Below are 57,138 nucleotides of genomic sequence, written 5' to 3'. Positions count from 1 at the left end.
GATCCCCGAAGTCAGGTAAACCAAGGCAGACTCTGTCCTAAAGGCGGTTCAACATATGCTCTTGTGGACAATCCCTATCGTGTTACGAAGCCGTTGTACCGAGCTCCGGGATCCGACAAGTGGCAGGAAGTCACCCTTGATTGGATTCTTGATGAAGTTGCCAAGAGAATTTGGGACAGCCGAGCAAAAGGATTCATTGAGAAAGACGAAAACGGACTTACCGTCAACCAAGTTCCGAATATTGGTTTTATCGGCGGTTCTGCAAACGATAACGAGGAATGCTATTTATTCCGTAAGCTGTTTACCGGCGGCTTAGGCCTCATGCCGGTTGAGAACTCCGCCCGCTATTGCCACTCGACAACTGTTGCGGCTTTGTCGCCTACTTTCGGCTTCGGCGCATGCACTAATCCCCCAAGAGATTTGCTCAACAGTGACTGTATCGTCATCATGGGCTCCAATATGTCTGAAGCTCACCCGGTTGCCTTTTACTGGCCTATGCAGGCCAAAAAGAAAGGTGCGGCTACGATTCACATTGATCCTCGCTACACGAGAACAAGCGCAGCCTGCGACCATCATGTTCATATCCGCCCGGCCACTGACATTGCCTTCATTTACGCAGTTATCAAATACATTCTGGACAACGACTTATGGTTCCATGAATATGTATTGAACTATACGAACGCAGCCACCCTAATTAATCCGGGATTTAAATTTGACCAGGTCACCGGCATGTTTAACGGCTGGAATCCTGAAACCAATTCTTATTCTCTGGAACCTGATTCTTGGGATTATCAGTACGAAATCAATCCTGACGGCACTAAAGGAAAACCAAAAACCGACCCGACGCTTCAAGATCCGAACTGCGTGTTCCAGCTGCTGAAGAAACAGGTTGAGAAATACACGCCGGAGGCCGTAGCGGATACGTGCGGATGCCGTCCTGCAGACATTATCAAGGTCGCAGAATTGATGGCCCGCAATTCCGGCCGCGATAAGACAACTGCTTTCTGTTATGCCACAGGCTTTACTCAGCACAGTGACGGCACGCAGATTATTCGCTCAGTAGCCATTCTCCAGCTTCTGCTTGGAAATATCGGACGTCCGGGCGGCGGCATTCTTGCCCTGCGCGGTCACTCGAACGTGCAAGGCGCTACAGATATTCCGACTCTCTTCGCAGCACTTCCGAACTACATTCCTATGCCGGAAGCAAAACCGGGTAATGCCACACTCAAAGACTATCTAGCAAACGGCCATGCTTTCTGCGATGCACGCGATAAATCCAAGGGTATGTGGAAATTGGAAACCGAAAGAGGATCTTGGGCTGCTTTGCCGAACTACATGATCAGTCTTCTTAAGGCTTGGTACGGGGACGGAGCAACCAAAGAAAATGAATACGGCTACCAGCATCTGCCGAAACTTCCCGGAGATGAGTCGTTAACAATCACAATGGAACGAGCCCTAGAAGGAAAAGTCGACGGTTTGATTGTTTTTGGTCAGAACATTGCAGTAACCAACCCGAATACGGGCTGGAGCCGTGACGCCATAAGAAACCTGAAATGGCTTGTCGTCTGCGATATGTTTGAAAACGAGACGGCCTCCGTTTGGTATGCCGATCCTGATGCTCCTGATCCATCAAAATGCAAGACGGAAGTCTTCCTCCTGCCGACCAATGCTCTGATTGAAAAAGACGGCTCTGCCAACAATACAGAGCGTTTGATGCAATGGCACGACAGAGTTAAAGAAGCTCCGGGAGACTGCAGATCTGATGCTTGGTGGATTTACCAGCTCGGTCTTCGTTTCAAGAAGATGGCAGAACAGTCGATGCTGCCGCGTGATGAAGGGATGAGGACGCTGACCTGGAATTACGGCATGGCGCCAAATGCTGTTAACGTTATGGGACTGCCTGCCGTCGAAGGAGACGCAGATATCAACGCCGTGGCTCTTGAAATGAACGGCGTCAATTTGGAAACCAAGGAACCGATTCAATCCAGCGGCGAACTAAAAGCTGACGGCACTACTATTTGCGGATGCCGTTTGCTAGCCGGCTTTATCGATAAGGAAGGCAACAACCTGATGAAGAGAAGAGAGCCCGGGGAAGTTGATCATGAACTTGATCTGACCTACCGTGTTTCTTGGCCTACAAATACTCGAATCCTTTACAACCGCTGCTCAGCAGATCCGGAAGGGAAGCCCTGGTCAGAAAATAAGAAGCTGATTTGGTGGGATGAGCTTCAAAAGAAGTGGGTTGGCTATGACAAACCTAACTTCGATGAAACCAAAGCCCCGGACTATGTACCTCCGGAGGGTGCCAAAGGCGGAGCTGCGTTAGCCGGCACCGAACCGTTTACCGTCCATTCCGACGGCAAAGCCTGGCTCTTTGTACCTTATGGAATTAAAGAAGGTCCGTTCCCAGTCTTCTACGAACCTGCAGAATCCCCGTACAAAGACGCTTTCTTCAAGAATAGCAAGACTCCGGGAATAATCACTATGGATAGCGATTTGAACAAGCTCGCTCCTCAGGGCGATCCTATGTTCCCGACAGCCATGACAACCTATCACATGACCGAACATTGGCTAAGCGGCGCAATGACGCGACATGTTCCATGGCTTGTCCAGCTGCAGCCGCAAACCTTTATCGAAATTTCTCCAGAAATGGCAGAAGAAATCGGTATTCAATCCGGCAGCTATGTGACGGTTAAAAACCTGAGAAATTCTCTTCAGGTTAAAGCCCTGGTAACACCGCGACTCAGAAGCGGCATCGTTCACGGCAAACCCTCAAGCATCGTCGGCTCCTTTGTCTGCTCAGGCTACAAGGGCAATATGGTCAGTGCCATTACCAACGACTTAAGCCCGGCTATCGAAGCTCCTGACGGCTTAATCCCGGCATCTAAAGGCTTTGTGGTGAAAGTTGAAAAAGGCGATCCGGCTAAAGTTGAAAAACTTGTTCCGGAAAAGATTCAATATCCGGAAGCGATGATTGCGCCGATTCCTAATACTCCGTGGGCCTCTCAGCCAGAAGGGAGGAGCTAATCATGAAATTAAAAGAAAGCAACATTTTTAATCTTATCAGCAAGGCCTTCCCTGCCGGTTCTCCCAAGAAGGAAGGAAGATTCGCTCCGATATACGGCCTTTTTGAACGTCGTGAGCCAAAACCGACCCAGACCGAAATGGCGTTCTTTACCGATACTTCCATCTGCACCGGATGCAAATCCTGCGAAGTAGCCTGCAAGCAGTGGAATCAGTTAAAGGCTCCCACACCCAAGTGGTCCGGGGACAGCTACGACAATACTCAGGATCTTTCCTATCTGAACTGGCGTCACGTTAAATTCATCGAAAGATTCCCGGAGAAAAATGAAGTTAATCATCCCGCTCCGAAGAACATCGACAATTTACTGACTGAAAAGAAAACCGGTGAATGGCTCTTTATGGCAGATCAATGCAAACACTGCCGTCAGTCTCCATGCCATCAAGCCTGTCCGACCGGCGCCATTATGCGCAATGAATTCGGCGGAGTTTACTATCAGACCGATATTTGCATGGGCTGCGGAATGTGTATTGCAGCTTGTCCTTTCGGTGTTCCGGAAATCAATCCGAATACCGGCCACTCCGTTAAGTGCGCTGAGTGCTATGACCGTTTACGCGACGGCCTAAGACCTGCTTGCGTTACTGCCTGCACCACCGGCGCCATCGATTTCGGGCCACGTGAAGTCATGGTTGAAAAAGCCCGAGCAAGACTGAAATTCCTACACGAACATGGTCACCCGGAAGCCAACCTCTACGGATGCGATGACTTCGAGCATTACAGTTCGTTAAATTCCTTCTACTTGCTTATGGACAAACCGTCTGTCTATGGCCTTCCTGAGAATCCGGTTACACCGACTGAACATATGCCGATGGACTATCTCAGAGCAGCGGCAACACTGATTTTGTGCAGTGCCGTCGTGGTTGGAACTTTAATGTAAGGGAGAGGAATAATGAAAGAAAAGACTTGGGTTAGCGGTTCATTATCGCCCTACCAGCTGCACGATATTACTCACCGCCCTGACTGGGAAAACCTCATTGTTTGGGATGCCTATCTCAACAATATGACTTCCGGCTTCATGGTCATCACAGGACTTGCGTGGATGGCTGGTCCGGGTTATTTCACAGCACTCTTACCATGGGCAATTACGGTTGCTCTGGCAATCGTGGTATTGGATTTACTCCTGTTGATTTTTGACTTAGGAGATCCTTTCCGCTTCACAAACGCCATGCGAGTGATGAGATTTACCTCTCCTCTTTCGGTTGGCGTATGGGGACTTGCCAGCTATGCCACATGTGTAGGATTTGCCGTCGGTCTTTATTGGCTGTCATACATTTCGGCTCACACCACAGACTTCTTGAATCCGTATATCGACGTTCTGGATATGTTGACAAGGATGTTTGTGATACTGGCTTTCTTAGGTGCTCTGGTGGTTATCTGCTACAAAGGCGTAGCCTTCAGCTGCACTTCTCAGCCGGGAGTTAAAAATGCAAGATGGCTGACAAGCTTCATGGTTGCTGATGCCATGCTGATGGGTTTAGGCGTCTATTCCATCATGGCCGCTATTCTGCAGGCTCCGGAAGCTATCGCCTATTTAATGCTTCCGACCCTGATCCTGATTATTGCCAGATGTATTGCCTTCTACTTGCTCAGCTTAGATCTCAACCCGAGAGCCAAGCTGACCACCAGCAAGATGGAAAACTTCTGGGTTAAGTTTTCAGTTTATATTCTCGGCGGCGTGATCGCTTTCGGATGCTGCTTCATCGGCCCGTTAGGAGTTACCGTTGCCGGCGTGATAGCACTGGTGGTAGGCCTTATTGAAAGATATTGGATTATCAGCACCACAAAGAGGATTTAATTTAATTAACTAAGGGATAAAGCGGTCTTCGGGCCGCTTTTTCATTGCTCATCGGTCTTTTTGCCGGTGATAAGGCGGAATAATGAGAGCCAGCCTTTTACAAAAATCCCGACACAAATGGCCGAGATAATCGTTCCTTCTCGGATGCCGTGAAGTTCTTTGAAGAAAAAGTAACTCAGCAAAACTGCCAAAACCACCAGCATCACATCATTGAAAACTTTTACTTTTGGGAAAGGTTTTCCTGAGAATAAAGCCATTGCAACGACCAGGCCTTCTCCCGGCAGCACAGCAGCTTTGGAATAGATCTCTAACGAAACGCCAAGTGCAAGAACGGCATTGCCAAGCATACTGAATGCGATTTGGTGCCAGTAAGTTGCAAGCTCGATTGTCTGAACCCAGCTCATCGAGAAATCGATGAGGACTGAGAAGAAATAAGTCATCGGCAGCTGCAGCAAAAGCACAAGCCATTTGACGTTTTTGCGCAGCAGTATCAACTGACCCAGAATCATTGCTAGGTTGATAATCAAAGTTGTCTGGCCGAACGTTAAACCTGAGATATAAGAAGAAACCAGCGGCAATGCGCTGATAGGAGTGGTGCCCAAGCCGGCAACGGTAACGATACTGATGCCCAGACTCATGACAGAGAGTCCTAAAAGAAAAATAGCCCAATTAATAATGTGTGTGTTCAATCCTTTCTCCGCAGAATACTGAATTTTACTATATGAAAAATATTTTCACATAAAGATAACCCCGCAGCATATTCATACCGTATTCTGCTGTTTTACTCACATTGGGCCTAAATAAAAATAGATTTTCTTTTTACAAGTGATAACGTAAGATCCTATTAAAAAAGTTACAGGGTCCGTTAATTTTTTTGGAGACGCCATGATTAAATTTCCAGCTCTTTTTGCCGCGCTTATTTTTTCCGCCTCTGCGTACGCTCACTTCGGCAGCGTTCTTCCCGATAAGCAAATTGTGGAAAATCAAAAAGATAATGTGTTGACATTAACAGCCGCCTTTAATCATCCGATGGAACAAACCGGCATGACAATGGACAAGCCGCAGAAATTCAGCGTTTTTAAAGATAATCAGGCCCAAGACTTAACTTCAACATTAAAGCCAGCCACCGTGCTTGGCAAAGAGGCCTGGACAACACAATACAAAATCTCCAGACCGGGCTTGTACCAGTTCCTTCTTGAGCCCGCTCCTTACTGGGAACCGGCCGAAGATAAGTTCATCATCCATTACTCTAAGTTGTATGTTCCGGCTTATGGCGTAGAGGAAGGCTGGGAAAATCCTTTGGGAGTTAAAACTGAAATCGTTCCTCTGACTCGGCCTTTCGGCAACTATGTCGGCAACATTTTCCGAGGCAAAGTTCTAGTTGATGGGAAACCCGCCGCCAACACCCCTGTTGAAGTTGAGTTCTACAACAAAGGAAAGACTGCCGAAGCGCCTAACGATATTTTTGTCACCCAAACTGTGATGACCGACGAACAAGGCATATTCAGTTACTCCGTCCCTTGGGCCGGTTGGTGGGGCTTTGCCGCTTTGACAGATGCCGACTACCAGATGAAAAAAGACGGTGCCGACAAAGATGTTGAACTTGGTGCTGTATTATGGACGGAATTTGTCTCTCCCAAGTTAAAGAAATAAATGCATATTGCTGAAGGAGTTCTATCTGCACCCGTACTGATTACGGGCGCAGTGGTTGCTGCGGCCGGAGTCGCGTATGGATTGAAAAAGATACCGGCCAATCATTTAATGCTGGCCAGCTTATTAGGATCTGCATTTTTTGTGGCCAGCCTAATTCACGTCCCGATTGGTTTTTCCAGCGCACATCTTATTCTCAATGGACTCATCGGAGCCATCTTGGGAGCCGCATCTTTTCCAATCATTTTCGTTGCATTGCTCCTGCAAGCCGTGCTTTTTCAGTTCGGAGGATTTACTGTCTTAGGAGTGAATACAGCGACCATGGGCATTGGCGCATGGGCAGCCGGATTAATCTTCCGCTGGCTATCGGGTCCGGCAGCCAGCAAGAATTTAAAAATAGCAGGATTTGCGGCCGGGTTCTGCGGAGTTTTTATCTCAGGTCTTCTCACTGCCCTGGCGCTAGCCTTTTCTAATGAAGGCTTCGTTGCGGCGGCTTGGACGATTTTCTTAAGTAACCTGCCCGTCATGTTTATCGAAGGCATCCTCACAGCGATCGTGGTGGTGTACATTAAGCGCACAGATGCAGGAGTTTTTGATGCAAAAACAAGCTAAGGTCATCCTTTCCCTTTTGGTTCCCCTCCTCTCTTTGTCTGCGGGGAGCACAGCGTTTGCTCATCGGTTAAATGTATTTGCATACCCGTCCGGATCAGAAATTTGTGTGGAAGCATCCTTTGCGGGAGGAAATCCTGCAAGGAATGCTGACATCAAGATTATCGATGAGCAGGGAAAAGTCGTTTTGACATCTAAGACATCCAAAGACGGCAAAAACTGTGCGGCAGTACCCGCAGACTTTAAGCCCGTTTCCTTAACTGTTGTTGTCAACGCCGGAGAAGGTCATCAGAATCAATGGACAATTGAGAAATCTGAATTCGATGGAATTTCTACACCTATCTCCCCTAATTCTCCTTCACCTGCAGCAATAATCCCGCAGGCAGAAAGTAAGCTTCCGAAGTCCGGAGTGAAACTCTTCTCCCAGCAAGAAATGGACGAAGCAATCCGAGCGGCTAAACGCGATATTGAAGTTACCGTAATAGCGCCTCTAAGGAAACAGCTTGCAGAAGCTCAGCAGCCAAAAACAACCTTCAAAGATATCATCGGGGGAATCGGCTGGCTGGTGGGCATTGCAGGGTTGATTGCTTGGTTTACCACCAGAAGAAAACAGAAATAACTCATTTTGTCCGGCCGCTTTTCGATGAATATTTCTTCTTTTGCTCCCGCCTCAAAAATACTAAGCGCGTTAGTATTTGCGGCGGTAGCTGCCATTCTGCCAACAATTTCGTCGGCTTGTCTGGCCTTTCTTTGCGGCCTTATCGTCCTCTGCATATTTCCTCCTTCTTGGAATTCTTTTCTTAAAAGAGCTACAGTGATCAATATTTTTGTATTGTTTATTTGGTTCTTTACGCCCTGGACAACACCGGGTGAATCTATGTGGGAAGGCAGCTGGTTCACAAAAGAGGGAGTTGTGTTGTCTTTGCTGGTAACTCTTAAAGTAAATGCTCTTTTTTTTATTTTTTATACCTTAGTCAGCTCCATGAGTTTCAGCCAGCTAGCTGCGGGGCTCAATCAGCTTGGATTTCCAGACAAACTTGTGGCGATGATTCTTTTCTGTGCCCGCGGAATAACGATTTTTGAAAAAGAGTATGCAAACTTAACGGAAGCCGCCAAGTTAAGAGGCTTTTATATGAAAACTGACCTTCGGACTTATCGAACTGTCGGTGCTATGGTCGCTTTGTTGTTTTCGAAAGCTTTCCGGAAAGGAAGAATCTTGGAACAAAGTATGATTCTGCGCGGCTTTAATGGCAAAATCAGAACATTAACCAAGTATCAGTGGACTGGAAAAGACATTGCTCTGTTGGGGGTCTTTTCCATTGTTTCATTCTGTTTGAGCATAAGCGGATGGATGCTGTAAAGAACAATATGTCGAAAAAAGAGTTATTGCTGGAGCTAAAGGGAATTAGTTTTAGATTCCCGGAAAAAGAACCGCTTTATCTCCAAACCGGACTCTCTCTGCGTAAAGGTCAGAACATCGGATTTTGGAGTCCGAATGGCAGCGGCAAAACAACTCTTTTCAAGATCATTACGGGACTGATCCCGCCTCAGGAAGGAGAAATATTCCTGAAAGGCAAGCCTATCAGCTCCGAGTCCGATTTCAGAGAACTTCGTTCAAAAGTTGGTTTTGTTCTTCAGCATTCCGATGACCAATTATTTTTTCCGGAAGTCATTGATGATGTCTCTTTCGGCCCTTTAAATCTGGGATTTTCTGAAGAGGAAGCTTTATCAGCCTCTATGAATGCTTTGGAACGCCTTGGAATTTCCTCTCTAGCCCACTCGTTAAGCTTTGAATTATCGGGCGGGCAAAAGAAACTCGTTACTCTTGCAGCCGTCCTATCTATGAATCCGGAAATTCTGCTTCTTGACGAACCTTCGAACGGATTGGATGAAAAAAGCCGTCATCTTCTCATCTCTCAAATCAACTCGCTGGACTGCGCCAAAATCATTATCAGCCATGAACCCGAGCTGTTGATTGAGACATGCGACAGCTTCATCACCATTCAGGAAAAGAAAATAGTTCCCGTACCGGCTCCCACCATACACGAGCATAGACACGCTCATTTCTTCGGCGGTACAGCACATACGCACGGCTCTTAGAACTCTCGTGCGGCTTTAAAGATTGAGTCTGGTTCAGTCCGAGATAATCTCAAAACTCAAAACCGCACTTTTTTGGATTTCCTGTGTACAAAGCGTCTCTCAGCTTCGTCTCTCCTTGACTGCCTAGATATATTTCAAGAAAGACAACAACAGGACAGTCAGCACACCTGCCATCAAAGGAACCCAAGTTCTCTTCACTAACACTAGCGGATTAACTTTGATAGAGGCCGAGACAATAATTACCACAGCGGCAACCGGCGACATCGAACGGAACAAGTTGGACATACATTGCATCGGAAGAGCAACCATGATTGGGTCCAAACCTGCCTTTTCAGCAATTTGCGGAATGATTTCGATAAAGCTATAAAAGGCAGCATTACCGGAACCGCTGATAAAGGTAATCAAACCGGTAATCGCAGAAAATGCCAACATTAGGCCTGCTTTGGCGTTTTCAAAGTCAGACACAGAACGAGAAATTGCATCTATGAGTCCGAGTGCGCGAAGGCCGGCAACCATTGTGGCGGCAGCAACGATTAAAACGACAACCTTTGAAAAGCCGTCCCCCATGCCATTGAAGAAAAGTCTCAAATCCTTCATTGTTTCTTTGGCATTCTTATTTCGAACAAGTTCGCTAATCACGGCAGGAACTAAAGAGAAGAGTGTTATCTCCACCAAACCCACTTTTGCTTTACGGAAAAACACCCAGAAAAAGATGACAAGAAACAGCGGTAAAACCGGAAAAATTGAATACCAAATCGGTGTATTTTTTTCAGGGCGATTCTGTTCAATCATCGACTCCTGATTTAAGGCCTCAAGTTCCGCTCTTTGACGTTTGTCTAAGTAAGTTTGCCAGAAATAATGAACAATACCCATAACAAACAAAGCAGGAATGGTAATTGGTGCGCAGTGATAGAACACATAATCGACAACATTCTCAAAACCAAGAACGCGAGCAGCTACCACGTTATCTCCACCCAGCGGAGTCGGAACAATCGTAGCGGTAGTAGCAATAAGAGCGGCAGCAGTAAGAGTCGAAAGACCTGCGGCACGAAGGACCGGATAAAGTGTGGCCATTAAAATTACGGCTAAAGAAGCTGCACTTGGAATAATGATCTGCAAGCAAGTGCCAATCCAGAAAACCAACGGAATCAATAATGCCGGATGTTTAATTTTGGATAAAGGCTTGGTTAAAACTTTAATGACCATGTCATTTGCGCCGATATGAGACATATAGGCTGCGAAACCGAAGAGCGTAAGGATGATTAAACCTGCATTACTGAATTGCCTTACGAACTGATCCTTAATCACCTTGAATGGATCGGCCCACGCCAGCCCTGATGTTGCTTTTGCTCCGAGAACATCGTGTCCGCTGACGAGCGCTAGATAAAGCATCACTAGGCCGGCGGCAAATAGAACAACCTTTGCATCATAGTTCTTAGCGATCGCCCAACCTGTAATTACAAGAATAATGACCGCAAGGATGCAATCAATCATTTTTGGTCTCCGGGATTTTATTTAAGAATCTTTTAATTTTAATGAGCCTCGCCATTCGGAGCATTTCGGAATGAACCTTACGGGTTAGACCCATGGGTTATAACCAATTGTTTTAACAGTAAAATCAGAGAAAACCCTATGAAATGAGGCGATCAAGAACTTGGAAGATGTATATTCCTTTTGACTAATCTCACGGAGCCCAAAATGCGTAAAGATAATCCTGGTTTTGTACCCGACTCTCCTTTTCAAAGAGTCCTGCCTAAAGAATGGACAGACTTCTTCAGCTCTTTCCCAAAGGTTGAGCTTCACTGCCATTTGCTTGGTACAACAGGAAAGGAAACTTTTGAGGATTTAGTCAAAGAATCAGGTGCCGACATTCCTCAGTCCACAATAGATGAGTTTTATACACGCGGGGATAAGCCAGTTGGTGTTCTGAGAATTTTCCGCTCACTGGAATCTCAGATCCTTTCAAAGCCGGAATTCTTAAAAAGAATCACCTTTGAACACATGAAACGCGTGGCGGACCAAGGTGTTCGTTACATCGAGTTCTATTGGAATTGGACTGGTCTTAAGCATTTCATGACCTTTGAGGAGGCTCAAAGAGCCATTGTGGAAGGCTTAGAAGACGGCGAGCGTGAATTCGGTGTGATTGGAAGGTCCATTCCCGCAATTGACCGTGAGGCGTCTGCCGAAGATGCCGTTGAACTGGTCCAGGAAATGATTGCCCATCGCGATCCTAAAACAATCGGATTGGGCATCGACTACCGTGAAACTAATCATGAACCGGAAAACTTCTGGAAAGCATTCAAGTTGGCTAAAGATGCCGGCTTTAAGATCACAATTCATGCCGGAGAGTTCGGCGAACATTGGCGCAACGTCGAGACTTCATTAAATCTGCTTGGAGCCGACCGCATTGATCATGGCTACACTATTATTGACAATTCTGAATTAGTCGAAGAGGCAAGGAGAAACGACGTCCATTTCGCCGTGGTTCCCACCAACTCTTACTACCTTAGAACTTTCACAGATGAAGAATGGGCGCACAAGCATCCTGTGAGAAAAATGGCTGAATTGGGCCTCAAGATTTTTCCAAATAGTGACGATCCCACCATGCATCAGGTCTCCATTTCTGAATCGTGGCTACTGATGTTTAACTTTCTTGGGTTCTCATTACAAGATTTGAGAAAGATGCTTGAAAACAGTATTGAAGCTGCTTGGGTTGATGAAGCAACCAAAAAGGAATGGAAAAGAGATTGGCTCCCAGAGTTTGACAGATTAGCGGAAAAACTTCCTATTCTTGCTTAGCAATCTATTGAATACTTTCTCGCTCCAAGAAAATTCACCACCCTAAAAGTTAGGCTTAATTCTGCCGCAGAACTTACAAGATTCGGTCTCCGAACCCACGCCCGGCGACCGAATCTATAAGAAATTAGAAGTTAAGCTGGATTTTTAGCTGCATTTGTTCCTGCAATACGGCCATATGTGAAGATATCAGCCATTGCATTGCCGCCAACACGGTTAGTACCATGGATACCGCCTGTAACTTCGCCGGCGGCATAGAGTCCGGAAATAATCTCGCCGCGACGGTCAATTACTTGTGCATCTTTATTGATGATTACTCCTCCCATGGTATGGTGACGTTTCATCGTTACTCGGCCGGCGTAGAAAGGAGCCTTGGCAATCTTGTTTACCAATACGTTAGGATTGCGGCCCATTGGATCTTTCTTAGTGTCTACAGCCTTGTTATATTCCTCGATTGTTTTGGTCAGAACATCAACAGGAAGATTTGTCTTCTTAGCCAAATCGGCGATATCGTTTCCAACCTTCAAGGTGCCTTCTTTCAGAGCAGCTTCATTTTCAGGACCTTTGGAGTTCTTTTGCTGTTCAAATCCGTCGGCGTCAACGATTGTCCATGCAATAGTTTCAGGCTGGTCGAGCATCTTGTCTCTGAGAACATCACGACGAGCGTCTTCGTTGATAAAACGATGTCCGTTTAAGTTAACAAAAATAAAACGATCTACGTGGGTAAAGAGGTTCGGGCTCTTCTTTTCTCCCGGAACTCCGCCAGGAATACATTGGATGTAATCGAGGCCGCGAGTACCTGCCCCAATATCAATCAAATCCATCAATACATCACCAGTCGCACCTGGATGATTCGTAGTTCCAAGTTTTTCCATACGCGGATCGTGGATACCGGAAAGTCTGTCATTGGCAGCAAACCCACCTGCTGCAGCGACAACCGCATTCGTAGCTCTGATATAGAGAGTCTTTCCGCCTTTTTCTTCAACTTTCACACCAAGAACACGGCCGCCCAATAGTTTTTCGCGGATGATTTCAACCACTCGGGTGTTGTAAAGAATAGGAATATCTTCTTTTTTGCAGACTTCCAAGAGAGCTTTGATGTAAGCGCCGCCACGTGGTCCAAGAGGATTGCGGGCTCTCTTGTAGAGGCCACCATAAATCTGATAGATGTGATCTTGGAACTTAACGCCATGATCCTTTAGCCACTGAACACTTTCCGGAGCTTTTTCCGTCAATTGGTTAACCAACACAGGATCGCCTCTTCCATCGCCTGCGGCCAGGGTTTGTTCTGCATGAAGCTTAGGAGAATCTGTAATTCCAGCCTTTTCATAGTCAGCTTTAATAGCAGCATTGAATCCGCCGCCTGCACGAACGGTATTTCCTCCGGCGAACATCATTTTTTCCAAAATCACAACTTTTTTAGCCCCTGCTTCTTTAGCAGAGATGGCTGCTGACAGACCGGCACCACCAGCCCCGATGACAACAACGTTGTAGGTTTGATCCCATTTGATTTCCGCAGCCTGTGCAGAAACCGGAAGGGTGCCCAAAGCTGTTAAAGCAGCAGCCGTTGGAGCGCAGCTTAAAAATAGACGGCGTGAAAGTTTTGTCATTTTTTTCTCCTAAGAATTTAAAGTCGGTTTTTATTAACTCAATTGCTACAGGAGAAATCTTAGAATTCCACGCAAAATGGAGAAATAATCTCTCGTCTATTGACTTAAATTTTTAGTTGTGTTAAATGCGCTTTCACCGGCAATCATGCCGAATGTAAGTGCATCAGCAAGACCGTTCCCGCCTATTCGGTTTTTTCCATGAATTCCACCGGTTATCTCTCCGGCTGCAAATAAACCGGATATCGGTTTACCACTGCGCAGACATTGGGCTCTTTCATCTATCTTTAAACCGCCCATCGTGTAATGAATTCTCATCGTTACTATTGAAGCCCAGAAAGGAGGCTTAGAGATGGGCAAGCGACCGTCAGTTTCGTCGTTATTTATTTCTGAGTTTCTGTCGTCTACGGTCTGCTGCAGAATTTTGGGATCTAATCCTAATTTTGATGCCAGCTCAGCAATGGAATCCGCTTTAACTGCATCTCCGCTTTCGGCGGCTCGGATGGCATCTCGTTGAACCAGCAAGTCATAGCTTTCAAGTCCTGCCTGATCGATGATACAAAAACACCTTTTTTCGGGAAGCTCTAAAACTTTTGCTGTAAGAACGTCCCTTCGAGAACGTTCATCTACAAATCTTTTTCCATCGGAGTTGATAAATATGAATCTCTGGACGTTATTGTGTAATCGGGCACGGATCTTTCCATTGGGCAACGGACCCGGCAAGCACTGTATTTGCTCCATGTCAACCACATCTGCTCCTAAACGGGAAGCGGCAAGAAGCACTTCTCCGGTTGAACCTTGTGAACTGTTAGTCGCTAAGTCTGTAAGACGGGGATCAAACTTAGAAACAAGCTCTCTATTGGCTCCGAAACCGCCCGCGGCCAAAATAACGGCCTTTCGTGCCCGGATATTTCTTTGCCGGCCTTTATGCTGTGCTCTCACTCCTATCACTCGACCTGAAGAGTTTTCGATTAGGCCAATAACTTTGCATGACGTTAGAACGGGAGTTTTGTTTTTCATCACTTCTGCGCTTAGAGCTCGCACATAGGCTAGTCCATTAGGCTGCAAGGGGACGTGGCAGCGAGGAAAATGAGAGCCGTAAATCTCTACAAGCGAATCTTGGAACTTCACTCCTTTAGGTTCAATCCAGGCCAACATTCTGGGAGATTCTTTAACTAAACATTCGATCAGCTTCTTATTTGCGATTCTGTCTCCATTCTCCCAGATATCTTTTAAGTGTCTTTCCGGAGAGTCAAAATAGGATCTATTTTTTTGCCTCTTGTTGTCGACAACACCAAGAAAGCCTCCTGAAATCAAGGTATTTCCTCCGAGAGCATTATTTTTTTCCAGCAAAATAACGTCAGCTCCCAGCTCTCCGGCTCTCGCAGCGGCAGCCAGACCTGCACCTCCTCCGCCAACAACAACGATGTCATGTTCCTCGTCAAACGCAATCTCTTGGGCTTTTACTCCGAGAGCCCATAGCACCATAGGACAAAACAGTATTTTTCTCCTCAGCATGGCTAGTCCTTCCACATATCAACAACACGCAGAAAAGAATTCAGCTCTATGGCGTTTTTACAATCGAGTTTTTGAAATATAGAACTTCTCCAGTTTTTTACGGCTTGTTCCGATACACCAAGATTAAAGGCTATGACTTTATTCATTTCTCCGTGGGCTATCTTCAAAACGACCGACTGCTCAGAAGGCGTAAGTTTTTTAAATAGTTCCAAATGGTGTTCTTTTTCTTCCCGTCTTTTTCTGTCTTCGATATTCTTATCAACCGCTTTTTGAAGAGAGATCTTTAGTCGATCCGGAGCCGGAGGTTTAACCAAGAAATCTGTTGCTCCGGTTTGCAAGGCCTTCACGGCCATATCAATATCTCCATGTCCCGTAAGGAATATGATTGGCAAATCAATCTCTCTTTTTACCATCTCATCCTGCAATTGCAAGCCGCTCATGCCTGGCATTCGAATATCTAAAAGGACGCAACCGGGACGGATGCTATCGTAGTTCTCAAGAAAGCTTTGAGCATTTTCATAAGTGATAGTTTGGAAGCCAGCCATCGTAACCAAGAAGGCCTCGGAAGCTAAAACTTTAGGATCATCGTCCACAATTCGAATTAATGGCAAAAGAGCTGAGGTCTTCATTTCGTGTCCTTTGGGAAAATAAACTGCATAACAAGGCCTTCGGAGGATCCTCTCTTGATGTCAAACACAGCGCGGTGACGTTCAGCGATTGCCATGACAATCATCAGCCCCAATCCTAAGCCGTCGCTTTTTAACGAAGCTTGCAAGGCTTGTTTCATGTTCTCTATAACTTCATCAGATATTCTTGGGCCGTTATCTTTCACATTTAACACCACAGTCGCTTTCTCTATTTGAAGAGAAACTTGAATTTTGCCCTTCTCTTTCAATGTTTCAACGGCCTCTGCTGCATTCTTCAAAAGATTGAGCACTAAGATTTCCAGCTCTAACACGTCTCCTTGAATAATGCAGTGTTCCGGCAAATCTGAAACAACGGAACATGCATTCGGCACATAAGCATAAAAAGATGCCAAAGCCTTCCTAACAGCCTCTGCCAAATCGGCTTCGGCAGTCAAAGGAGAAACAGAAGATTTTGCATAACTTCTCACTCGTTCTACGATTTCAGACGCTCTGGTCGTTTCCGAAGCAATTGCCTCGATTCCTTGAAGAATTACGGGATCGATTTCTCTAGAAGAAGAATAAAGTTTTAATCCATTAGCGTAATTGGCGGCCGCTGATAGAGGTTGTTTTAACTCATGAGCAAACATGCTTGAAAGTTGGGAGATCAGGCCTTTTTTCTCTAAACGGTTTAACCGTTTTAAAGAGGAACGAGCGATCTCAAAGACTCTATCTCTTTGAGCTAAAGCTTCCCGCAGTTCCGCCGTGCGGCTAAACACCAAAGAGTTAGAACGGTAAATGTGAAAAAGCAATCCTAAAACCAATAAAACGGCCAATATCACCTCTTTCATATACTTCGCGAGGAATGCCTTAAGAGAGAACGGAATCGGCGTATATGGACCGATTTCGAGCCGTTTGAAAAGGCTCAAGATACTTCTAAAGTCTCCAGCAATGCTCCATGATGCGCCGTCCGGCATATGAGGCATTGTTAGAAGAGCAATACTAATCGTCTTGACTAATTCAGAGGAAACGTGAGGAAAAGAAGAAAAAACGTAATCCGGATAAAGAGGAGTAGAGACTGCACAGCTTAACGAGGTTGGCTTTTTTCCTAAAACTTTAAAATCTCCTTTCTTCACTAGCCCTTTGTCCTCCGCTTCTTCTAACTCACATGCGGGCAAAACGGCTGCCGTAGCTTCACCAGAGTCAAGATAAGAATAAACATCCGGATATTGATAATTGGTAACGACAATGTTTTCCTTATCCATCTTTGAGCCTAAGGCTTCTAGTAACTCTGCTTTAGCAGCCAACCAACCCGCAACTGAGGAGGGATCCCGAATAACGATTCTTTTTCCTTGTAAATCGTTTAACTCTTTGATATCTGTTCGGGAGCTTTTGACTATGACCGCGGATCCCACTGATTCGGAAGGATTCGCTGCTAAAGGAGCGTGGCGCGCAGCCAGCTCTCTTAAGCCTTTCGTGGTTGGATCAAAAAAAGCAAAAAAGCCTGCTGGAGAAATAAGAAAATCAGAGCTCGTCTTTTTTAAGTTTTCCGAGGAGACATCGTTGTCCACCTCTACCGTTCTGATGTCTAAATGCGGGAAGCTCTTGCGTAAATGGTCGATAGTGGGAGCAAAAATATTGATGTAGAAAAGAGGATCTTCGGTTCGACTGATTGCAATATTTACTGTTTGCTTTTCCTGAGCTTCCGAAGTAAGGCACAAAAAAATTAAAAATATGAGAAACAAAGGTCCTGTCCAGAAATTTCTTCTTTTAGACATGAGATCCTTCTCCTCTTAATCAGTCAAATTTTGACCTCCTTCATCTCCTCTTCCGAGCATTTAATTGGTCTCTTAGACGCTGTGCTTTTTCAGAACCCAACTATTGGAAGACGACTATGGATTAATTTTACTTGCGGACATCATTGACGATCATTCCGTAATTTACCTTACGGTTGAGGCTATGTAAGACAACGAATTATCAGGAGAAAGCCAATTGGAACTCTTTGCACCGCCTCTGTCTTGCCTCATCGGTAAGTTTGCTGGAAAGTTAACATGAAAAAACTTCTGATTCTCCGCGCAAAACAAAACCTCCGAGAGGCTTGAAACTTCATCGGAGGTTTTCTTTTGAACTAGATGTCTATTACATCATGCCAGGCATTCCGCCCATTCCACCCATTGGAGGAACTTCAGGTTTGTCTTCCGGCAAATCAGCAATCATGCACTCAGTTGTGAGGATGAGGCTGGAGACAGAAGCGGCATTCTGAAGGGCTGTACGAGTAACCTTAGTCGGGTCCAAAACGCCCATTTCAATCATGTCGCCATATTCGCCTGTCTGAGCATTGAAACCGAAGTTTCCTTTGCCGTTAGCAACGCGATCTACTACAACACTTGGTTCATCACCGGCATTGCGAACGATCTGGCGCATTGGTTCTTCCATAGCGCGCAAGACGATCTTGATACCAGCGTCTTGTTCAGGGTTGTCACCCTTAAGATCTTTGATAGCCTGTTTAGCACGGATAAGAGCAACACCGCCGCCGGCAACAACGCCTTCTTCAACAGCAGCACGTGTAGCATGCAGAGCATCTTCAACACGAGCTTTCTTTTCTTTCATTTCAACTTCAGTAGCAGCACCGACCTTAATCAATGCAACACCGCCTGCCAACTTGGCAACGCGTTCCTGAAGTTTTTCACGATCGTAATCGCTGGAAGTTTCTTCAATCTGCTTACGAATCTGTTTAACTCTAGCTTCGATCTTGTCTTCCTTACCGGCTCCGTCGATGATAGTTGTGCTTTCTTTGTTAACTTCGACTTTCTTAGCAGAGCCAAGTTCGTTCAAAGTTGCTTTGTCGAGGCTCAAGCCGACATCGCTGCTGATGACTGTACCGCCTGTGAGGATAGCGATATCTTCGAGCATAGCTTTACGGCGGTCACCGAAGCCAGGAGCCTTAACGGCAACTGTCTTCAATACGCCGCGGATGCTGTTGACAACCAATGTTGCAAGAGCTTCGCCGTCGATGTCTTCAGCGATGATGAGCAACGGCTTGCCGGCCTTAGCAACCTGTTCAAGGATTGGGAGAAGATCGCGAATGTTGCTGATCTTCTTTTCAACCAACAGGATGTATGGGTTGTCTAACAAAGCGACTTGTTTGTCAGGATTGTTGATGAAGTACGGAGAGAGGTAGCCGCGATCAAACTGCATACCTTCGACAACTTCAAGTTCATTGTGGAGGCTCTTGCCGTCTTCAACGGTAATAACGCCTTCCTTACCAACCTTGTCCATTGCTTCAGCAATGATGTCGCCGATTTCGTGATCGGAGTTAGCAGAAATAGCACCGACCTGTGCGATTTCTTTGCTGGTTGTTGTTGGTTTGCTGAGTTTATGGAGTTCTGCGATAGCAGCGGCGACAGCCTTGTCGATACCGCGCTTCAAGTCCATTGGGCTCATGCCGGCAGCAACAAACTTCATGCCTTCGTCAACGATAGCTTGTGCCAAAACGGTAGCTGTTGTTGTACCGTCACCGGCGTTGTCGCTGGTCTTGGAAGCAACTTCCTTAACCATCTGAGCGCCCATATTTTCAAATTTGTCTTTGAGCTCTACTTCTTTGGCAACGGAAACACCGTCTTTAGTGATTGTAGGACCGCCGAAAGCGCGTTCCAAAACAACGTTGCGGCCCTTAGGTCCCAAAGTAACCTTAACGGCGTCAGCCAAAACGTTTACGCCGCGAACCATGCGGGTACGCGCGTCATTGCCAAACAAAACTTGCTTAGAAGCCATTTTGAAAAGATCTCCTATTCCTAAATTATTTATTCTTTGCCGCTTATTCCAAGACACCCATGATGTCTTCTTCGCGCATTACAAGATATTCTTCTCCGCCAACTTTAACGGTCTGTCCGGAGTACTTGCCGAACAAGACACGATCGCCGACCTTAACGTCCATCGGAATTAATTTTCCTGCGTCATCGCGCTTGCCAGGACCAACTGCTAAAACTTCACCTTGATCTGGTTTTTCGCCGGCAGCATCAGGAATGTAGAGGCCGGAAGCAGTACGGGTTTCTGGTTCAACGCGCTTGACGATCACGCGGTCGTGCAAGGGACGAATATTCATCTTATAACTCCTTATCTTTTAAAAATCTAAGTCACGCTATTGTGCTAGTGACTATGTGGGGACCATCTTTTATTTTTCAAGTCCCCTCGTGCGACTAGGTATAAATACTAACAACATCCAAAATGGGTTGGGTGTTATTTCTCGACAATCTGTAAGAAATATCAAATTTTATACCGTGGAAATTTTATTCAAGTGCCCAAAAAAGGTTTATCTTCCAAGCTCAGAACTAGAAAGAAAATCAATCTGTGTTAAACCACATCCGTTCAAGTGCGCACTAAGTTAGAAGAAGACGCGATGAAGAGTAAATTTATTCAGTATCTATGCTTGTCGGCATTCGCCTTAACCTGTTCCTTGGGAGGGTTTGCGAACGCTTCTGCTCCCTCTAAAGAGCCGCAAAAAACTAAAACCGTTGCCAAGAAGACGGCAGCCCCTAAGAAAGCATCCGTGCCAAAGAAAGCTGTGCGTCCGGTCAAGAAAACCGTTAAGAAGAATACTGCTAGAACGGCTTTGACTAAAGCAAAAAAGGCGGTTGTCCCACTATCGGCGGCGGCAATCCCTTCAGCTTTGGCTCTTTCTTCCGGAAGCGCCTCCGGTACAGTCTCAGAATTACCATCTGAAATTTCGCATGCAATGTTAAGGGCCCGCGTAGATAAAAACGATCTTTCTATCGCGGTGATTCCGCTCGGTTCTGAGGGCAAAAAACTTTTGGTTAATGCCAACCAACCGAGAATTCCTGCTTCCGTAGAAAAAATAGTCACCTCTGCCGCAGCTTTGGATTTACTTGGCCCTTCAAAGGTTTGGTCAACTTTCATTGCCTCCGAAGCCGAGCCGGAAAACGGCACGCTGAAAGGAGACTTATATTTGATTGGTTCCGGTGACCCGTATCTAACAATCGAGAGGTTTTGGCTGCTGTTGGATAACCTCCGAGCCAGAGGAATCAAAACCATTGACGGCGACATAATTCTTGATCGAAGCTCTTTTCAAGTGCCGGCACATGATCCGTTTGCTTTCGATGGAGAAGGCAACCGACCATATAACCTCGGCCCTGACGCTCTGCTCATTAACTCTCGCTCCTTAATCATTAGATTCAGACCGGATCCGAAAAAAGGGGTTGCTTATCTTTATCCCGAACCTAACCTTGAAGGCATCAAGCTTCCTGAAAGTATTCCGCTCAGCAAAGAAGTATGCGGAGCCTGGCGAAAGCAAATTAACCCGGACTACTCCAATCCTTACCACCCGGTCTTCAAGGGTAAATATCCTTCCAGCTGCGGTGCTAAAAATTTGATGTATACCGCCTTTGCTCAAAACGAATATGTGAATGCGGTTTTCTCTTCTATGTGGAAACAGATGGGAGGAGAATGGAAAGGAACGGTCAAGAACGGAAAAGCTCCGGAAGAACGCACAGTCCTCGCCAGTTCTTATTCTGACCCGCTTACTAAGCTTGCCTACAACATGAACAAGTACAGCAATAACTTGATTGCTCGGCAATTGTTCTTAGCCTTAGGTAAAACTGCAAAAGACGAGCCCAAGAATTTAGCTAGCAGCCGCGAAACAATGAAAGAATGGGCGCAGACATTAAAAATCTCTCCGAGAGAACTCTATCTCGATAATGGGTCAGGCTTGTCTAGGAACTCTCAACTTTCGGCAGCAGCTGCTGCCAGAGTGCTTGAGTATATGTGGAACCATAAAGCCATGGCTGAGTATATGGCCTCCATGCCGATTTCCGGAATTGACGGAACCATGAAAAAACGGCCCGTTGCCAAGGGGCAAGCACATATAAAGACCGGATATATTGCCGGAGTTCGCTCCATCGCCGGATACGTACTGACGGCCTCAGGCAAGCGCTATGCGGTAGCGGCCATAATCAATGGAAACGCAGCTATCAACGCAATACCCGTAATGGACGCAATTATCGACTGGGTATACTCCGAGTGCTAGACTTTTTACAGTTATATAAGGAGATCTACACCTATGAGCGACAGAGTAGAAAACATAATTCGTGACAATGTCAATGAAGCTTTGGAACAAGCAGATGAGCTTCTTAAGAAAGCTGCAAACGCATCGGATGAAAATGCAAAAGAATTGCAGGAACAAGCTAAGAAGAAATTACGCATGGCTCGCGAAACTCTTGCTGATTTTTATCAGAACGCGTCCTCTCAAGGTAAGGAAATTGCTGAAGATATCAACTCATGCGTCCATGAAAATCCATGGCGTGCTGTCGGTATTGCTGCAGCAGCCGGCGTCCTCCTTGGCTTACTTATCGCAAAGAAGTAAATAAATGACAAAGTCCGTTCCACCGAAGAATGATGCTTCGCTGAGATCTATTCTCGACTTGTTCGTTGAAGGCTTGGCCACGCGCGCTCAGATTTTCGGTCTTGAGCTCTCGGTGGCTAAGGACAACACGGCGAAAAGCGCCCTCAATATGGTGTTAGCCGCATTGTTCGGCATTTTCGCCTTAGTCTTCATCTCAGTAGCTTTATTGGTTATCTTCTGGGATGACCACAGAATATTTGTTGCATGCTGTCTGGCAGGCTTTTACACGGTGATGTTTCTTTTTTTCCTCGCAAGAGCAAAAAATTTGGCATCTAATCTTCCATATGCCTTTACAGAGTCAAAGCAGATTATTTCTAACGACTTAGAAGCCCTGCGCCGTTCATTAAACACTCCGACTCATAAAGATCAGGAGGAGAAATAAGATGCAAGCCAATGAAGATGTCGCCAAGAAGCTAGCTGACCTCACTATGAAAGCAAAGCTCGAGAGAGCTGAGCTTCAGCAGGAAATATACGAAATCCGCAATAAGCCTCGCTCTTTGGCAAATGTCGGAGTTGCGGCTTATAAGACGGCCCGCACGATAGGTTTGGATGAAATGAAAGTTATCCTTCCTATTGCCAAAACGGTACTTCTTCCCGCAGGAATTGCTCTCGGAAGAATTCTTGCTGAGAAAAGCAGTCCTAAAAGAGTCGCAGGAGTAGCTGGGATAGTCCTGGGCGCCTTTGGTATCTTAAAAGGCATCCAATACGACAAGAATCGCAGGGCTCGCAAAGAGGAAGAAAAAGAATATCTTCCTGAAGTGATTGAAGAGCCATCCCAAAAAAGTAAATAGCTTTTGACCGCTATGCCGAAAAGACGCTGTTATGGCGTCTTTTCTGCATTTAAATTAAAGAGAGTATTCTCTTGCTTGCGTCTTGCATGGATTGCCATCCGTCAAATACAGCTTCTTGTCTGTAACATCAACAACCATCGACCACAAAGACCGATGTCGGTGATACACGGCAACTGTTTCGTCATCATGACGGCAGACGCCTTCAGGATGTCCTGCGTGATCCGACAAGACTCGGAAAAGGCCTTCAACAGTCATTTTTCCTTCTTGTTTAACCAATCTTCTGGCTCGATCAAGACGGATGAACGTTGAATTGTAGGAATAATTAGTTGCTTCTCCTCCCAAAATCATCTTCATGGAAAGCCAATGGTTAGAATGGCAAATTGTCTCACCGTCAGACAGCAGGATATCCATATCGATTGGTGCATATTCAATGAAGAGAAGCAGACCGTCCGAGCTCGTCAATCCGACACATCCGCTTCCGGCGCGTTTGGCTTTTGCAATGGCATCGATGGCTTTAGGAATAGTTCGGCAAGACAAAGCGCCTCTTAAAAGTACTATTGCCGGAACACCACTCCTTCCATTCCGCGCGGATAAAGCATTAAGAGACAGCGCGATCCCGTTTTCATTCAAGCCTTTTCCGCCTACCAAACCTGCTTCGGTAATAATAAGTGCTTTGGGATAAGGAGCTTGCTCTACCTCCACAATTACAGTAGTGCCTTCACCGATGGACCACCAGTCCCAATTCTGAGCTAGGTAGGTATGACCGCTTGCGCTTGCCTCCGGGGGAACGCCGATAGCTGTACAGGCATCTTCGCCTAATTTAGCCTTGGCAAACATTATCTCGGAGCGGCAATTCAAAGTTAGGATTGTGACAAAGTCAACACCGGCACCGTCTGCAATGCCTTGCATTTCCTCTATCAAATCCGGACGATAGTCTTCTATTTCTTTCCGAAACGGTTCGGATAGCTTAAGAGCCTTGTCCCAATTGATAAAAGCTTCTTTTTCGAAAAGAACTTTATATTCTTCAATAACCTTAAAAATTCTTTCCTTTGCTTGGCTTCCGTACTGGAAACCTCTTTCATACGGAGAGCCGGAAATCTTTATGAACTGATGCATCTATTCATTCCTTTTTCTCTAGAGTTAGCCGTTCGCATTCAAGTAGCCGCAAACTGAAGATTACGAATTGACGGCGATGCTTTGTTCGCTACATTGTAGAGATTAAGTTTGGCTTTTGCTTCTGAGTTCACTCAAGAACTTCTGGAAATCACCTGTTTACTACAAGTGTTCCAAGAAAATCCCAGAAAAAAGGATGACAGCTAAGCTGGACCTCTCACGGGGTTTATTCCAGGTCGAGAAGTTCCAGCTTGCAGTTCTGATTAGGCACTTGGCAGCCAAGAGTCTCTTTGACGAGTGTGACGCGGAGCTAAATGTTGAATCAGTTTAATCTTGTGCATTGGGTCAGGATTTCCGCTTACAAGCTTGAAGTACATTGAATCGGGCACCATGGAACCGGCACGGTGAGCAGTTTCCTTAGCGATCGCACTAATCATTGCATTCCAATCAACGAGAAGCACTGAATTCTCTTCGGCTTTCTCATCACGTTTCCATGAAAAAGCATTTCTCAAGGGAATTAGAGGAGAAAGGAAAACGTAGGCCGAAACCATAAAGAGCACAAAAGCCGTACCATATGCCGATGTATCCAAGCCATGGACACCGAGCCCTTCGTAAAACCAAGGCTTGGAAACAACCTCGCCAAGAAGCCAGAAGAAAAGGAAAGAGACAATAAGCAAAGCCGTCCAAGTCATAAAGCTATGACTTTGCTTGTACTGACATACCTTATTAGCGATGAGTGCCTCAATTTCAAGCGGTGAAAGGTGCTCAAGAACGTACTTGCTGAGAATAATCTTCTTATTGAATCCGTATCCAACGATTTGGACGCCTTCAGAGTTTTTTGCATCCTTTTCTTCATCCACAAAAAGTTTTGCTGATTCAAAACGGATTCGTCGTTGGAAAGCCTGCAACCGCTCTTTCAGGTCACCGTTAGTCATTGGACGTACAGCATCTCCATTAAAGGAGAAGCCAAAATGTACGGCAAGACCAATTCCAAAAACAGCTAAAGCAGCCCAGAACCACCACAAACCAGAACCGGACATCCAAATCGGCAGTACTGCTAACGGAACAAGTGTGCAGAAGACTAAGCGCTTCAAGAAACTGCTTTGTCCGGGAACTGCAAGCTTATTTTGACCAAAAGCAGAGAAGACCAAGTCAATAGCGGCAAAAACAGCTAATACGCCGAATACGATGAAATATTGCGTTAGCAACCCGCTACCGAAATTAGCAAGCAATGTCGAACTAAACCAGCCTAAAACTCCTCCATATGTCAGAAGAAGGATTGCCACCAAGTTTGTAATTCTATGAATTTCAGACACTTTCGCTTCATGAAGGCACAAATCGGAGGTTTTCTGATGCTCAGACAAACTTACGTAATCCGAAAAGACATGAGGGACAGTGTCTCGGTGTAGTTTGACTGAACGAACTTGCCTTACATAAAAATAAAAAATCAATAAGGCGTTTCCAAATAAGAACAGTAAAAAAAGAATTTCAAAAGCCATTACCTCACCCATCTTTTTTGTATTTTTTAGGATCTTAGGAATTACCAGTACAAAGATAGATGAGAGTAACGCTTTAGGTGCATAGAACGCACCATTAGGAGCGATCCAATTTGTAACGGAGCCTTAACTTTCGGCTAGCCGATTACATCTGGAAGCGCTTTTGTTTTATTTATGCAAAATATTTTTGGAAATGCCTAGATCAGGTTGACTGCTATCAGTAAGAAGGGCAGAACAACAATCATTCCAACGGTAGAAGCTCCTATAGCTTCTGAGGCAAATTCTTCATCTCCTCCGTACCCTTTGGACAAGACTGCAATCACGGAAGAAACCGGCAAAGCTGAAGCAAGGATGAAACACTTCCGCATAAGGGGATCCATATCCAGCGGCATTGTGCATAAGTACATCACCAGCGGCCGTATCACAAAGCAGGACAGAAGAACAAGCCAAACCTCTCTCGGCATCTTTCTTAACTTATCCACTCCAATTTGGTGAATAGTAATGCCTACAAAGATAAGGGCTAACGGTGTCGTCAGCTGGCCTAAGTAGCGAGTCGAAACTTGGATGAAATTTGGAACCGTTATTGAAGAAAGAACCACTGCGAGACCTAAAAGGAACGCCAATAAGGGAGGAGACAAAAGCATCCTCAAACCTTTAAGCGAAATAATTTTAGGAGCAACTCCCGTTCCTTTACGCACTCCGTCCATCTGTATATTAAAAAGGCCAACCGTCCAAATAAACACGCAGTTGGCAAAGAAGTACACCAATAAGTACGGAATACCGTCTGAACCATACATCGTCGACACTAAAGGCACGCCGACAAATAAAACGGTTGCTGCCGAAAAAGCCGCGATAAAAGTCCCTTTCAAATGAGGTCTTACCCAACCTAAGCGGATAAAGAGCAGAGAAATAAAATAATTAATAGCGACGGTTAGAAATGGGACTCCCGCAAAAGTCAAAAGATTCAGTAACTCATCGTGAGAAAATTTTGAAATTACCGAATAGAACAGAAAGCATGGAATTGAAGTGTTTACTAACTTCGAAACAGTTGCGCGACTAGACGGCGAATCAAAATATCTTTTTCTAGACAGCCAGACTCCAAAGCCAATAATGGTCAATAAAACAAAAAGCGCGGAGATGGACTGTAATATCGTAGAGGCTAGCATTCTTATTTTTCTCCTGAGGCTGTCTAAGTCTACCTCACCTTAAGTCCTCTCTATCTCTTAAGGAAAATCTTTTTCCGTGTTCTCGTGGAGATTTGCACGGTTCTTATTCATAGATTCATTGCTTGAAGCATCGGATTTTGCATGATGCAATGCTTTAGGAGACGACGGATTGTTCTGCTGCGTAATCAAAAAAAGGCCAGCTTGAGGCAAAGCAAAAGCTGCAGGAAACTCCGCTTTTAAGAAGTTCTCTGCAGCTTTGTGCCGTCTTACGAGTGATTAAGATTCCTTCACAGAAGAATTCTCTTCCGGAAGCTTAGAAATCAAGATTCTGTCAAGACGTCGTCCGTCCATTTCTAAAACATAGAACTCCCAGCCATCCCATTTGACCTTGTCACCCTGGCGAGGAATTCTTTCGAGCAGGAACATCACCATACCTCCAACGGTGGTGTAATGGTCTTCCTCTTCTTCCGGAACTTCATCGATATCGAGCAAGTCCTTCAACTCCGGAATAGGAAGCAAGCCGTCCACTTCGAAAGAGTTCTCGCCTTTTTTGATAATTTGGGCATCTTCCGGAGTCGTCGGAGTAAATTCTCCGGCAATAGCTTCCAGCACATCGTGAGGAGTCACCAACCCGAGAATTGCTCCGTATTCATCAACCACAAAAGCTAAAGAAGCAGAATTCTTTCTAAAATTCTCCAACAGCTCCATGCCGGTTAAAGATTCCGGTACGAAAACCAGCGGTTCATATTGATCCTGAGCCTTGAAGTTAGGCTTTCCGGTCTGAACCATTTGCTTAAGAAGCTGGCGTGTTGTCACAATGCCCTTAACTTCATCCAAACCGCCGTTGCAGACCGGCAGACGAGAATAAGGAGAATTCAAAATCTTCTCCATATTAACTTCTCTGCTGTCCTGCAGATCGATGAATTCCACTTCACTTCTTGGAATCATCAAAGAAGCAACTAGTCTGTCATCGAGACGGAATACATTTCTGACCATCGTGTGCTCTTGAGCATCCAACACCCCGGTTTCTCCGCCTTCTTCAATCATCGAGTGAATTTCTTCTTCTGTCAGCTGCTGACTGTTATTTTGAATACCAAGTAACTTCAGTAAAGACTCAGTAGAAACAGATAGCAATTTGACAAATGGAAGCGCAATGAAAGCCAACCAATGAATTGGTTTAGCTACAAATCTTGCGATGGCATCAGCTGCAATCTGACCAACTCTCTTAGGAACAAGTTCGCCGATGACGATAGAGAAATAAGTAATACCGATTACCACACAAGCCATGGCTAAGCCGCGGGCAGTCGCCTCGTTCAGCGGAAAAGCCTCGGTCAGCACCTTAGAGAGAGGATCGACAAGTGCGAACTCACCCAAAATACCGGACAAAATCCCGATAGAAGTGATACCCACTTGAATTGTCGATAAAGCCCTTGTCGGATTTTCAGAGAGCATAAGAGCCAACTTGGCCCCCGGTGCATCATCTTCAGCAAGCATTTGTAGTTTGGTACGCCGGGCTGTCACAATGGCAATTTCGCTCATGGCAAAAAAGCCATTCAAACAAATCAATAAGAATAAACAGCCGACATCTATCCAGACGCTCATTTTTAACCTTTTAGTAAATCCAATAACCCATTGACAGCTTCTTCAACACATTGCTCTCTGACTTGCTGTCTGTCGCCCTCAAAATGGAAGCGAATAATATTCGGCATTTCGTCTTTAAGACCCCAGCCTAAGAAAACGGTTCCCACAGGCTTGCCCGGTTCTTCACCGCCGGGGCCTGCAATGCCGCTGACTGCTACTGCAACTTGAGCATTAGAGTTCTTTAAAGCTCCTACTACCATTTGAGCAACACAGTCGTTGCTGACGGCACCATACTTTTCCAAGATGCTCTGAGACACTCCCAACATTTCATGCTTTGCTGTGTTGTTATAAGTCACAAAGCCTCTATCAAACCAGTCGCTGGCTCCCGGAAGCTCGGTCAAAGCTGCAGCAATCATACCGCCGGTGCAAGACTCGGCAGTTGCGACTTTCAAATTACGGTCTTTTAATACATCTGCCAGGTCGGCAATCTTTGCTTTTAATTCGTTTTTCATTAGAAAACCTTCCACATTAGTTCTGCATTAAGGAAATACACAAGCAGCCATGCGACCCCGTTGACAACCAAAAGCGTATACAAAGCTGCAAAAACATCATCAATCATCACTGTCCAGCCTGATTGAGGACCATTATCAAGTCCGGCTGCAGGCGGCAATTTAACAATGTCAAAAAATCTAAACACCAGTACTCCGGCCAATTGCCAAAACAAACCGGTCGGACAAAGAAGAAGCACCAACCAAACGGCAACCACTTCATCGATCACGATTGAGCCGTGATCCATTTTTTTTAACACGGCCTCGCACTTCGGAATAGCGATGACTCCGACAATAAAACATAGAATCGTCAGAATCCACATCAACCCTCTTCCGCCCAAAGGCTCCAAAATAAGAAAGGCCAACCATGCTGCAAACGACCCCCACGTTCCGGGCCCCGGTGTTAAACAGCCCGCTCCGAAAAAAGTCGTAAATATGAGCCACGGGTTCTTGTAAACCTCTTTAATACTTGGCGCAGTGACAGAGTAATCTTTCATAATTTAGGCAAAGTGATTAAAACTTTTCGAAAGCTCAATGGACTTCCCGTCTTGATCCATTACTCGCAGAGGTTCAACGGCCGAGACAATTTCTCCTATTCTCGTCACTTTGACGGCGCCTCCCTCATTAAGATTCTCGATCTGAGCTCGTTGATTCTTCGGTGCCGTAAACAGAAGTTCGTAATCATCGCCGCCCGAAAGGACACACCTTCTCTGGACTTTCTCAGGGAGCCGTTTCATTTGCTCGGAACGCGGAAAATCTTTCCAGTACAAAATTGCTGAAACCTTTGATCTCTCAAGAATATGTCCCAAATCTCCAACCAGACCGTCGGAAATATCACAACAGGCCGTAGCCACGCTTTTTAATTTTTGTCCAAGCTCAACTCTCGGCGTCGGCGTATCCATGCGTGCTTTGAAATAAGAGAAATCGTTTACGGGAACTTCAAACTGACCCCAGATTGAACCCAAGGCCGCATAGGCATCTCCCGGAGTTCCCGAAACCCAAATGTCGTCACCCGGTTTAGCCCCTCCGCGGGTCATATAAGAATCACCTTCAACTTCTCCCATAGCGCAGATAGAAATGCAGGTCTTTCCCGGCATACCGTTAACGGATGCGGCTTTGGTTGTGTCTCCCCCGCGCAAAGGGCAATGAAATCTCTCAGCTTCCTCAAAGAGGCCTTTAGAAAAACCTTTTAGCCACACAGGGTCGGCTTCAGGAAGTGCAATAGAGAGGAAAAAAGCTTTTGGAGAGGCTCCGGCCGCCGCCAAATCTGACAAATTAACGGCCAAAGCTTTTCTGCCGACCGTATAAGGATCGGCATCATCAAGAAAATGAGTGCCTAAAGCCATCATATCTGCGGTGACAGCTAACTTCACGGCCCCAATAGTAAGGATGGCGCAATCGTCTCCGATCGAAGAGGAAGGCCAAGCGCCCGCACCTATCTCCGGACGAACAAAGAATCTCTTGATCAAAGAAAATTCGTCAAGAGATCCCTGGCCCTCCGAGATACTACACGGACTGTCGTCTGCATCTGCCGGCATTATCTAGCTTCGTGCGGACGAAGTTCCGGGACCAATTTATCCAGAACGCCGTTGACATAACGGAAACCGTCTGTACCGCCAAAGCTCTTAGCAAGCTCGACACCTTCGTTAATAACAACACGATAAGGTGTAGTGGTATGCTTCAACTCATAGGTACCAATCAAAAGAATAGCTCTTTCGACCGGAGAAAGGCTCTTGGTTTCGCGATCCAAATGTTTTTGGTAAACCTCTTCAAGTCCGGCAAAGTCTTCAACGGCACCGTGGAACAATTCGCGATAAAAATCAGAATCGGTTTCAGAGAAACCTTCCATCTCATAAATGTTGAGATCGATACCGTCCGGATCATTTCCGGTTAAAAGCCATTGATAAATGCCTTGAAGAGCAAACTCTCTTGCACGTCTGCGTGCACTTCTGCCGCCGCGTTTCTTGGCAACAGGAGAGTCAGATTGCTGTGATGCCATCTTTGTTATTCCTTGTTTACTACTCGGCTTGTCCGTAGCCAAGCAGTTTGTCAGTTCTTACTTTTAAGTTACCCATTTCTACGGCAACATTAGCAGCGTCCGTACCTTTTTCTACAACTCTTGCTTTTGCCTGTTCTTCGTTTTCAACAGTCAGAATGCAGTTAGCAATAGAAATAGCTTCGGCGCCAATCATGTCGGTAATGCCTCTGGAGGACTCGTTAGCAACTAATTCGAAATGATAAGTCTCGCCTCTGATAACACAGCCAATTGCGACCATGGCTTCCAATTCCGTGGATTCGTAAAGCTGGTAAAGTGCAAACGGGATCTCAAGAGCGCCGGGAACTGTTACGACAGTGATGTTTTCTTCCTTAACTCCAAGCTTCTTCAATTGAGCAAGACAAGCTTCGAGCATGGCGTTGCAGGCCCACTCGTTAAATCTTGCAACAACGATACCGACCCTTAATGCGCTTCCGTCTTTATTTGGTTCAATGAAATTAATAGCCACAACTGACTCCTAGAAAAGAGATTTTTTGATTCTAACAAAGCGGTGCTTAGAAGGAGTTTTCTTCGCACCTTCTTAAGCACCCAGAATATTTAATTTTCAAAAATAATTAGCAATGTGACAATGAGTACATACGCTCAATGTAGCGAGCAACGGTATCCACCTCAACATTGACTAGATCACGCTTCTTGGTGTACTTGAAAGAAGTGTGTTCGAAAGTATGAGGAATCAAGTTAATGGAAACTCTTGTTCCGGCGGGAGTATCTTCAACGGAGTTAATTGTCAAAGAGACGCCGTTGATGGTGATGGATCCTTTGTATGCCAGGAATTTTGCGAGCTTCATCGGGCATCTGACAACCAAATGCCAGGATTCTGCCTTCTGTTCCATCACTTCGACTTCGCCGACACCGTCAACATGGCCGCTGACGATATGGCCGTCAAGACGATCGCCGAGTCTCATGGCTTTTTCAAGGTTTACGTAGCCCCAGCCGTCAAGACCTGCGGTCTTCTCTAAGGACTCGGCCGAAACGTCAACTTTGAATCGTTTTTCATCGACTTCAACTACGGTCATGCATGCGCCGTTGATAGCGATAGAGTCTCCGATCTTCACACTGTCGAGTCCCAAATCCGGAGCTTCTACGTGAATTCTCAATCCATCACCAATCTCTTCGTTGTCACGAATTCGGCCGACAGCCTGAATAATTCCTGTAAACATCTTCTTCCTTTCTAAAGTTAATCTTCTTATTTTAACGGTCTAAGCTGAAATCTGACATCTTCGCCGACTTTCTGCATCGATTTGAATTCCAGTTGAGGGACTGCCTCCAAATTATGAAACGACGGCAAACGGAAAGCACGCATCCCCTCTCCCAAAAGCTTAGGAGCCATATATATCAGATACTCGTCGATAAGACCTAGTTCAGTCAAAGCTCCGTTTAATTTCGGGCCGGCTTCAACATGAATCTCATTGATTTCGCGCCGGGCAAGTTCTTTGATCAAAGCCTGCAAGTCTACTTTGCCGTCCGGACCCGGGAGTTCCAGGACCTCCACACCCATGTCTTCGAACACTTGAGCACGGACTATATCGTACCTCGCGCACACTAAAAGCACAGGCCCCGTCTCAAAAATCCTAAGCTCAGGATTAAGCGTCAAATGAGAATCAACTATGACTCTCAAAGGCTGTCTCTGAACATCAGGGAGTCTTACGTTCAACTGCGGATTATCAACCGCAACAGTGCTTGAACCCGTCAAGATGGCACCTGCACGAGCTCTCCACATCTGCCCGTCTTCTCGGGCAAGTTTGCCGGTAATCCATTTACTTTGGCCATTACTTAATGCAATGTCGCCGTCCAAACTCATTGCAATTTTGCTTCGGACGAAAGGAAGCCCGGTTCTCATCCGTTTTAAGAAACCGATGTTCATTTCTTCGGCCTCTTCTGCACAAATACCGGATTCAACCTGCACACCATTCTCTTCGAGCATCTTTAAGCCTCTTCCCGCAACGGCAGGATTCGGGTCTTTCAAAGCTGCAACTACGCGCCCGACTTTGGCGTTAATTAACGCCAAAGCACAGGGAGGAGTCCGTCCATAATGCGAACAAGGTTCCAACGAGACATAGACCGTTGCTCCTTCAACGCTCTCGCCTCTGGATTGAGCGTCTCGAAGCGCCATTACTTCAGCGTGAGCCTCCCCCGTTTTCTGGGTGAATCCCTCGCCGATAATTTTGCGGTCTTTTACAATCACACAGCCGACGGCCGGATTCGGAGGGCAGTTCGGGAGGGCGTTTTCAGCAAGAGCTAACGCCCTCTTCATGAAACTGATATCAGAAAAACTCATTTGCTTTTCTCCCTTTCGAGAACGTCTCCGAGTTTTTTCAAAGCCTCAGTGAAGTCCTCAGGCTTGGAGTAATTGAAATAGACTGAAGCAAAGCGAAGATAAGCGACCGAGTCGAGTTTTCTTAACTCGCTCATCACCAACTTTCCGACTTCCTTGGTCGAAATTTCTTTCTCTTTTCTCAGCTTCAGGTTTCTCTCGATCCTATCAATCGCCTCTTCAAGAAGGTCTGCTTTAACCGGTCTTTTCCTTAGAGCCAATTGCATTGAATTTCTCAACTTTTCTTGGCTGTAAGGCACTCGGGTCAAACCGTCTTTTTTAATTAAGACGGGAATGCACAAAGCAACCTTCTCGTAGGTCGTAAATCTGCTGTCACATTTAGGACACTTGCGTCTTCTTCGAACGGTTGTTCCCTCATCGCTAGTTCGGGAATCAATCACCTGAGTATCCTCGTACCCGCAGTATGGACAATTCATCACTCTCTCGACTTCTATGGTTCTCTGTAGACCGGGAAGCGAGCAACAAGGCTCTGCACTCTTTCTTTAACGTTCTTCAGTACCGCCTCGTCGTGAGGAGCATCTAAAACGTCGGCAATTAAAGAAGCAATTTCACGTGCTTCTTCTTCCTTCATGCCTCTTGTTGTCATAGCAGGGGAACCGATTCTGATGCCGCTCGTGACAAATGGTTTTTGCGGATCATTAGGAATGGAATTCTTATTTACGGTAATACCGACATCGTGAAGAACGGTTTCGGCTTCTTTACCGGTAATATTCTTTGAACGGAGGTCAACCAACATAACGTGGCTTTGAGTTCCGCCGGAAACAATACGCAGACCTCTCTTCTGCAATTCATCAGCGAAGACAGCTGCATTTTTGATAACCTGCTTTTGATACTCTTTGTATTCAGGCTGCAAGGCTTCATGCAAGGCGATAGCCTTACCGGCAATGACGTGCATTAAGGGGCCTCCCTGAATACCCGGGAACATAGCAGTATTAATTTGTTTTTCCAATTCCGGCTTGCAGAAAATCATGCCGCCTCTTGGCCCTCTCAATGTCTTGTGAGTTGTAGTTGTGACAATATCGGCGTAAGGGAAAGGAGAAGGGTAAACACCGGCTGCAATCAAGCCGGCGTAGTGGGCCATATCCACCATGAAATAAGCGCCAACTTTCTTAGCAATTTCTGCAAAGCGCTTGAAGTCGATATGCAATGAATAAGCGGAGGCGCCGGCAATGATGAGTTTCGGCTTATGTTCGAGAGCCAGCTTTTCCAAAGCGTCGTAGTCGATAGCTTCTTTTTCATTCAGACCATAACTGACGGCGTTGAACCACTTGCCGGACATGTTAAGTTTCATGCCGTGGGAAAGGTGACCGCCTTCTGCCAAGGACATTCCCATGACGGTGTCGCCGGGATTAAGCAATGCAAAAAACACTCCCATATTGGCCTGTGCACCGGAGTGAGGCTGTACATTCACAGCCATTTCAACGCCGCATGGTTCGCAGAAAAGCTTCTTAGCGCGTTCTTTAGCCAGTGTTTCAACTTCGTCAACGTATTCACAACCGCCGTAATATCTTTTTCCGGGGTAGCCCTCAGCATACTTATTTGTCAGAATACTGCCCTGTGCCTGAAGAACGGCAGGGGATGTGTAGTTTTCGGATGCGATCAGTTCAATCTGTTCTTCCTGTCGCTGGCTTTCTCTTTGGATGCTTGCCCATACTTCTGGATCAGTCTTTTCGATGGTGTTGTCCTTACTAAACACGGTTACCCTCCGGAATTGTTAAAGATAGTCACCAAATTATAGTGGTGACATGGGACAATCTCAGCTTCTTCCGAGAGTTATATACAGAATTCCGAGAAAAGATTGTTATTTTTTGAATATTCTTTCTTTTTTACCTTGACGACTTCCATATAATTATCAACAACTAATTATCTTTTAAGGAATAAAAGAAATGGCAGATAATACTCAAACAAACGCTGAAGAAATCAAGCTTCCGGATCCAATCATTTTTACTGATGCTGCCAGCCTCAAAGTTAAAGAATTGATTGAAGAAGAAGGAAACCCTGATCTGAAATTAAGAGTTTTCGTCCAAGGCGGCGGATGCTCCGGTTTCCAATATGGCTTCACATTCGATGAAGAAATCAACGAAGACGATGCCACAATGGTAAAAAACGGCGTTACATTGCTCATCGACTCTATGAGCTATCAGTATCTTGTCGGCGCTGAAATCGACTACAAGGAAGACTTGGAAGGTGCTCAGTTCGTTATCAAGAACCCGAACGCCACCACAACTTGCAGCTGCGGCTCCAGCTTCTCCGTATAGTAGAGTTCAGAATTCACTTCAATCCCGTTCAATACACGTTGGACGGGATTTTTCTTTGCTTCCCCGGCTCTCTCTAGTGCGGATAAAGAGCTCCCAGAATTCTCGGTCCTTTTGCTCCCGTAACAGACGGCAAGTTGCCGGGCAATCTTTCCACGAATTGCTTTGCCAGCCATGCAAATGCCGCACCTTCAACATCTTGTGTACTAAGTCCAAGAATATCCGTTGGCTGTACGATTTTACCCGGCAGATACTTTTGCAAGTATTCCATTAAGAGCGGATTTCTGGCGCCTCCTCCGCAGGTAAAAACTTCCTTAGTCTCCGGCTGATATTTTTCGATGTCTTTTGCCACCGCTAACGCCGACAGAGCAGTTAAAGTGTGCTGCACGTCTTCCGGTTTCATTCCGGCACGAAGGTGCTTATTGAGCCATTTGAGGTTAAACAACTCTCGACCCGTACTTTTCGGACAAGATTGGCTGAAGTAAGGCTCCGAACTGTAAAGATAGCTGAGCCAACCTTCATCTAAGACCCCGGTTCTAGCCCATTTAGCATCTTTGTCATACGTAAAGCCTAAATTCTCTTTAACCCAAGCATCTAAAAGGATATTAGCCGGTCCGCAGTCAAAACCGAAAGTCTTCTCTTCTTCCCCTCTTCTTCTCAGGAAAGTGACATTGGCAATGCCTCCGAAATTTACAATTGCTCGAGGCTCATCAGAAGCAAAAACAGATGCATGAAAAGCCGGTACAAGCGGAGCGCCCTGTCCTCCCGCTGCAATATCCCGATTTCGAAAATCGATGATCGTGTCAATTTGCGTTAGTTCCGCCAGCAAAGCGCCGTTGATAAGCTGAGTTGTGGCTCCGTTTTGCGGGTTATGGCGGACGGTTTGTCCATGAGCCCCAATCGCTGTTATATGGGACGCAGACAAGTCCAAATCTTTCAGAAGAGCATGACAAGTCTCGGCGTAGATTTGTGCCAACTGATTGCCGGCAATTTGGCTGCGATTAATTTCATCCGGACCGGAAAAGCAAAGTGACAGCAAGAGCGTGCGCAGCTCTTCCGAGAGGTTCATTGACTTAGAACCGAGAACTTCAAGCCCCGTGTTCGATTCGAACCGTACGGCTACGGCATCCACTCCGTCCAGACTGGTGCCCGACATCATCCCGATATAAATGCTCATAAAAAACGAGACCTCCAAACGGAGGCCTTTATTAACTTTGACTCTTACTCTATAGAAACTGAAGAATTGGTGTTATGCGCCAAATGGAATTTTCCCAAGAGTGCCAGCTGACGTTTAATAGGAGAAATAGCCAAGTCGAACTCTTGCTTCACGGCTCCTTTGAGAGGCTCGCCCGTACGCAGATCAGCAGTCAAAGGATTAATCTGCTGTCCGTTGTGCTTAAGCTCATAGTGGAGATGAGAACCGGTAACCATTCCTGTTCTTCCCACGTAGCCGATGAGCTGACCTTTCTTAACTTGAACTCCTTCCTTCATACCGGGAGCATACTTGCTCATGTGCGCATAAATTGAAGAGTATCCGGATCCGTGATCAATCTCTAACCAGTAGCCGTAGCCTCTTCTTTGATAGCGCTTGGTAACGATCTTGCCGTCGCTGGAAGCATAAATTGGGGTTCCTGTCGGAGCTGCCAAATCAATTCCCCAGTGAGGACGAAGACGACCAGTCACGGGGTGCTTTCTAACACGGTTGAAAGTTGAAGTTAAACGAGCTTCGCAAGGCATGCGGAGGAATGTTTTTTCAACGCTTTCTCCATCTGCATTGAAGTAGCCTTTAAAGTTATCATTTTCAAACCAGTAGGCTTCAACCGTCTTGTCTTTTCCGAAGAATTCAAGAGCAAGCAGACGTCCCGGACCTAAATCCGCACCGTCAAGCTGTCTTCTTTCATAAATAACATTGAAAGAATCACCGTTAGCAACCTTCTTAACATCAAAAGAGTCGCCCAACTGTTCTTTGACCTGCTTCATAACCCCGGCAGGAATCTTCGCAGACTGAGCGGCACCGTCTAATGTACGTTCTACATAAGCGGAGGCGGCAACCGGCAAAGTCGTAAAAGCGCTGGTCTTGTTTTCATGAACAAACTTTGACTTGCCTGTGTTAGAACGGCTAATCTGAAAATAAGTAATATCTTCAGAAAGTGTGTCAATCGGTTTGAATAATTTAATTGCGATAACTTCACCCTTCTGAGTAAGTCGTGCCTGAATCAATCTTCCGGGGACTAATCTTGCGAAAGGATTTTCTTTAGGTTTGATGGAATTAACGTAACGTTTAAAAGTGTTATCTTTAATTCCTAATCTTTCAAAAATCTTGTTGCTGTTGTCCTTATTTCTAATGACAGTTTCAGCATAAACATGGTCCATCTCTCCGGCCCACTCTTGAATGAGGGCGCCGAGATCCACTTCTCCGGCCTTTTCAACAACTTTAGATGGTTGTGCAGTTTCTGCGGATATAGCCGAATGGGATGAATAAACCGTACAAGCTAACACTAAACAGCTTGTTCCTAACGCTTTCATCAGCATCTTAAAATTCATCATCACGGCTTATTCACTCACTAACAATTAATAAAAAATAACTCCCTTCCCTAGCCAGCAAATAGTAGACTTGTGTCAGATAAAATTACGGTTCGGATTGGAATAGGCCTGCTTCGAATTGAAGCGTCGCAATTATAGTAAATAATCGTTTTCCAGTCCCTTATAGATTACCTTAGCTTTTTTCAGGATGTTTCCAACAATGACTGATACAGTTCAAGAGAAAAAATTACCGGTCTCTCCTAAAGTCAAGAGCGCCATGGCCTTGATTAAGAGAGGAATTGACACGATGTTAATTGAGGAAGAGTTGGAACAAAAACTCGCCAGATCCGAGCTTACGGGAAAACCCCTGCGCATCAAATTAGGGTTAGATCCAACTGCTCCGGATATCCATATTGGGCACACAGTTGTTTTAAACAAGCTTCGTCAATTCCAAGATCTTGGTCACACCGTTATTTTCTTGATCGGTGACTTTACAAGTTCTATCGGCGATCCCTCCGGCAGAAATACGACTCGTCCGCCGCTCACACGCGAACAAATCGAAACTAATGCTAAGACTTATTTAGATCAGGCAACTTTGGTTTTGGATAAAAGCAAGACTGAGGTTCGATACAACTCTGAATGGACAAACAAACTCGGTGCCGACGGACTCATTAAATTAGCATCCCGCTACACCTTGGCTCGTCTTTTGGAGCGTGATGATTTTGCTAAGCGCTATGCAGAAAATGCCCCTATCGCCATGCATGAACTCATCTATCCATTGATGCAAGGTTATGACTCCGTTGCTTTGGAATCCGATGTTGAGCTTGGCGGTTCTGATCAGAGATTCAATCTTTTAGTCGGCCGCGAACTCCAGCGCCAATACGGTCAGGAGCCGCAATGCATCATCACAATGCCTCTTCTTGTCGGTCTTGACGGCGTCAACAAGATGAGCAAGTCCAAACACAACTACATCGGCATTACCGACGAACCAAATGAAATGTTCGGCAAGGTGATGTCTGTCTCCGATGATTTGATGTGGAATTGGTACGACCTTCTTTCTTTGAGAAGCAACGAAGAAATCGCTCAGTTCAAGAAAGAATGCGAAGAAGGCAGAAATCCCAGAGACATTAAAGTTCTTTTAGCCAAAGAAATCGTTGAGCGCTTCCACAGTAAAGAAGCTGCTGATGCCGCAGAACAAGAATTTATTAACCGCTTCAAGAAAGGCGCCGCTCCGGCCGATATGCCGGAAGTAACCGTCACAACAGATGCGGAAGAAACCTCTTTAGCCAAAGTTCTTAAAGAAGCCGGTTTGGTCCCGACTTCTTCCGAGGGCTACAGAAATATTGAACAAGGCGGTGTACACATTAACGGTGAAAAGATTGCCGACAAGACCTACAAACTTAAACCCGGTCAATACACCGTTCAGGTAGGCAAGCGCAAATGGGCCAAAATCACCTTGACTAAGGCCTAAGATGATTGCTCTTCTTCAGCGCGTGCTGGAAAGCAGCGTCAAAGTTGACGGCCAAACCACGGGAAGCATCGGAAAAGGCCTGCTTCTTCTTGTCTGCGCACAAAAGGACGATACTGCGGCAAATGCTAAAGCACTTGCCCAGAAAGTCCTTAAATTCCGAGTCTTCGAAGACGAAGCCGGCAAGATGAATTTAAGTGCCCTTGATACAAAAGCAGAAATTCTCGTGGTTTCTCAGTTCACGTTAGCCGCCGACACAAACAGCGGTAACCGTGCGAGCTTTACTCCCGCTGCAGAACCGGGCTTGGCAAAGGAGCTCTATGATCTCTTTACTGAAGAGATCAGAGCTTCCGGATTAAAGACAGAAACTGGAATTTTTGGTGCAGACATGAAAGTTTCTCTGATCAACGACGGTCCCGTAACTTTCTGGCTGCAGATTCCAAAAAACAAATAATGGGAGAAAAAATGGAAAGTATTTTTAGAGTTTGGAGCGATTCTTTCCCGGATGGGCAGAGAATCCCTGAAGGTTTTGCCTTTGCCAAAATTTCTAATGCTCCCGGCGAACACACCGTGCCCGCAGGCAACAGAAATCCGCAAATCGCTTGGTCTAACGCACCCGCAGGTACTAAGTCGTTAATCCTTCTCTGCACGGATCATGATGTCCCTGCCGATTTTTCATCGGCGAATAAAGAAGGCTGCACTATACCGGCAGATGCCCCGAGAACAGACTTCCATCACTGGATTTTGGTTGACATCTCTCCTGAGGAGTCCTGCATCGATCCCGGAACATTGTCTAAGGGCTTCGTTCCGCACGGAAAGAAAGGACCGGCTTGCGCAAATGGGATGCGGCAAGGTCTGAATGACTACACCCAAGCCTTTGCCGATGATCCGGAGATGAGAGGCAAGTATTACGGATACGACGGTCCATGTCCTCCGTGGAATGATCTGCGCCCGCACGGCTATGTCTTTACGGTCTATGCCGTGGATTTTCCGCTTTTGCCTTTGTCCGGTCCGTTTACTGCGGAAGACGTCCTTGAAGCCATGAAAGGCCACATCCTTGCTTCAGGCTCCGTCACCGGGATGTATTCTTTGAATCCCGAAGTGGCACACAAGCTTTAAGCAAAAATTATCCAAAAAAGCCGAGCAATATTGTCTCGGCTTTTTTGTGTTTGTACAAAATTAAGGAGCCAGGGCTATCTGTTCTAATCCGGTTGTCTCCGGCAACCCAAACAGAATATTCATTGCTTGAACTGCTTGGCCTGAAGAGCCTTTTACCAAGTTGTCTTCAACAACAAGGACAACCAATAAGTTTGGTTCTTTACGGTAAAGAGCAATACGAACATAGTTAGAGCCTCTTACCATACGAGTTTCGGGCAACGCCCCTTTAGGCATCACATCAACAAAGGGTTCTTTACCGTAGCGTTCTTCATAGAGCTTTTGGAAATCTTGTTCCATGCCCTTCTCAGTCAGTTGGACATAAATAGTGGAGAAGATTCCGCGAATCGTTGGAAGCAAATGAGGAATAAAGGTCAAAGAGACTTTTTCGCCGGCAAATTCACTCAACTGCTGAACAATCTCAGGAGAATGGCGGTGACCGCCTACTCCATAAGCCTTAAAGTTATCCGTTGCTTCTGCACAGAGCAAATTAACGGCTGCTTTTCTTCCTGCCCCGCTGATGCCGGATTTACTGTCGGCAATAATTGTTTGTTTAATATCAACTATATTGCCGACTTTCTTGTGGAGTTCGAGCAAAGGCAACAATCCTAATTGGATGGAAGTCGGATAGCAGCCTGCCATGCCCAATACCATTGCGTCTTTCATTTTGTCGCGCATGGTTTCGGGTTGCCCGTAAACGGCTTTTTTCAAAATATCCGGACAAGTGTGTTCCATCTTGTACCACTTCTTAAACTCTTCCGTGTCCTTGAGTCTGAAATCAGCTGCCAAATCGATGACCTTCACTCCGTTTTTGGTCAGCTCTTCAGCCATGGACATAGCAACCCCATGCGGTGTGGCAAAAAATACGACATCGCATTCCTTAAGAGGCGCTTCTTTCGGATCTTGGAAAACTAAGTCAACTCTTCCTCGAAGGGAAGGATACATATCTTCAACGCGGGTCCCTGCTTCGCCTCGGCTGGTGATGGTGACAATTTCTGCGTTCGGATGCTGCGTTAAGAGTCTGAGCAACTCAATACCTGTGTAACCGCTTCCGCCGACGATACCGACTTTAATTTTCTTCATTTTTGTTTACCGAATAAGTTAGAGTGGAATTTCAAATTGAGGACTGCCAAGAAATAAGTGTGAAGCAGCCTTGGCTTTTTTGCAAAAAATCCCGGGAAAACCTTGAGCCTCCCGGGATCTCGTTTAGAAGAATTTTACTTCTGAACAATGCCTTTTAATTCTCTTCTGAGAATCTTTCCTACAGGTGTCTTAGGAATTGAATCCACGAAGACGATTTCTTTCGGCATCTTGTATCCGGTCAGATTCTGGCGGCAATAAGCAATAACCTGTTCTTTAGTCAAAGAAGGATCCTGCTTAACAATGACTGCCTTAACCATTTCACCGGATTTTTCGCTTGGTACGCCGACAACGCCGCATTCAAGCACGCCGGGCATGCCTTGAAGGACAGATTCAATTTCGTTCGGATAAACATTAAATCCGGAAACAAGAATCATGTCTTTCTGACGGTCCGTAATTGTAATTCGACCGTTGGAATCCATATTACCGATATCGCCTGTTCGCAGCCAGCCGTCGCGAATAGTGGCGGCGGTTTCATCCGGTCTGTTCCAGTACCCTTTCATAACCTGCGGACCGCGAACGCAAATCTCACCGGTATGTTCTTGAATTTCGTTAGGTGTTGTCCAAGTTCCCAAATCTCTAAATCCTTCGCCGCGGATAGAGACTTCGGTTGATGGGAATGGGAAACCGACAGAGCCGTTCCAGGGTGTGTACATCGGATTAGCAGATACGCCCGGAGAAGCTTCGGTTAAGCCATAAGCTTCAATAATATGACCTTTTGTTGAGTCAAACCACGCTTCAGCTACCGGCTTCTGAACCTGAGTTCCGCCGCCGACGGTTAACTTCAGCATTGAGAAGTCAAGATTCTTGAATTCCGGCACTCGCAGAAGACCGTTAAATAAGGTGTTGACGCCGCAGATAACGGTAAATTTGTTCTTTGCCCATTCTTTGACTAATCCCTTCATGTCTCGCGGATTAGTGATGAGAACGCACTTGGCACCCCATTGAAGGAAACTGCACATCGCGGTTAAAGAGAAAATGTGGTAGAGCGGAAGAGCGACCATCACAACTTCTTCTCTCTTCTTAAATTCTTTGGAGATCCAAATTCCGGTCTGCATCATGTTGGCCAGCACATTGCGGTGTGTCAGCATAGCGCCTTTAGAAACACCCGTAGTTCCGCCTGTGTACTGAAGGAAGGCAACATCGTCAGATTTAATTTCAACCGGTTTATATCCTTTGGAAGCCCCGATGCTCAAAGCCTGGTTGAATTCCACGGCATCCGGAAGATTAAACGGAGGAATCATCTTCTTAATGTTCTTCAGAACAAAGTTGATGATTTGTTTTTTCGGGAAAGATAAAAGGTCACCGACTTTGGTGGTAACGACATGCTTAACAGGACTGTCGGAAGCAACTTTTTCGAAAGTCTTAGCAAAGTTCTCGATGATGACAAGAACCTTAGCGCCGGAGTCTTTTAAGGTGCCGTTTAATTCTCTGCCTGTATAGAGCGGATTGACATTAACTACAATCATTCCGGCTTTCAAAATACCGAACAAAGTGACGGGATACTGCATCAGATTCGGCATCATTACGGCAACTCTGTCACCTTTTTCGACTCCTTCTAAACTCTGAAGATAAGCTGCAAAAGCAGAACTTTTTTCATCGAGCTCTTTATAAGACATAGTGCAGCCGAAATTTTGAAATGCCCGGATGTTGCCATACTCTTCAGCAATTTTTTCTTCAAAATCGGGCAAAGAAGAATAAATATCGGGATTGATCGTCGCCGGTACCCCTTCAGGATAGTTTTTGATCCAAGGGAACTCTTTTTGTTCTGTCATATCAAATCCAAAAATAAAAACGAAAACTCATTAAATTAAAAACCTTTGGCTTTTTCAGGCACAAAGGTTTCTCTTCTTCTACGACTGTTCTGCCAATTTTCCGATATGCTCAGCATATCTCTTGACATCGTCCCAATCCGTAAAGTCAATACACATTGTCGGATCTGTCGGCCCATTAGTAATCTTCATGATGAGCTGAATGCATTTCTTGTCAAAGAAATTGAGATTCGGATAGTCAATCTTGCCGGCAAAGCACTTCAGATCTTTAGGACGCCAAGGAGAGCGCGTCAAAAAGTTCTGCATGTATCTATTGCCTTCAACCGTCGCTTTAAACGGAGAACGTGCAACTACAGTCACGTTAAACATCGCATTCGGTTTTCTGTCCAAACGGGTGCAGTTATTACGGACAAATTCATAAACGTTCGGGTGGTAGGTTCCGTAAAGAACCGGAAAACCGCAAAGCACAAAATCGTATTTGTCCCAATCTACTCCTTCCAAAAGTGCCTCGCTAACGGGCATTACCGTCACGTTGTGGCCCATTTCTTTCAAATGGTCTTCGATAGTTCTGACCATCCTTGCGGTATGACCTTTACGAGAGTAGTAGACAATCAATATATTTTTCATTTAATTCTCCGAAAGGGAGCGATGTTTCGTCAGCTAAAAGAAAACTGAATCAGCTAATAATAAGCCGTCATCCGCAGTTTTTCTTCAATTTCCAATCAACAATTTTAGCAAGAATGTTTTTTTTGAGCTCTCCAATTCTTAAAAAGAGTAAAAGTGTGCAGGAATCAAGCATTTGTGGAGTACAATCCACTCACTTTATTTATAGGACTACAAGCTTAATTTATGGCAAAAGAAGATTTACTTGAAATGATTGGTGTCATCACGGAAGTTCTCCCTGATGCTCGTTATCGTGTGACACTTGAAAATGGTCACGAACTCATCGGTTATGCAAACGGTAAGATGAGAAAACACCACATCCGTATCCTTGCCGGCGACAAAGTAGCTGTAGAAATGTCCCCATATGATTTGACTAAAGGCCGAATCACTTACCGCTATATTGAAGGCCGTCCGCAATCAACAACTTCTGCTACTTCTAAGAAGAAATAAGAGTCTCTTAGAAAGCAAATCGACAAAAGCCTGCCGTTTGTGAGCAGGCTTTTTTCATATGAAAAAAGCCTTACGGGAAATTGAATCCGTAAGGCTTATTAACAGGAAATGAAAGGAAAGGGAAACTACTAGACAATAAACCGCATAATCAACATACCGATGACAGACATCAAAATACTGTTGAGCATAAGAAGTGGCCAATATTTTTTAGGCACTTCCGCAACACCTAACAAACGGCCCATGTACTGAATCTGGGAAGCCATCAACAGAAGAGCCGGAGACATAATAGTGATGGCGGTACCGTCCAAAGTCCCGGAAGCAAGCAAGCTCGCGGCAACACCGACACCGGCACCGCAGGACAACCAAGTGGCGCAAAGTACGGTAATTGCTTGGCCGGGAAGATCAAAGATCCCCATAACGGGACCGCAAACCTTGCCTAAGAAGGCCATAACACCGAATAAATCCAAGATGTAGGCCAAAACGAAAGCCATTAAAACATTGGGCAGGAGGTTGTTAATAGCAACGTTGAACCCTTTTCTCAATCCGATGATGAAAATATCAAACGGATTCTTTGTCTGGACTGTTGGCATTGCGTTACTCATTTTGGAAATCCTTCTTATAGAAAGTTGTAAGACAAACTCTGACAAAGACACCGCCGACAAATTTCAGGCAGAACATCACAACAAGCGGAATCCATACAGGGACGAGGAAGGCAAAGAACAAAGCGGAAGCGATAGAGAAGTAGTTGTTGACCAACCCTGCACCAGCGTACTGCCATGCACTCATCACAACCAAATTCTTCTTATCGATCTTGCCGGTATCCAACAAACCTTTTGTTAAAGCAGCACCAGCATCGGTACTTTGCAAGTCAGTAATCAAAGCCAAACCGGTCACGCCTGGAACGCCAAGAATAGGCTTGAGCAGAGGCGTCATCAATTTTTGAGCAGCTTTTAAGGCTCCGTAGTAAGAAAGAACTTCCAGAAGGCCTAAAGCAAGCATCACACCCGGCACCAAAGAGAGAGCGAAAAGGAAACCGGCACGAGCACTCACGCCGCCGCTGCCGACAAAGGAGGAAGCTCCGGAAATAGAGCCAAATTTGCCGATCAACGTTGTGAAGTCAAATGCTCCTAGCCAGCGATAGGCTTCAGGCATTTTGTAGAAAACTCCTGAAAAGAAACAGACCGCAAAAAAGAGAGAGACGTATGCGCCGACTCCGACTTTTTCTTCTTCCAAAGTGGCTTGTCCCTGTTGTTCAGGCACTTGGGGAGTTGAAAGAACATTAGAAACCATTTGATAAACCTGTAAAGATTTGTTAATCACAAATTCATTATATTTGTAAATAATTTGTAATTTTTAATTTTTATTTAAGTATCAACCCTGATATAGGAAACGATTAATTAGTTTTTGATCTATTTGTTAATTTTTATGTCATTATAAATATGTAGTTGATAACCCTAATTGTTTTCTGAATATCAGGAGAAAATCATGCAAGTCCTCATTAACGAAACTGGTGAAAGACGCTCTCTCAACATGATTGACTGGATGGACGAAAAAGACTATTCAGAAGCTCTGACCATGGCTGTTTCCAGCCCCGGCACCTTCGTCTTTGATCCGGAGCAAAATCTTTATTGTTGCTCAAGAGCCACCTGGGAATGGTGGAGAAGTTTCCTCTCTGGCCACACCCGTTATCCAGAAGCTAAAGCCGCTCTCTCTGCTTAAGCTTCATTCCGATTAAGCCTGTCTCGGCTGAAGTTCTCTCTCTTCGGCCGAGCTATTTCAACCACAACAAACAAACCATATTTCGACGCAAACCAACTTCATTTTTCCTTCAAGGAGCAACAGATTACAAGGCATTAAAGACTTCGTTATTTCGATTTTTATGCCGATTTTGATTGTTTTAAATAGATCGTTACTGGGAACTCCTAATCTGTAACGGTCTTATGGGAGGAATTCTCATGAGTACTGAGAATAGAGGAAGCTGGTTTGGGAAAAACCTAAATTCATCTTCGAATACACCAACAACATTAAGCGGTTGGTGGATATTCGGTCTGTGTGTAGCAATGATTGTAGGTTTCACTACACTCATCACTCTGACTTGCCGCGCCTACGTCGACAAACCGCCAATTCCTGAACAAGTCGTTGATACGAGCGGAAATACTGTTTTCACCGGCTCCGATATCCGTCAAGGACAAGAGATTTTCTTGAGCAAAGGCCTCATGAGCAACGGAACTGTCTGGGGACACGGCTCGTACCTCGGTCCTGACTTTTCGGCTCTTACACTGCACCGTATGGGCGAACAGGCCCGAAACGATTATGCTGCCGAATTCAACAAATCCTATAAAAAGCTATCTGCAGAACAAAAAGGTGCCGTAGATGCTAAGGTCATCGAAACGTTAAAAACCAATCGATACAACTCAACTCAGTCCGTCCTGACTCTTACCGATTCTCAAGTTCGCGCCTATCAAGCTGAACCGGCTCATTGGGCAGAGTACTTCAGTAATCCGGGCAAGAACGGCGGTTTAAAACCAAACACCATTACGGATCCCGACGAGCTCAAAAAACTAAGCGCTTATTTCACTTGGATGGCATGGGCGAGCGCGGCCAATCGCCCGGGCGAAAGCTACTCGTACACAAACAATTTTCCGTATGACCCGACAGTCGGTAATACGCCGACTACCGTTGCATTCGTGAGCATCCTTTTCCTCTTGGGCGGCATCGGCCTAACCTTGTTCATCATTGGACGCCATCCTGAATGGGATTGGCATTCGGCACAAAACGGCACCGCACCTTGGCTGCCTGCGCAGATGACATCTCCGAGTCAAAAGGCGCTCGTAAAATTCGTTGTGTTTGTCGCATTCCTCTTCATCATGCAATGCCTTGTCGGAGGCGGCGTCGCCCATATGCGTGCAGATCCAACGAATTTCTACGGAATTAATTTGGCGGAATACTTTCCAAGTTCGTTATTAAGAACTTTTCACTTGCAGGCGATGATTTTCTGGCTTGCTACCGGTTTTGCTACCGGCGGCTTATTCCTCCCGAGAATCCTCGGAGGCAAAGAAATGCCCGGCCAAGCACCTTTGACGAACATTCTTTTTGCAGCCTTAGCCATGGTTGTCTTCGGCAGTGTACTGAGCGAATGGGGCGGACTGTCCGGGCTATGGGACGGAATGACATTCTGGCTCGGCAGCCAAGGTTGGGAATATCTCGAAATCGGACGTGCATGGCAGTGGCTTCTCATTGTCGGTTTGCTGTTCTGGTTCTTCCTTGTCGTGCGCAACACCGTTCCGGCCTTGAAGAGACCTCCGGTCAGAAAGCTTTCGATTATGTTCTTGATCGCCGCTTTCTCCATTCCATTCTTCTATTTGCCGGCGGTTTTCTTCGATAACACCACCAACTACACAATCGTCGATACATGGCGTTTTTGGATCATTCACTTGTGGGTTGAGGGATTCTTTGAACTCTTTGCCACCACCATGGTCGCTCTGACTTTCATTGAGTTAGGCCTGGTCTCTAAGCAAATGGGTTTGCGTCTAATTTTCCTGGATGCTATCTTGATTTTCATGGGTGGGATCATCGGAACCGGCCATCACTGGTACTTCTCCGGCATGACTCAGCCGAACATGATGCTTTCTTCCTGCTTCTCTGCACTGGAAGTTGTTCCTCTGGTCGTTCTATGTGTTGAAGCCTGGTCATTCCGCAAAACCGCACTTCTCGGCCCGGATCAGACAATGGCTAAGAAGTTCTACTGGCCACTTATGTTCATGTTAGGCGTGGGCTTCTGGAACTTTATCGGAGCCGGTGTCCTGGGCTTCCTCATCAATATGCCGATTGTGAGTTACTTTGAAGTCGGGACTTATCTGACGCCGAACCATGGTCATGCCGCTATGTTCGGTGTATTCGGAATGCTTTCCTTGGCACTGTGCTTGATGGTTCTCAGAGAATCCGCTTCAGATGAAGTTTGGGCAAAAGCGGAAAAATGGATCAAATGTTCCTTCTGGGGATTGAATATCGGACTTATGCTGATGCTCGTTCTGAGTCTTATGCCAGCGGGATTCCTCCAGCTTTGGGACGTATTCAGCAACGGTTACTGGCATGCCAGAAGCGTGGAATTCACCAACTCCGGACTTCTTTCCTTCTTCGGCTACTTCAGAATGCCGGGTGACTTGGTATTCATTTTCTTCGGAGCTATTCCATTCTTTGTGGCGAGCTGGAAGGTCTGGAAAGGCAACGCTCGAACTTCTACAAACTAGTTTTCTCGTCAAAATCAAACGGTCCGAACATTTCTGCTGGACCGTTGGATTTGACGTTCTGTCAAAAATCAACCGGCCGCGAAGGCCGGTCAAATCACTCTTCTAACTTATTAGATAAGTGTTAAGAAGCGAGAGATCATGCGGATACGTTCTTCGACTGTATCCAATCTCAAGTATTCTCTATCGCAGTGGAATTCCGCACCGGCTGGGCCGCATCCGTCGATAACGGGAATATTCATTTCCGCCATGTGGTTGCCGTCGGAAGCTCCGCCAGCATCAACCCATTTAACGTCGACACCTTCGAGCTTGCCAGCTTCAGTAATCTGGCTAACCAATTCTTTGGTGTTTTCAGACAACGGCATAGCAGGAATATGGCTGACGCGTACGAGTTCCTGAGTAACTCTCGGAGCCCATGTGCACTTAGCCATGTTATTGAGGGCTTCATCAATGAGTTTGTCGCATTCCGGATTCCAGTAACGAACGTCGAGCTTGACAACGCATTTATCAGAAATAACGTTGGAAGCAGAACCGCCCTGGATCACGCCTGGGTTAACTGTAGTACCGACTTCATAATCAGCCAGACCGTAAGCAGCTAATGCAAATCTCATTGCAGCAACGTTAGCGTTTGCTCCTTTGTACGGTGCGTTGCCGGCATGTGAACCAACGCCATGGAATGTAACTTCGTAAGTAGCGGAACCTTTTCTGGAACGAACTAATTCGCCGCCTGCACGAGCTGCTTCGAAGACGAGTGCGCGTTTGGACTTAGCTGCCAAAGAAGCAAGCCACTTGGCGGAGTTCTTAGAACCTGTTTCTTCGTCCGGGTTCAAAGCAACGGCGATAGCCAATCTTTGAAGATCTTCCGGTCTTGCATTCTTTAAAGCATAGAAGATAGCCAAAACACCGCTCTTGCAGTCAGAGCATCCAGGACCATATGCTGTGTCGCCTTTCATGGAGAATGGACGTGCGGCAGCTGTTCCGTCAGGGAATACTGTGTCCATGTGAGCATTCATAAGAACATCGTATTCTTTTGCATCAGGTTTGTTTGTTGCAAAAAGACCTTTACCGGCGTTAGGACCGAGATCTACTAGTTCTGCATGGAATCCGATGGATTCATAATGCTTCTTCATCATTTCGGCAATAGCTGTGACGCCAGCGACATTGCTTGTACCGCAATCGATGTTAACAAGAGGCTTTAAATCTTCGATAAAGGATTCAAGGACTGTCATGAAAATCTTCCTGTTAAAAGATATTGAGAAGCGAGAATAATTCTTGGTCATTCCCGAAAATTGCTCAAAATTGTAGGAGGCTCCTCAAGAATAAGATATAAGTACTAACACGAACAACAGATCAGTCCTCGTACTCAAGTTATCTCAGTGAGTCACTACTGACTGTCTCAATACCTTTGTCCTTCCACTGCTGCTTAGCAGCCTCCATGGAACCGCCGACATTAATACCGCGGCAAGCATCTTCGATAATAAAAGTTTTAAAACCCTCTTTAACGGCATCCAAAGCGGACCAAGAAACACAGAAATCGGTTGCCAAACCGCATAAGAAAACTTCCGTGATGCCCTGGTCTCTCAGCCAATCCGCAAGAATTGTTTTTGATTTTCCGTCTGCTTCAAAGAATGCGGAATAACTATCTACTTCCGGGTTAGTGCCTTTACGAACATTGAATTCAGTGCCTTTAACCTCAAGTGCTTCGGCAAGTTCGGCCCCTTTGCTGTTCTGTACACAATGAACAGGCCACAGCACTTGCTGCCCGTAAGGCATCGTCGTCACATCATATGGTTTTTTATCTTCGTGATTTGAAGCAAAAGATTTGTGCTCGGCCGGATGCCAATCTTGGGTTAAAACAACCGTTTGGAATAACGGCATCACTTTATTGATAACAGGAATTACTTGGGACCCCTCCGGGACGGGAAGAGAGCCTGTTTCCAGAAAATCATTCTGAACATCAACAACAATGAGGGCTTGATTTTTATTCATTTCCAATCCATCCATATATCTGATCAACAACGCCTTTTACAGAACCGCTCTTGACTTGATAAGCACTCTGTCCGAATTCGATGTATGCCAAATCCATGCTGCCGGATTCTTCCGCTTTTTTAAATATATCTTTGAGAGCAAACCACTGATAAGGAAAGTCCAGAACCGGAAGTTCGTTTTCTTGGATAGCTTCTAAAATTCCTGTGTACAAACTTCTTGCAGGTCTTCCCATCGCAAAAGAATTTACTTCAGAGGCACCGTCAGAAAAATAAGAAAGCGGAATTCTCCAAGATTGGGGAAATGTAGATTCAGCTGTATTGATAAGACCGTCTGAAATCACGATGCCTGAGGCCCCCAACTGCAGGGCAGCTTTAACAGCATCTTCGGAAAGTAGAGATGCATCCGCTACAAATGGAATTTTTAAAGCGCGGTTCAATTCCGAAAAGTAAGTCAAAGAGTCAATTGCCGAAGCACCGGCAGAAGATTCGCAAAAGGATCGAAGGCCCGGAGCAGCCCAACCCTGAGCCAAGATAGTTTTAACACCGCTAGCAACTAAAACTTTAGAGTCTTTTAAATTGGATGCGACTCCGTAAATCCTCACGTCCTTCTCTTCCAAGGCCTCCATGTACGGTTCACGTAGTCCTCCAAGACAGACGCCTAAGATTTCGATATCTAAATCCAAGATCTTTTTGAACTGGGCCTCAAAATCAATTCCTTTCGGAACTTCAGGATCCTCGAGTCCCAGATCTTCTCTGACCGGTCTCAGAGCCTTATTAAGAAGCTTGAACTTCTTTTCATCAAAAGCCGTTTTCTGCTCCGGAAATATTTCCACTGCAAAAGGCTTATCCGTGAGCTCTCTGATCCTCGCGACGTTTTCTTCTAATTCTTCAGGAGTCATCAAACCGGCAGATAACACACCTAACGCACCGCTGTTGCTCGCCTGAGCAATAAGTTCCGGAGTTTGCCAGCAAAAACTCGGACGGCAAAAAATAGGCTTTTCTATTCCGAAGTACCACTGAACTCTTTCGATTTGGTTTTGGTGAATTTGAGAACTCAATTGATCCTCTGCGTAAAGGTATTCAAAAAATGAAAATATACCTCGAATCCTTGTCCTAGAACTTAACAAGGCATCTTAACCAGACCGTCCCATAAAGCACCGTTCCTAAGAATGGGGATGCAAGGGCCTAATCTAAGTCTTTTCGGTCAGACGTATTGTTCCATGTACTCTTTGAAATTTGAAATGGCAGCTCCCCCACAACCTGCAGCGAAATAAGAAGAAAACAAGAGAACGTTTCCGGTAATTGACTACGAAAGATGGAATACAGCTTTTTTCGAATAAGAACGCACGATAGTCCTTTCAGATAATTAACCCAACAATATAGAGACCTTAGACGCGAAAGTAATTAACAAATAAACGTGATCTTTTTTTGAGCATCAAACTCTACAAGATGAGTTTCAAAATCATCACAAACTGAGGGAAAAATTCAACTCTTCTTTAAATTACGTGTTGGAGATCGGAGACTATCGGTGTCGTGGAAGATATAAATGCATTAAGCCGTAAGACAGCCGGCTAGCCTGTGAAATGAACAGTGCTGTAAGGCCGTACTCGTCGAGACCTTCTACAACTATAGGCCTCTGTTGTAGTGGTGGTAGGAATCCATTTTCGTTTACGAAGCGAAGGAGGTCAATCTTGCTCCTCTATCAGAGAGTGTTCAATGCCTTTTCCAGCATTTAAAGCTTGCATGCCGCGACGAAGATGTCTTATGTTTGAATCTGAATAAAAAGGATCGGCGGAAACTTCAAACGGAATACGCTTCTCTCGAGTTACCGTTTTAGCAAAAATTGTAAATGCTGCAGTCAAGGTTAGTCCCATGTCAGAGCAGACTTGTTCCATATTGTTTTTTAAATCACGATCCATTCGAAAATTAACATTGCACATCTGAGACATTTTTCCCTCTTCTTAATTTCTACTTTATAGTTTCATATCTTATAAAGAATAAATACAATAATATCATTACAATATCATTATTCTAATAGATTTTTTACCCCTCTACTGCCAAGTTGTTTATCAATTTTTGACGCGAACGCTTGGTACTTCACTGAATGCAAAATCGTTTGTAAAAATAGCTGCCATTCGTAGTAAGAAGCGGACCTTTGCTGTGTGTGCTCCATGCTTTTTGTAGCTTATATGCTACAATTTTATCTATGATGCAAATTATCTAATCGTCTTCGTTTGATTCGTGGTTTGAACAATTCAAAGCCCCCGTAACTCAAGGCGCATCGCTGACCGATTAAGCAGGGTGATCCCAGTTAACTTTGGAAATAAGAAATCTGTCGGTGAAGATGTTTCTAAGATGCGCCGGAAATTCAGCTCCAGCTACAGGATTTGCTAAGCAATTTGCAATGAAATAGTTGTATTTCTCCTTGCCGGTGAGTATGAATCCAGTCAACGAGAAGACATTCCAAAAGCAAAAGAATTAATAAAGGAATTGCCATGACCAGTAGATTTTCGCCCTTTGATCCAGCTGAGTACTTAAAAAGGGATGAAGCGGTTCTTGCTTTTCTCTCTGAAGCTTTTTCCAGTCGTGATGCCCAGCATATTGCCGATGCAATCGGAATTGCGGCTAAAGCCAAAGGCATGAGCGAAATCGCTCGCCAGACCTCTTTAAGCCGAGAAAGCCTGTACCGTTCCTTAAGTAACAGGGGCAATCCCACGCTTCAAACAGTTATCGCTGTACTTAACACTTTAGGAATTGACCTCACAGTCTGCGCTCAACATTCTTCTACCAGCGGAGATTGACAACCATCCATTTCGCCTTATCAACAAGTTTCGACATTTGTCTTCCACAAAATAGAAGACGCCAAGTGTCTTAAATTGAGGATTAAGATTGTTATGGAGAGACCGGATGTAAGAAAATTACAATTGCATTTTTAGGCTTAAGAAAGCAACGGCATGGCAGCAAAAAACAAAAAACTTTATTTCATCATCGGCACGACAGTGATGACTCTGATCATCCTCTCGCTGATTGCGGTGGCCATTATTGCCAGCCCTAATTTCTTTCGGCCTAAAACCTATGCCGAGACCTACTTTACGGAATCCGTCAACGGGTTAGACGTGGGAGCCGCGGTTAAATTCAGAGGCGTTCCGGTAGGAAAGGTCACAGAAATCGATTTATCTTCGACTGTTTATCCTGAGAATCATATCTTTTTATTTTCTAAGAATAAGTCTGTGGCCGTCGTTAAGATGCTTCTCTATTTTGATGAAGGGCAAGTAAAACAGGATCTGCACAAATATATTGAAGAAGGGTTAAGAGCTCAGACTCAATTATCCGGACTGACGGGCACTCTTTACATATCTCTGGATTTTCTTAATCCTAAAGAATTTCCTGCCCCGGACAAACCTCCCGTCTGGGAAGCCAACTATTTGGTGATTCCCTCCGCACCAAGTCTTACTACTCAAATTACAGAAAGCGTTAGTTCATTCTTGTCTCGCTTAGACAAGATCCATCCGGATCAAAAAATTATGGAAACGATTCCTAATGCAAAGGAATTAATTGCTAACTTGGATAGAATTGCCGATGGTTTGAATGCTCATACGCTCAATCTTGTTTTAACGAACTTCGATAAGCTGCTTAAAACAGCATCCAATAAAATCTCTGATTTAGACGTCAAAACTCTGAAATCTCTCATTGCTCAGCTCGATTCCACGGCGGCCGATCTCGATAAACAAGTAGGTACATCCAATATTGATAAGTTAATGAACGATATTAATTCGCTTTCGGCTAAGTTCGATGCAATGGCCAAAAACAATCAGTACGATGTACGAGCTTTAATGCTGTCTCTGCTTCAAGTAACGCAGAATCTTGATCAATTAACCGGTCAATTGGCCACCGACCCGTCTAGTCTTGTCAGACCTAGACCCGGCGTTCCACGTGTGGAGTAAAAAAAATAGCCGATCGTGGAGACGACCGGCGTAATAACCCATTTCAACTACCAAGCTACGTTATTCTCAAAACAATAACAACTTTATGCCTGTAGCGTTGGTGTAATTTTGCTATATTTCCATCAATTCGTAAATTGCAATTATGCCCTTTTGGATTGCACAAAATGGAAATAAAAGTTAAGTCAATCAAGCTATTTTGCTCCATCGTTGAAACTGGCTCGCTCATTGCAGCTGCAAATAAAAATTTATTATCAGCTCCGGCTGCCAGCCGGGTTCTTTCTCAATTAGAAGATAGGCTTGGGTTCAAACTTTTTCACCGCACCAACCGTAATTTGTCTTTAACGGAAGAAGGCGCAGACTTTTACCGTATCGCCATGGAGTCGGTGCGTGCCTGGAAACATTTGGAAGACTATCCGATAAGACGAAGCCACCATAAGAGAATACTGCGTGTGGCTCTTTTAGCAAGACATACCAGCGACGTGACCCTGCCGGCTGTTGTCAAAATTTTAAAGAAGCATGAGGAGCACCTGAGGGTCACGATTGACGTCCATGCAAGCCGGGACATCTATTATTCCAAATACTCTCATCCCTTTGATGTGGGGTTCGGGATTCTTTTATCCGACCATGACGACTTAGTCAAAGTAAATTTGGCAAACCTTCCTTTCTGTCTGGTTATGTCTAAAGAGAATCCTTTAAGCAACCGCAAAATTTTGAAACCTGCCGATTTTGCAAGAGAACGTTTTATTGTTTTGTCCCGCGATATTAAAGAAAGAAATGCCTGCGGCCCCCTCCTCGGGAACATTGACGAAAATCAAATCGTCGGCGAAGTATCCTCCACACAAGTTGCTATTCGAATGACACGCAAAAACGTGGGAGTTCACTTAACGGATGTTTTAGCCGCCGTTAAAGTCAGTGACGACTGTGCCGCCATTCCGGTAGCCGATCCGCTGACAATTCCTTTCAGCGTTTTCTGGCCGAAAAGCTCCACTGCTCTCTCCCCCGAAGCCATCGAATGCATTGCTGAAATCGTCAATAACATTCAGCAGTTGGGCATTGAAGTTACGGAAGACGGGCAGAGCTTTTTACAAGGAAAAGTACCCGAAAAATATCTGGAAGCGACTCAATAAACCTATCCAACGTTTGGAATTCTATAATTCAAAATTTGTGTACTTAGAACAAAGTTGAGGAGAGATCATTGACTGCAAACCGAGTAGTTGTTGGGTTATCCGGAGGCGTAGACTCGTCGGTGACAGCTTACCTTCTTAAACAGCAAGGATATGAAGTCATCGGTCTTTTCATGAAAAACTGGGAAGACGATGATGACAGCGAATACTGTTCATCCAGACAGGATCTTATCGATGCCGCTGCGGCAGCCGATGTCATCGGAATCGAACTAGAGGCCGTTAATTTCGCCAAAGAGTACAAAGAAAGAGTGTTCTCCATTTTCTTGGAGGAATACCGAGCCGGCCGTACACCTAACCCCGATATTCTGTGCAACTCAGAAATCAAATTCAAATCCTTCTTGGATTACGCCCTGAAGATGGGTGCAGAAAAGATTGCAACGGGCCACTACGCTCGTGTTAGAGAAAATAACGGTCTTTTCGAATTACTCAAAGGAGTAGATCCGGCAAAAGATCAAAGCTATTTTCTCCACAGGCTCAACCAGCATCAACTCTCCAAATCTTTATTCCCAATCGGCGGCTACTGCAAGACTGAGATTCGCAAAATCGCCGCGGAAATCGGACTGCCAAACGCCCGTAAAAAAGACAGCACGGGAATCTGTTTTATCGGAGAAAGACCCTTCAGAGAGTTCCTTCACCGTTATTTGAGCAACAAACCGGGCCCAATTAAAACCCCGGACGGAAAGGTTGTGGGAGAGCATATCGGTTTGTCCTACTACACCCTTGGTCAAAGAAAAGGAATTGGAATCGGCGGTACAAAAGATTCCAATGGAGAACCTTGGTTTGCAGCGAGAAAAGACATCAAGGAAAACACGCTTTATGTAGTTCAGGGTCATGACCATCCTTGGCTGCAATCCATGACTTTAAAGGCGAGCGATCCGAATTGGATTCTCGGCACGCCCCCTGCTGCAGGAAGCCAGCTCTCTGTTAAAACACGCTACAGAATGCCCGATGAGCCCTGCGAGATTATTTCAGCAGATGAAAACTCTTTATTCTTAGCCAGTAAAGAGCCGATGTGGGCCGTCACTCCAGGTCAAAGCGCGGTCCTCTATAACGGGGATGTATGCT

Annotated in this window: 56 protein-coding genes (1 of these 56 only partly in view); 24 read left to right on the top strand and 32 right to left on the bottom strand. The window is 45.5% G+C overall.

The annotated features are described in order from the left end of the window. The 3 genes in view from fdnG to nrfD are tightly spaced (at most 12 nt apart) and all read left to right on the top strand, a layout consistent with a single transcriptional unit that may run on beyond the window. Nucleotides 1-3,027: the 3' portion of a formate dehydrogenase-N subunit alpha gene (gene fdnG / locus ACYQ4O_RS06195; protein ID WP_460175087.1), read on the top strand. 156 nt of this gene lie to the left of the window's left edge; only the last 3,027 of its 3,183 coding nucleotides appear in the window; its start codon lies beyond the left edge, outside the window; it ends in the stop codon at nt 3,025-3,027. A gap of 2 nt (nt 3,028-3,029) precedes the next feature. Then, complete coding sequence (locus ACYQ4O_RS06190; RefSeq protein ID WP_460175086.1) at nt 3,030-3,959, top strand: 4Fe-4S dicluster domain-containing protein; 930 nt, start codon at nt 3,030-3,032, stop codon at nt 3,957-3,959. Between the two features lie 12 nt (nt 3,960-3,971). Next, nucleotides 3,972-4,877: an NrfD/PsrC family molybdoenzyme membrane anchor subunit gene (nrfD, locus tag ACYQ4O_RS06185; RefSeq protein ID WP_460175085.1), complete on the top strand. Its 906-nt coding sequence runs from the start codon at nt 3,972-3,974 to the stop codon at nt 4,875-4,877. Between the two features lie 41 nt (nt 4,878-4,918). Here the strand turns inward: nrfD and ACYQ4O_RS06180 are convergent, their stop codons facing one another. Continuing rightward, the gene (locus ACYQ4O_RS06180; protein WP_460175084.1) at nt 4,919-5,566 is read right to left on the bottom strand and encodes a YczE/YyaS/YitT family protein; all 648 of its coding nucleotides are present in this window, start codon (nt 5,564-5,566) and stop codon (nt 4,919-4,921) included. Nucleotides 5,567-5,762: 196 nt separating this feature from the next. Here ACYQ4O_RS06180 and ACYQ4O_RS06175 point away from each other — a divergent pair, with 196 nt between their 5' ends. The 5 genes from ACYQ4O_RS06175 to ACYQ4O_RS06155 are packed head-to-tail and all read left to right on the top strand — an operon-like array spanning nt 5,763 to nt 9,236. Then, nucleotides 5,763-6,530, top strand: a complete 768-nt coding sequence (locus tag ACYQ4O_RS06175) for a DUF4198 domain-containing protein (RefSeq protein ID WP_460175083.1) — start codon at nt 5,763-5,765, stop codon at nt 6,528-6,530. Continuing rightward, nucleotides 6,531-7,139: a cobalt transporter CbiM gene (gene cbiM, locus ACYQ4O_RS06170; protein ID WP_460175082.1), complete on the top strand. Its 609-nt coding sequence runs from the start codon at nt 6,531-6,533 to the stop codon at nt 7,137-7,139. It begins immediately after the preceding gene. Beyond that, entirely contained in the window at nt 7,123-7,755 is a 633-nt protein-coding gene (locus tag ACYQ4O_RS06165; protein ID WP_460175081.1) for a hypothetical protein, read from the top strand. Before cbiM ends, ACYQ4O_RS06165 begins: the two co-directional genes overlap by 17 nt. A 24-nt stretch (nt 7,756-7,779) precedes the next feature. Beyond that, complete coding sequence (locus tag ACYQ4O_RS06160; RefSeq protein ID WP_460175080.1) at nt 7,780-8,496, top strand: energy-coupling factor transporter transmembrane component T family protein; 717 nt, start codon at nt 7,780-7,782, stop codon at nt 8,494-8,496. Nucleotides 8,497-8,504: 8 nt separating this feature from the next. After that, nucleotides 8,505-9,236 carry an energy-coupling factor ABC transporter ATP-binding protein gene (locus ACYQ4O_RS06155; protein WP_460175079.1) on the top strand — a complete coding sequence of 244 codons (732 nt, stop codon included), beginning with the start codon at nt 8,505-8,507 and terminating at the stop codon, nt 9,234-9,236. Nucleotides 9,237-9,359: 123 nt separating this feature from the next. On the opposite strand, the gene dcuC is transcribed toward ACYQ4O_RS06155, so the two are convergent. Further along, entirely contained in the window at nt 9,360-10,730 is a 1,371-nt protein-coding gene (dcuC, locus tag ACYQ4O_RS06150; protein WP_460175078.1) for a C4-dicarboxylate transporter DcuC, read from the bottom strand. Between the two features lie 204 nt (nt 10,731-10,934). Between dcuC and ACYQ4O_RS06145 the strand changes: the two genes are divergently transcribed. Continuing rightward, nucleotides 10,935-12,035 carry an adenosine deaminase family protein gene (locus ACYQ4O_RS06145; protein WP_460175077.1) on the top strand — a complete coding sequence of 367 codons (1,101 nt, stop codon included), beginning with the start codon at nt 10,935-10,937 and terminating at the stop codon, nt 12,033-12,035. Between the two features lie 131 nt (nt 12,036-12,166). Here ACYQ4O_RS06145 and ACYQ4O_RS06140 read toward each other — a convergent pair whose 3' ends face one another. From ACYQ4O_RS06140 to ACYQ4O_RS06115, 6 genes are all read right to left on the bottom strand, one after another. Then, nucleotides 12,167-13,642, bottom strand: a complete 1,476-nt coding sequence (locus ACYQ4O_RS06140) for an FAD-dependent oxidoreductase (RefSeq protein WP_460175076.1) — start codon at nt 13,640-13,642, stop codon at nt 12,167-12,169. 96 nt (nt 13,643-13,738) lie between these two features. Then, nucleotides 13,739-15,157, bottom strand: a complete 1,419-nt coding sequence (locus ACYQ4O_RS06135; RefSeq protein WP_460175075.1) for an FAD-dependent oxidoreductase — start codon at nt 15,155-15,157, stop codon at nt 13,739-13,741. A gap of 2 nt (nt 15,158-15,159) precedes the next feature. Further along, entirely contained in the window at nt 15,160-15,786 is a 627-nt protein-coding gene (locus tag ACYQ4O_RS06130; RefSeq protein WP_460175074.1) for a response regulator transcription factor, read from the bottom strand. Further along, nucleotides 15,783-17,558: a PhnD/SsuA/transferrin family substrate-binding protein gene (locus tag ACYQ4O_RS06125; RefSeq protein WP_460175073.1), complete on the bottom strand. Its 1,776-nt coding sequence runs from the start codon at nt 17,556-17,558 to the stop codon at nt 15,783-15,785. Before ACYQ4O_RS06125 ends, ACYQ4O_RS06130 begins: the two co-directional genes overlap by 4 nt. 361 nt (nt 17,559-17,919) lie before the next feature. Then, nucleotides 17,920-19,554, bottom strand: coding sequence for a chaperonin GroEL (gene groL, locus ACYQ4O_RS06120; protein ID WP_460175072.1), 1,635 nt, complete (start codon nt 19,552-19,554; stop codon nt 17,920-17,922). A 43-nt stretch (nt 19,555-19,597) separates the two neighbouring features. Beyond that, a complete protein-coding gene (locus ACYQ4O_RS06115) occupies nt 19,598-19,885 on the bottom strand; it encodes a co-chaperone GroES (protein WP_282195668.1) in 288 nt (95 codons plus the stop codon). Between the two features lie 294 nt (nt 19,886-20,179). On the opposite strand from ACYQ4O_RS06115, the gene dacB reads away from it, so the two are divergent. Genes dacB through ACYQ4O_RS06095 form a run of 4 tightly spaced genes read left to right on the top strand, consistent with a single transcriptional unit; the run spans nt 20,180 to nt 22,989 of the window. Continuing rightward, a complete protein-coding gene (gene dacB, locus ACYQ4O_RS06110) occupies nt 20,180-21,823 on the top strand; it encodes a D-alanyl-D-alanine carboxypeptidase/D-alanyl-D-alanine endopeptidase (RefSeq protein WP_460175071.1) in 1,644 nt (547 codons plus the stop codon). Between the two features lie 33 nt (nt 21,824-21,856). After that, on the top strand, nt 21,857-22,159 hold the full coding sequence (locus ACYQ4O_RS06105) for an ElaB/YgaM/YqjD family protein (RefSeq protein WP_460175070.1): 303 nt from the start codon (nt 21,857-21,859) through the stop codon (nt 22,157-22,159). A 4-nt stretch (nt 22,160-22,163) separates the two neighbouring features. Further along, a complete protein-coding gene (locus tag ACYQ4O_RS06100) occupies nt 22,164-22,580 on the top strand; it encodes a phage holin family protein (RefSeq protein WP_308513204.1) in 417 nt (138 codons plus the stop codon). Between the two features lies 1 nt (nt 22,581). Further along, on the top strand, nt 22,582-22,989 hold the full coding sequence (locus tag ACYQ4O_RS06095; protein ID WP_308513203.1) for a hypothetical protein: 408 nt from the start codon (nt 22,582-22,584) through the stop codon (nt 22,987-22,989). 54 nt (nt 22,990-23,043) lie between these two features. Here the strand turns inward: ACYQ4O_RS06095 and ACYQ4O_RS06090 are convergent, their stop codons facing one another. From ACYQ4O_RS06090 to glyA, 13 genes are all read right to left on the bottom strand, one after another. After that, nucleotides 23,044-24,105: a C45 family autoproteolytic acyltransferase/hydolase gene (locus ACYQ4O_RS06090; RefSeq protein WP_460175069.1), complete on the bottom strand. Its 1,062-nt coding sequence runs from the start codon at nt 24,103-24,105 to the stop codon at nt 23,044-23,046. A gap of 260 nt (nt 24,106-24,365) precedes the next feature. Continuing rightward, nucleotides 24,366-25,601 (bottom strand): M48 family metalloprotease, encoded by a 1,236-nt coding sequence (locus ACYQ4O_RS06085; protein WP_460175068.1) that lies wholly within the window; start codon nt 25,599-25,601, stop codon nt 24,366-24,368. 194 nt (nt 25,602-25,795) lie between these two features. Further along, nucleotides 25,796-26,764, bottom strand: coding sequence for an AEC family transporter (locus ACYQ4O_RS06080; protein WP_308513200.1), 969 nt, complete (start codon nt 26,762-26,764; stop codon nt 25,796-25,798). A gap of 276 nt (nt 26,765-27,040) precedes the next feature. Then, on the bottom strand, nt 27,041-28,366 hold the full coding sequence (locus ACYQ4O_RS06075) for a hemolysin family protein (RefSeq protein WP_460175067.1): 1,326 nt from the start codon (nt 28,364-28,366) through the stop codon (nt 27,041-27,043). Nucleotides 28,367-28,368: 2 nt separating this feature from the next. Next, entirely contained in the window at nt 28,369-28,857 is a 489-nt protein-coding gene (locus ACYQ4O_RS06070; protein ID WP_460175066.1) for a CinA family protein, read from the bottom strand. Then, nucleotides 28,857-29,390 carry a phosphatidylglycerophosphatase A family protein gene (locus ACYQ4O_RS06065; RefSeq protein WP_460175065.1) on the bottom strand — a complete coding sequence of 178 codons (534 nt, stop codon included), beginning with the start codon at nt 29,388-29,390 and terminating at the stop codon, nt 28,857-28,859. Before ACYQ4O_RS06065 ends, ACYQ4O_RS06070 begins: the two co-directional genes overlap by 1 nt. A 3-nt stretch (nt 29,391-29,393) precedes the next feature. Beyond that, on the bottom strand, nt 29,394-30,431 hold the full coding sequence (gene thiL, locus ACYQ4O_RS06060; protein ID WP_460175064.1) for a thiamine-phosphate kinase: 1,038 nt from the start codon (nt 30,429-30,431) through the stop codon (nt 29,394-29,396). Continuing rightward, entirely contained in the window at nt 30,431-30,892 is a 462-nt protein-coding gene (nusB, locus tag ACYQ4O_RS06055) for a transcription antitermination factor NusB (RefSeq protein WP_066595238.1), read from the bottom strand. Before nusB ends, thiL begins: the two co-directional genes overlap by 1 nt. 19 nt (nt 30,893-30,911) lie before the next feature. After that, nucleotides 30,912-31,397, bottom strand: coding sequence for a 6,7-dimethyl-8-ribityllumazine synthase (ribH, locus tag ACYQ4O_RS06050; protein ID WP_308514103.1), 486 nt, complete (start codon nt 31,395-31,397; stop codon nt 30,912-30,914). 106 nt (nt 31,398-31,503) lie between these two features. Beyond that, entirely contained in the window at nt 31,504-32,109 is a 606-nt protein-coding gene (locus ACYQ4O_RS06045; protein WP_066595243.1) for a riboflavin synthase, read from the bottom strand. Between the two features lie 26 nt (nt 32,110-32,135). Beyond that, nucleotides 32,136-33,227: a bifunctional diaminohydroxyphosphoribosylaminopyrimidine deaminase/5-amino-6-(5-phosphoribosylamino)uracil reductase RibD gene (gene ribD, locus ACYQ4O_RS06040; RefSeq protein ID WP_460175063.1), complete on the bottom strand. Its 1,092-nt coding sequence runs from the start codon at nt 33,225-33,227 to the stop codon at nt 32,136-32,138. Further along, a complete protein-coding gene (gene nrdR / locus ACYQ4O_RS06035) occupies nt 33,224-33,700 on the bottom strand; it encodes a transcriptional regulator NrdR (RefSeq protein WP_308514105.1) in 477 nt (158 codons plus the stop codon). Before nrdR ends, ribD begins: the two co-directional genes overlap by 4 nt. A 14-nt stretch (nt 33,701-33,714) precedes the next feature. Beyond that, the gene (glyA, locus tag ACYQ4O_RS06030) at nt 33,715-34,980 is read right to left on the bottom strand and encodes a serine hydroxymethyltransferase (RefSeq protein WP_308514106.1); all 1,266 of its coding nucleotides are present in this window, start codon (nt 34,978-34,980) and stop codon (nt 33,715-33,717) included. A 190-nt stretch (nt 34,981-35,170) separates the two neighbouring features. Between glyA and erpA the strand changes: the two genes are divergently transcribed. Then, nucleotides 35,171-35,542, top strand: a complete 372-nt coding sequence (gene erpA / locus ACYQ4O_RS06025; RefSeq protein WP_066595251.1) for an iron-sulfur cluster insertion protein ErpA — start codon at nt 35,171-35,173, stop codon at nt 35,540-35,542. Nucleotides 35,543-35,615: 73 nt separating this feature from the next. Here erpA and ACYQ4O_RS06020 read toward each other — a convergent pair whose 3' ends face one another. After that, complete coding sequence (locus tag ACYQ4O_RS06020; RefSeq protein WP_460175062.1) at nt 35,616-36,716, bottom strand: anhydro-N-acetylmuramic acid kinase; 1,101 nt, start codon at nt 36,714-36,716, stop codon at nt 35,616-35,618. Nucleotides 36,717-36,760: 44 nt separating this feature from the next. Beyond that, nucleotides 36,761-38,083 (bottom strand): peptidoglycan DD-metalloendopeptidase family protein, encoded by a 1,323-nt coding sequence (locus tag ACYQ4O_RS06015; RefSeq protein WP_460175061.1) that lies wholly within the window; start codon nt 38,081-38,083, stop codon nt 36,761-36,763. Between the two features lie 199 nt (nt 38,084-38,282). On the opposite strand from ACYQ4O_RS06015, the gene tyrS reads away from it, so the two are divergent. Genes tyrS through ACYQ4O_RS06000 form a run of 3 tightly spaced genes read left to right on the top strand, consistent with a single transcriptional unit; the run spans nt 38,283 to nt 40,649 of the window. Next, nucleotides 38,283-39,533, top strand: a complete 1,251-nt coding sequence (tyrS, locus tag ACYQ4O_RS06010) for a tyrosine--tRNA ligase (RefSeq protein WP_460175060.1) — start codon at nt 38,283-38,285, stop codon at nt 39,531-39,533. A 1-nt stretch (nt 39,534) separates the two neighbouring features. Then, nucleotides 39,535-39,984, top strand: a complete 450-nt coding sequence (gene dtd, locus ACYQ4O_RS06005) for a D-aminoacyl-tRNA deacylase (protein ID WP_460175059.1) — start codon at nt 39,535-39,537, stop codon at nt 39,982-39,984. Between the two features lie 11 nt (nt 39,985-39,995). Continuing rightward, complete coding sequence (locus tag ACYQ4O_RS06000; RefSeq protein WP_460175058.1) at nt 39,996-40,649, top strand: YbhB/YbcL family Raf kinase inhibitor-like protein; 654 nt, start codon at nt 39,996-39,998, stop codon at nt 40,647-40,649. A 60-nt stretch (nt 40,650-40,709) separates the two neighbouring features. Here ACYQ4O_RS06000 and argC read toward each other — a convergent pair whose 3' ends face one another. The 3 genes from argC to hemG form a co-directional block, all read right to left on the bottom strand. Further along, on the bottom strand, nt 40,710-41,768 hold the full coding sequence (gene argC, locus ACYQ4O_RS05995) for an N-acetyl-gamma-glutamyl-phosphate reductase (protein ID WP_460175057.1): 1,059 nt from the start codon (nt 41,766-41,768) through the stop codon (nt 40,710-40,712). 134 nt (nt 41,769-41,902) lie between these two features. After that, entirely contained in the window at nt 41,903-43,600 is a 1,698-nt protein-coding gene (locus tag ACYQ4O_RS05990) for an AMP-binding protein (RefSeq protein ID WP_460175056.1), read from the bottom strand. A gap of 78 nt (nt 43,601-43,678) precedes the next feature. Then, the gene (hemG, locus tag ACYQ4O_RS05985; protein WP_066595264.1) at nt 43,679-44,224 is read right to left on the bottom strand and encodes a menaquinone-dependent protoporphyrinogen IX dehydrogenase; all 546 of its coding nucleotides are present in this window, start codon (nt 44,222-44,224) and stop codon (nt 43,679-43,681) included. A gap of 222 nt (nt 44,225-44,446) precedes the next feature. Between hemG and infA the strand changes: the two genes are divergently transcribed. Next, nucleotides 44,447-44,710 (top strand): translation initiation factor IF-1, encoded by a 264-nt coding sequence (gene infA / locus ACYQ4O_RS05980; protein WP_066595266.1) that lies wholly within the window; start codon nt 44,447-44,449, stop codon nt 44,708-44,710. A 128-nt stretch (nt 44,711-44,838) separates the two neighbouring features. Here the strand turns inward: infA and ACYQ4O_RS05975 are convergent, their stop codons facing one another. Together ACYQ4O_RS05975 and ACYQ4O_RS05970 are read right to left on the bottom strand one after the other, a co-directional pair. Next, complete coding sequence (locus tag ACYQ4O_RS05975) at nt 44,839-45,312, bottom strand: YjiG family protein (RefSeq protein WP_066595267.1); 474 nt, start codon at nt 45,310-45,312, stop codon at nt 44,839-44,841. Beyond that, nucleotides 45,305-46,000 carry a nucleoside recognition domain-containing protein gene (locus ACYQ4O_RS05970; RefSeq protein ID WP_460175055.1) on the bottom strand — a complete coding sequence of 232 codons (696 nt, stop codon included), beginning with the start codon at nt 45,998-46,000 and terminating at the stop codon, nt 45,305-45,307. The genes ACYQ4O_RS05975 and ACYQ4O_RS05970 overlap by 8 nt, the downstream gene beginning before the upstream one ends. Before the next feature lie 195 nt (nt 46,001-46,195). Here ACYQ4O_RS05970 and ACYQ4O_RS05965 point away from each other — a divergent pair, with 195 nt between their 5' ends. Both ACYQ4O_RS05965 and ACYQ4O_RS05960 read left to right on the top strand, forming a co-directional pair. Further along, the gene (locus ACYQ4O_RS05965; RefSeq protein WP_308514117.1) at nt 46,196-46,429 is read left to right on the top strand and encodes a hypothetical protein; all 234 of its coding nucleotides are present in this window, start codon (nt 46,196-46,198) and stop codon (nt 46,427-46,429) included. A 236-nt stretch (nt 46,430-46,665) separates the two neighbouring features. Then, on the top strand, nt 46,666-48,960 hold the full coding sequence (locus ACYQ4O_RS05960; RefSeq protein WP_460175054.1) for a nitric-oxide reductase large subunit: 2,295 nt from the start codon (nt 46,666-46,668) through the stop codon (nt 48,958-48,960). Between the two features lie 110 nt (nt 48,961-49,070). On the opposite strand, the gene ACYQ4O_RS05955 is transcribed toward ACYQ4O_RS05960, so the two are convergent. The 4 genes from ACYQ4O_RS05955 to ACYQ4O_RS05940 form a co-directional block, all read right to left on the bottom strand. Further along, the gene (locus tag ACYQ4O_RS05955) at nt 49,071-50,186 is read right to left on the bottom strand and encodes a M20 family metallopeptidase (RefSeq protein WP_460175053.1); all 1,116 of its coding nucleotides are present in this window, start codon (nt 50,184-50,186) and stop codon (nt 49,071-49,073) included. Nucleotides 50,187-50,325: 139 nt separating this feature from the next. Beyond that, nucleotides 50,326-50,946, bottom strand: coding sequence for a bifunctional nicotinamidase/pyrazinamidase (gene pncA / locus ACYQ4O_RS05950; RefSeq protein ID WP_460175052.1), 621 nt, complete (start codon nt 50,944-50,946; stop codon nt 50,326-50,328). Then, nucleotides 50,939-52,003 (bottom strand): nitronate monooxygenase, encoded by a 1,065-nt coding sequence (locus ACYQ4O_RS05945; protein ID WP_460175051.1) that lies wholly within the window; start codon nt 52,001-52,003, stop codon nt 50,939-50,941. Before ACYQ4O_RS05945 ends, pncA begins: the two co-directional genes overlap by 8 nt. Nucleotides 52,004-52,630: 627 nt before the next feature. Next, entirely contained in the window at nt 52,631-52,885 is a 255-nt protein-coding gene (locus ACYQ4O_RS05940) for a type II toxin-antitoxin system RelB/DinJ family antitoxin (protein ID WP_460175119.1), read from the bottom strand. 555 nt (nt 52,886-53,440) lie between these two features. Between ACYQ4O_RS05940 and ACYQ4O_RS05935 the strand changes: the two genes are divergently transcribed. The 4 genes from ACYQ4O_RS05935 to mnmA all read left to right on the top strand — a co-directional run. Beyond that, nucleotides 53,441-53,746, top strand: a complete 306-nt coding sequence (locus ACYQ4O_RS05935; RefSeq protein WP_460175050.1) for an addiction module antidote protein — start codon at nt 53,441-53,443, stop codon at nt 53,744-53,746. 153 nt (nt 53,747-53,899) lie between these two features. Continuing rightward, entirely contained in the window at nt 53,900-54,889 is a 990-nt protein-coding gene (locus tag ACYQ4O_RS05930) for an MlaD family protein (RefSeq protein WP_460175049.1), read from the top strand. A gap of 164 nt (nt 54,890-55,053) precedes the next feature. Beyond that, a complete protein-coding gene (locus ACYQ4O_RS05925; protein ID WP_308514122.1) occupies nt 55,054-56,016 on the top strand; it encodes a LysR family transcriptional regulator in 963 nt (320 codons plus the stop codon). Nucleotides 56,017-56,084: 68 nt separating this feature from the next. Then, the coding region (mnmA, locus tag ACYQ4O_RS05920) for a tRNA 2-thiouridine(34) synthase MnmA (protein WP_460175048.1) at nt 56,085-57,138 on the top strand (1,054 nt) is incomplete at its 3' end.

It is taken from the genome of Turicimonas sp. TL08, assembly GCF_054660695.1.
Note: the sequence above shows the minus strand (reverse complement) of the source record. Positions and strands in the feature narration are given on the sequence as shown.

Coding starts and splice junctions, on each gene's coding strand:
- ACYQ4O_RS06190 (WP_460175086.1), top strand. CDS start 3,030: ATGAAATTAAAAGAAAGCAACATTTTTAATCTTATCAGCAAGGCCTTC.
- nrfD (WP_460175085.1), top strand. CDS start 3,972: ATGAAAGAAAAGACTTGGGTTAGCGGTTCATTATCGCCCTACCAGCTG.
- ACYQ4O_RS06175 (WP_460175083.1), top strand. CDS start 5,763: ATGATTAAATTTCCAGCTCTTTTTGCCGCGCTTATTTTTTCCGCCTCT.
- cbiM (WP_460175082.1), top strand. CDS start 6,531: ATGCATATTGCTGAAGGAGTTCTATCTGCACCCGTACTGATTACGGGC.
- ACYQ4O_RS06165 (WP_460175081.1), top strand. CDS start 7,123: ATGCAAAAACAAGCTAAGGTCATCCTTTCCCTTTTGGTTCCCCTCCTC.
- ACYQ4O_RS06160 (WP_460175080.1), top strand. CDS start 7,780: ATGAATATTTCTTCTTTTGCTCCCGCCTCAAAAATACTAAGCGCGTTA.
- ACYQ4O_RS06155 (WP_460175079.1), top strand. CDS start 8,505: ATGTCGAAAAAAGAGTTATTGCTGGAGCTAAAGGGAATTAGTTTTAGA.
- dcuC (WP_460175078.1), bottom strand. CDS start 10,730: ATGATTGATTGCATCCTTGCGGTCATTATTCTTGTAATTACAGGTTGG.
- ACYQ4O_RS06145 (WP_460175077.1), top strand. CDS start 10,935: ATGCGTAAAGATAATCCTGGTTTTGTACCCGACTCTCCTTTTCAAAGA.
- ACYQ4O_RS06140 (WP_460175076.1), bottom strand. CDS start 13,642: ATGACAAAACTTTCACGCCGTCTATTTTTAAGCTGCGCTCCAACGGCT.
- ACYQ4O_RS06135 (WP_460175075.1), bottom strand. CDS start 15,157: ATGCTGAGGAGAAAAATACTGTTTTGTCCTATGGTGCTATGGGCTCTC.
- ACYQ4O_RS06130 (WP_460175074.1), bottom strand. CDS start 15,786: ATGAAGACCTCAGCTCTTTTGCCATTAATTCGAATTGTGGACGATGAT.
- ACYQ4O_RS06125 (WP_460175073.1), bottom strand. CDS start 17,558: ATGTCTAAAAGAAGAAATTTCTGGACAGGACCTTTGTTTCTCATATTT.
- groL (WP_460175072.1), bottom strand. CDS start 19,554: ATGGCTTCTAAGCAAGTTTTGTTTGGCAATGACGCGCGTACCCGCATG.
- ACYQ4O_RS06115 (WP_282195668.1), bottom strand. CDS start 19,885: ATGAATATTCGTCCCTTGCACGACCGCGTGATCGTCAAGCGCGTTGAA.
- dacB (WP_460175071.1), top strand. CDS start 20,180: ATGAAGAGTAAATTTATTCAGTATCTATGCTTGTCGGCATTCGCCTTA.
- ACYQ4O_RS06105 (WP_460175070.1), top strand. CDS start 21,857: ATGAGCGACAGAGTAGAAAACATAATTCGTGACAATGTCAATGAAGCT.
- ACYQ4O_RS06100 (WP_308513204.1), top strand. CDS start 22,164: ATGACAAAGTCCGTTCCACCGAAGAATGATGCTTCGCTGAGATCTATT.
- ACYQ4O_RS06095 (WP_308513203.1), top strand. CDS start 22,582: ATGCAAGCCAATGAAGATGTCGCCAAGAAGCTAGCTGACCTCACTATG.
- ACYQ4O_RS06090 (WP_460175069.1), bottom strand. CDS start 24,105: ATGCATCAGTTCATAAAGATTTCCGGCTCTCCGTATGAAAGAGGTTTC.
- ACYQ4O_RS06085 (WP_460175068.1), bottom strand. CDS start 25,601: ATGGCTTTTGAAATTCTTTTTTTACTGTTCTTATTTGGAAACGCCTTA.
- ACYQ4O_RS06080 (WP_308513200.1), bottom strand. CDS start 26,764: ATGCTAGCCTCTACGATATTACAGTCCATCTCCGCGCTTTTTGTTTTA.
- ACYQ4O_RS06075 (WP_460175067.1), bottom strand. CDS start 28,366: ATGAGCGTCTGGATAGATGTCGGCTGTTTATTCTTATTGATTTGTTTG.
- ACYQ4O_RS06070 (WP_460175066.1), bottom strand. CDS start 28,857: ATGAAAAACGAATTAAAAGCAAAGATTGCCGACCTGGCAGATGTATTA.
- ACYQ4O_RS06065 (WP_460175065.1), bottom strand. CDS start 29,390: ATGAAAGATTACTCTGTCACTGCGCCAAGTATTAAAGAGGTTTACAAG.
- thiL (WP_460175064.1), bottom strand. CDS start 30,431: ATGCCGGCAGATGCAGACGACAGTCCGTGTAGTATCTCGGAGGGCCAG.
- nusB (WP_066595238.1), bottom strand. CDS start 30,892: ATGGCATCACAGCAATCTGACTCTCCTGTTGCCAAGAAACGCGGCGGC.
- ACYQ4O_RS06045 (WP_066595243.1), bottom strand. CDS start 32,109: ATGTTTACAGGAATTATTCAGGCTGTCGGCCGAATTCGTGACAACGAA.
- ribD (WP_460175063.1), bottom strand. CDS start 33,227: ATGAGTTTTTCTGATATCAGTTTCATGAAGAGGGCGTTAGCTCTTGCT.
- nrdR (WP_308514105.1), bottom strand. CDS start 33,700: ATGAATTGTCCATACTGCGGGTACGAGGATACTCAGGTGATTGATTCC.
- erpA (WP_066595251.1), top strand. CDS start 35,171: ATGGCAGATAATACTCAAACAAACGCTGAAGAAATCAAGCTTCCGGAT.
- ACYQ4O_RS06020 (WP_460175062.1), bottom strand. CDS start 36,716: ATGAGCATTTATATCGGGATGATGTCGGGCACCAGTCTGGACGGAGTG.
- ACYQ4O_RS06015 (WP_460175061.1), bottom strand. CDS start 38,083: ATGAATTTTAAGATGCTGATGAAAGCGTTAGGAACAAGCTGTTTAGTG.
- tyrS (WP_460175060.1), top strand. CDS start 38,283: ATGACTGATACAGTTCAAGAGAAAAAATTACCGGTCTCTCCTAAAGTC.
- dtd (WP_460175059.1), top strand. CDS start 39,535: ATGATTGCTCTTCTTCAGCGCGTGCTGGAAAGCAGCGTCAAAGTTGAC.
- ACYQ4O_RS06000 (WP_460175058.1), top strand. CDS start 39,996: ATGGAAAGTATTTTTAGAGTTTGGAGCGATTCTTTCCCGGATGGGCAG.
- argC (WP_460175057.1), bottom strand. CDS start 41,768: ATGAAGAAAATTAAAGTCGGTATCGTCGGCGGAAGCGGTTACACAGGT.
- ACYQ4O_RS05990 (WP_460175056.1), bottom strand. CDS start 43,600: ATGACAGAACAAAAAGAGTTCCCTTGGATCAAAAACTATCCTGAAGGG.
- hemG (WP_066595264.1), bottom strand. CDS start 44,224: ATGAAAAATATATTGATTGTCTACTACTCTCGTAAAGGTCATACCGCA.
- infA (WP_066595266.1), top strand. CDS start 44,447: ATGGCAAAAGAAGATTTACTTGAAATGATTGGTGTCATCACGGAAGTT.
- ACYQ4O_RS05975 (WP_066595267.1), bottom strand. CDS start 45,312: ATGAGTAACGCAATGCCAACAGTCCAGACAAAGAATCCGTTTGATATT.
- ACYQ4O_RS05970 (WP_460175055.1), bottom strand. CDS start 46,000: ATGGTTTCTAATGTTCTTTCAACTCCCCAAGTGCCTGAACAACAGGGA.
- ACYQ4O_RS05965 (WP_308514117.1), top strand. CDS start 46,196: ATGCAAGTCCTCATTAACGAAACTGGTGAAAGACGCTCTCTCAACATG.
- ACYQ4O_RS05960 (WP_460175054.1), top strand. CDS start 46,666: ATGAGTACTGAGAATAGAGGAAGCTGGTTTGGGAAAAACCTAAATTCA.
- ACYQ4O_RS05955 (WP_460175053.1), bottom strand. CDS start 50,186: ATGACAGTCCTTGAATCCTTTATCGAAGATTTAAAGCCTCTTGTTAAC.
- pncA (WP_460175052.1), bottom strand. CDS start 50,946: ATGAATAAAAATCAAGCCCTCATTGTTGTTGATGTTCAGAATGATTTT.
- ACYQ4O_RS05940 (WP_460175119.1), bottom strand. CDS start 52,885: ATGTGCAATGTTAATTTTCGAATGGATCGTGATTTAAAAAACAATATG.
- ACYQ4O_RS05935 (WP_460175050.1), top strand. CDS start 53,441: ATGACCAGTAGATTTTCGCCCTTTGATCCAGCTGAGTACTTAAAAAGG.
- ACYQ4O_RS05930 (WP_460175049.1), top strand. CDS start 53,900: ATGGCAGCAAAAAACAAAAAACTTTATTTCATCATCGGCACGACAGTG.
- ACYQ4O_RS05925 (WP_308514122.1), top strand. CDS start 55,054: ATGGAAATAAAAGTTAAGTCAATCAAGCTATTTTGCTCCATCGTTGAA.